Annotated in this window: 55 protein-coding genes (2 of these 55 cut by a window edge); 25 read left to right on the plus strand and 30 right to left on the minus strand. The window is 68.6% G+C overall.

Annotated elements, in window-relative coordinates; all coding sequences use genetic code 11:
- A protein-coding gene (locus ABZ412_RS06900; RefSeq protein WP_357277284.1) for an amidohydrolase family protein crosses the window boundary here: on the minus strand, positions 1-912 show its 5' portion. The gene continues 213 nt to the left of window position 1, outside the view; 912 of the gene's 1,125 nt are visible here — the first part of the coding sequence; the start codon lies at positions 910-912; its stop codon lies off the left edge, out of view.
- A gap of 91 nt (positions 913-1,003) precedes the next feature.
- Between ABZ412_RS06900 and ABZ412_RS06905 the strand changes: the two genes are divergently transcribed.
- The gene (locus ABZ412_RS06905; RefSeq protein ID WP_357277286.1) at positions 1,004-1,642 is read left to right on the plus strand and encodes a helix-turn-helix domain-containing protein; all 639 of its coding nucleotides are present in this window, start codon (positions 1,004-1,006) and stop codon (positions 1,640-1,642) included.
- A gap of 2 nt (positions 1,643-1,644) precedes the next feature.
- Here the strand turns inward: ABZ412_RS06905 and dmpG are convergent, their stop codons facing one another.
- From dmpG to ABZ412_RS06965, 12 genes are all read right to left on the minus strand, one after another.
- Positions 1,645-2,661 carry a 4-hydroxy-2-oxovalerate aldolase gene (gene dmpG, locus ABZ412_RS06910; protein ID WP_357277289.1) on the minus strand — a complete coding sequence of 339 codons (1,017 nt, stop codon included), beginning with the start codon at positions 2,659-2,661 and terminating at the stop codon, positions 1,645-1,647.
- A complete protein-coding gene (locus ABZ412_RS06915) occupies positions 2,658-3,614 on the minus strand; it encodes an acetaldehyde dehydrogenase (acetylating) (protein WP_357277291.1) in 957 nt (318 codons plus the stop codon). The genes dmpG and ABZ412_RS06915 overlap by 4 nt, the downstream gene beginning before the upstream one ends.
- Positions 3,611-4,429: a fumarylacetoacetate hydrolase family protein gene (locus tag ABZ412_RS06920; RefSeq protein ID WP_357277294.1), complete on the minus strand. Its 819-nt coding sequence runs from the start codon at positions 4,427-4,429 to the stop codon at positions 3,611-3,613. The genes ABZ412_RS06915 and ABZ412_RS06920 overlap by 4 nt, the downstream gene beginning before the upstream one ends.
- A complete protein-coding gene (locus ABZ412_RS06925) occupies positions 4,426-6,339 on the minus strand; it encodes a bifunctional 3-(3-hydroxy-phenyl)propionate/3-hydroxycinnamic acid hydroxylase (protein ID WP_357277296.1) in 1,914 nt (637 codons plus the stop codon). The genes ABZ412_RS06920 and ABZ412_RS06925 overlap by 4 nt, the downstream gene beginning before the upstream one ends.
- Positions 6,336-7,364 (minus strand): VOC family protein, encoded by a 1,029-nt coding sequence (locus tag ABZ412_RS06930; protein ID WP_357277298.1) that lies wholly within the window; start codon positions 7,362-7,364, stop codon positions 6,336-6,338. The genes ABZ412_RS06925 and ABZ412_RS06930 overlap by 4 nt, the downstream gene beginning before the upstream one ends.
- Before the next feature lie 2 nt (positions 7,365-7,366).
- Complete coding sequence (locus ABZ412_RS06935; protein ID WP_357277300.1) at positions 7,367-8,227, minus strand: alpha/beta fold hydrolase; 861 nt, start codon at positions 8,225-8,227, stop codon at positions 7,367-7,369.
- A gap of 183 nt (positions 8,228-8,410) precedes the next feature.
- Complete coding sequence (locus tag ABZ412_RS06940; protein ID WP_357277302.1) at positions 8,411-10,132, minus strand: urease subunit alpha; 1,722 nt, start codon at positions 10,130-10,132, stop codon at positions 8,411-8,413.
- Complete coding sequence (locus tag ABZ412_RS06945; protein WP_357277305.1) at positions 10,132-10,443, minus strand: urease subunit beta; 312 nt, start codon at positions 10,441-10,443, stop codon at positions 10,132-10,134. Before ABZ412_RS06945 ends, ABZ412_RS06940 begins: the two co-directional genes overlap by 1 nt.
- Positions 10,444-10,449: 6 nt before the next feature.
- Complete coding sequence (locus tag ABZ412_RS06950) at positions 10,450-10,752, minus strand: urease subunit gamma (protein WP_357277307.1); 303 nt, start codon at positions 10,750-10,752, stop codon at positions 10,450-10,452.
- A gap of 128 nt (positions 10,753-10,880) precedes the next feature.
- Positions 10,881-11,294: a PaaI family thioesterase gene (locus ABZ412_RS06955; RefSeq protein WP_357277309.1), complete on the minus strand. Its 414-nt coding sequence runs from the start codon at positions 11,292-11,294 to the stop codon at positions 10,881-10,883.
- A gap of 99 nt (positions 11,295-11,393) precedes the next feature.
- Positions 11,394-11,594 (minus strand): cupin domain-containing protein, encoded by a 201-nt coding sequence (locus ABZ412_RS06960; protein ID WP_357277311.1) that lies wholly within the window; start codon positions 11,592-11,594, stop codon positions 11,394-11,396.
- 167 nt (positions 11,595-11,761) lie between these two features.
- Positions 11,762-12,595, minus strand: coding sequence for a helix-turn-helix domain-containing protein (locus ABZ412_RS06965; RefSeq protein ID WP_357277313.1), 834 nt, complete (start codon positions 12,593-12,595; stop codon positions 11,762-11,764).
- 530 nt (positions 12,596-13,125) lie between these two features.
- Between ABZ412_RS06965 and ABZ412_RS06970 the strand changes: the two genes are divergently transcribed.
- Positions 13,126-13,329 (plus strand): hypothetical protein, encoded by a 204-nt coding sequence (locus ABZ412_RS06970; RefSeq protein ID WP_357277315.1) that lies wholly within the window; start codon positions 13,126-13,128, stop codon positions 13,327-13,329.
- A gap of 891 nt (positions 13,330-14,220) precedes the next feature.
- Complete coding sequence (locus tag ABZ412_RS06975; RefSeq protein ID WP_357277318.1) at positions 14,221-15,180, plus strand: helix-turn-helix domain-containing protein; 960 nt, start codon at positions 14,221-14,223, stop codon at positions 15,178-15,180.
- A 3-nt stretch (positions 15,181-15,183) separates the two neighbouring features.
- Here the strand turns inward: ABZ412_RS06975 and ABZ412_RS06980 are convergent, their stop codons facing one another.
- Both ABZ412_RS06980 and ABZ412_RS06985 read right to left on the minus strand, forming a co-directional pair.
- Positions 15,184-16,221 carry a helix-turn-helix domain-containing protein gene (locus ABZ412_RS06980; protein WP_357277321.1) on the minus strand — a complete coding sequence of 346 codons (1,038 nt, stop codon included), beginning with the start codon at positions 16,219-16,221 and terminating at the stop codon, positions 15,184-15,186.
- 210 nt (positions 16,222-16,431) lie between these two features.
- Entirely contained in the window at positions 16,432-17,136 is a 705-nt protein-coding gene (locus tag ABZ412_RS06985; RefSeq protein ID WP_357277323.1) for a hypothetical protein, read from the minus strand.
- 133 nt (positions 17,137-17,269) lie between these two features.
- On the opposite strand from ABZ412_RS06985, the gene ABZ412_RS06990 reads away from it, so the two are divergent.
- From ABZ412_RS06990 to ABZ412_RS07015, 6 genes are all read left to right on the plus strand, one after another.
- The gene (locus ABZ412_RS06990; protein WP_357277325.1) at positions 17,270-18,307 is read left to right on the plus strand and encodes an iron ABC transporter permease; all 1,038 of its coding nucleotides are present in this window, start codon (positions 17,270-17,272) and stop codon (positions 18,305-18,307) included.
- A 371-nt stretch (positions 18,308-18,678) separates the two neighbouring features.
- Positions 18,679-19,692, plus strand: a complete 1,014-nt coding sequence (locus tag ABZ412_RS06995; protein WP_357277328.1) for an iron chelate uptake ABC transporter family permease subunit — start codon at positions 18,679-18,681, stop codon at positions 19,690-19,692.
- A gap of 37 nt (positions 19,693-19,729) precedes the next feature.
- Positions 19,730-20,521 (plus strand): ABC transporter ATP-binding protein, encoded by a 792-nt coding sequence (locus tag ABZ412_RS07000; protein WP_357277330.1) that lies wholly within the window; start codon positions 19,730-19,732, stop codon positions 20,519-20,521.
- A 78-nt stretch (positions 20,522-20,599) separates the two neighbouring features.
- Complete coding sequence (locus ABZ412_RS07005; protein WP_357277332.1) at positions 20,600-21,001, plus strand: BlaI/MecI/CopY family transcriptional regulator; 402 nt, start codon at positions 20,600-20,602, stop codon at positions 20,999-21,001.
- Between the two features lie 43 nt (positions 21,002-21,044).
- On the plus strand, positions 21,045-21,986 hold the full coding sequence (locus ABZ412_RS07010; RefSeq protein WP_357277335.1) for a M48 family metalloprotease: 942 nt from the start codon (positions 21,045-21,047) through the stop codon (positions 21,984-21,986).
- Positions 21,979-23,925 (plus strand): DEAD/DEAH box helicase, encoded by a 1,947-nt coding sequence (locus ABZ412_RS07015; protein WP_357277337.1) that lies wholly within the window; start codon positions 21,979-21,981, stop codon positions 23,923-23,925. The genes ABZ412_RS07010 and ABZ412_RS07015 overlap by 8 nt, the downstream gene beginning before the upstream one ends.
- Positions 23,926-24,219: 294 nt before the next feature.
- Here the strand turns inward: ABZ412_RS07015 and ABZ412_RS07020 are convergent, their stop codons facing one another.
- A complete protein-coding gene (locus ABZ412_RS07020) occupies positions 24,220-24,660 on the minus strand; it encodes a nuclear transport factor 2 family protein (protein WP_357277340.1) in 441 nt (146 codons plus the stop codon).
- A 95-nt stretch (positions 24,661-24,755) separates the two neighbouring features.
- Here ABZ412_RS07020 and ABZ412_RS07025 point away from each other — a divergent pair, with 95 nt between their 5' ends.
- From ABZ412_RS07025 to ABZ412_RS07045, 5 genes are all read left to right on the plus strand, one after another.
- The gene (locus ABZ412_RS07025) at positions 24,756-26,192 is read left to right on the plus strand and encodes a GuaB1 family IMP dehydrogenase-related protein (RefSeq protein WP_357277342.1); all 1,437 of its coding nucleotides are present in this window, start codon (positions 24,756-24,758) and stop codon (positions 26,190-26,192) included.
- Positions 26,193-26,551: 359 nt separating this feature from the next.
- Entirely contained in the window at positions 26,552-27,928 is a 1,377-nt protein-coding gene (locus ABZ412_RS07030) for a hemolysin family protein (RefSeq protein ID WP_357277345.1), read from the plus strand.
- The gene (locus ABZ412_RS07035; protein ID WP_357277347.1) at positions 27,921-28,985 is read left to right on the plus strand and encodes a hemolysin family protein; all 1,065 of its coding nucleotides are present in this window, start codon (positions 27,921-27,923) and stop codon (positions 28,983-28,985) included. Before ABZ412_RS07030 ends, ABZ412_RS07035 begins: the two co-directional genes overlap by 8 nt.
- Entirely contained in the window at positions 28,982-29,881 is a 900-nt protein-coding gene (locus ABZ412_RS07040; RefSeq protein ID WP_357277349.1) for a 3-methyladenine DNA glycosylase, read from the plus strand. The genes ABZ412_RS07035 and ABZ412_RS07040 overlap by 4 nt, the downstream gene beginning before the upstream one ends.
- A 368-nt stretch (positions 29,882-30,249) precedes the next feature.
- A complete protein-coding gene (locus ABZ412_RS07045; protein ID WP_357277352.1) occupies positions 30,250-32,088 on the plus strand; it encodes a C39 family peptidase in 1,839 nt (612 codons plus the stop codon).
- Positions 32,089-32,188: 100 nt separating this feature from the next.
- Here the strand turns inward: ABZ412_RS07045 and ABZ412_RS07050 are convergent, their stop codons facing one another.
- On the minus strand, positions 32,189-32,989 hold the full coding sequence (locus ABZ412_RS07050) for a hypothetical protein (protein ID WP_357277354.1): 801 nt from the start codon (positions 32,987-32,989) through the stop codon (positions 32,189-32,191).
- Here ABZ412_RS07050 and ABZ412_RS07055 point away from each other — a divergent pair.
- A complete protein-coding gene (locus tag ABZ412_RS07055) occupies positions 32,988-34,427 on the plus strand; it encodes a HEAT repeat domain-containing protein (protein WP_357277357.1) in 1,440 nt (479 codons plus the stop codon). The two genes, ABZ412_RS07050 and ABZ412_RS07055, sit on opposite strands and share 2 nt — an antisense overlap.
- Before the next feature lie 50 nt (positions 34,428-34,477).
- Here the strand turns inward: ABZ412_RS07055 and ABZ412_RS07060 are convergent, their stop codons facing one another.
- From ABZ412_RS07060 to ABZ412_RS07085, 6 genes are all read right to left on the minus strand, one after another.
- Positions 34,478-34,978, minus strand: coding sequence for a hypothetical protein (locus tag ABZ412_RS07060; RefSeq protein ID WP_357277359.1), 501 nt, complete (start codon positions 34,976-34,978; stop codon positions 34,478-34,480).
- 125 nt (positions 34,979-35,103) lie between these two features.
- Positions 35,104-35,688 carry a DUF1353 domain-containing protein gene (locus tag ABZ412_RS07065; RefSeq protein ID WP_357277361.1) on the minus strand — a complete coding sequence of 195 codons (585 nt, stop codon included), beginning with the start codon at positions 35,686-35,688 and terminating at the stop codon, positions 35,104-35,106.
- Between the two features lie 33 nt (positions 35,689-35,721).
- Positions 35,722-36,444, minus strand: a complete 723-nt coding sequence (locus tag ABZ412_RS07070) for an alpha/beta fold hydrolase (RefSeq protein WP_357277362.1) — start codon at positions 36,442-36,444, stop codon at positions 35,722-35,724.
- Positions 36,441-37,088: a hypothetical protein gene (locus tag ABZ412_RS07075; RefSeq protein WP_357277365.1), complete on the minus strand. Its 648-nt coding sequence runs from the start codon at positions 37,086-37,088 to the stop codon at positions 36,441-36,443. Before ABZ412_RS07075 ends, ABZ412_RS07070 begins: the two co-directional genes overlap by 4 nt.
- Positions 37,089-37,274: 186 nt before the next feature.
- Positions 37,275-38,411, minus strand: a complete 1,137-nt coding sequence (locus ABZ412_RS07080; RefSeq protein ID WP_357277368.1) for an FAD-dependent oxidoreductase — start codon at positions 38,409-38,411, stop codon at positions 37,275-37,277.
- 98 nt (positions 38,412-38,509) lie between these two features.
- A complete protein-coding gene (locus tag ABZ412_RS07085; protein WP_357277371.1) occupies positions 38,510-39,127 on the minus strand; it encodes a DUF4232 domain-containing protein in 618 nt (205 codons plus the stop codon).
- 265 nt (positions 39,128-39,392) lie between these two features.
- Between ABZ412_RS07085 and ABZ412_RS07090 the strand changes: the two genes are divergently transcribed.
- The 4 genes from ABZ412_RS07090 to ABZ412_RS07105 all read left to right on the plus strand — a co-directional run bounded on the left by ABZ412_RS07090 (position 39,393) and on the right by ABZ412_RS07105 (position 43,691).
- On the plus strand, positions 39,393-40,970 hold the full coding sequence (locus tag ABZ412_RS07090) for a hypothetical protein (RefSeq protein WP_357277374.1): 1,578 nt from the start codon (positions 39,393-39,395) through the stop codon (positions 40,968-40,970).
- An 83-nt stretch (positions 40,971-41,053) separates the two neighbouring features.
- Positions 41,054-41,626, plus strand: a complete 573-nt coding sequence (locus ABZ412_RS07095; protein WP_357278130.1) for a DUF305 domain-containing protein — start codon at positions 41,054-41,056, stop codon at positions 41,624-41,626.
- 47 nt (positions 41,627-41,673) lie between these two features.
- Complete coding sequence (locus tag ABZ412_RS07100; RefSeq protein WP_357277376.1) at positions 41,674-42,675, plus strand: adenylate/guanylate cyclase domain-containing protein; 1,002 nt, start codon at positions 41,674-41,676, stop codon at positions 42,673-42,675.
- 293 nt (positions 42,676-42,968) lie between these two features.
- Positions 42,969-43,691 (plus strand): hypothetical protein, encoded by a 723-nt coding sequence (locus ABZ412_RS07105; protein WP_357277378.1) that lies wholly within the window; start codon positions 42,969-42,971, stop codon positions 43,689-43,691.
- A 185-nt stretch (positions 43,692-43,876) separates the two neighbouring features.
- Here ABZ412_RS07105 and ABZ412_RS07110 read toward each other — a convergent pair whose 3' ends face one another.
- The 3 genes from ABZ412_RS07110 to ABZ412_RS07120 are packed head-to-tail and all read right to left on the minus strand — an operon-like array spanning position 43,877 to position 46,553.
- A complete protein-coding gene (locus tag ABZ412_RS07110; protein ID WP_357277381.1) occupies positions 43,877-45,166 on the minus strand; it encodes an acyl-CoA dehydrogenase family protein in 1,290 nt (429 codons plus the stop codon).
- A gap of 2 nt (positions 45,167-45,168) precedes the next feature.
- On the minus strand, positions 45,169-45,810 hold the full coding sequence (locus tag ABZ412_RS07115; RefSeq protein ID WP_357277384.1) for a TetR/AcrR family transcriptional regulator: 642 nt from the start codon (positions 45,808-45,810) through the stop codon (positions 45,169-45,171).
- Positions 45,807-46,553 (minus strand): glucose 1-dehydrogenase, encoded by a 747-nt coding sequence (locus ABZ412_RS07120; protein WP_357277386.1) that lies wholly within the window; start codon positions 46,551-46,553, stop codon positions 45,807-45,809. Before ABZ412_RS07120 ends, ABZ412_RS07115 begins: the two co-directional genes overlap by 4 nt.
- Before the next feature lie 184 nt (positions 46,554-46,737).
- On the opposite strand from ABZ412_RS07120, the gene ABZ412_RS07125 reads away from it, so the two are divergent.
- Together ABZ412_RS07125 and ABZ412_RS07130 are read left to right on the plus strand one after the other, a co-directional pair.
- Positions 46,738-48,930 (plus strand): malate synthase G, encoded by a 2,193-nt coding sequence (locus ABZ412_RS07125; protein ID WP_357277388.1) that lies wholly within the window; start codon positions 46,738-46,740, stop codon positions 48,928-48,930.
- Positions 48,931-49,071: 141 nt separating this feature from the next.
- A complete protein-coding gene (locus ABZ412_RS07130; protein WP_357277391.1) occupies positions 49,072-49,575 on the plus strand; it encodes a hypothetical protein in 504 nt (167 codons plus the stop codon).
- A gap of 297 nt (positions 49,576-49,872) precedes the next feature.
- Here ABZ412_RS07130 and ABZ412_RS07135 read toward each other — a convergent pair whose 3' ends face one another.
- A complete protein-coding gene (locus tag ABZ412_RS07135; protein ID WP_357277393.1) occupies positions 49,873-51,375 on the minus strand; it encodes an MFS transporter in 1,503 nt (500 codons plus the stop codon).
- A gap of 89 nt (positions 51,376-51,464) precedes the next feature.
- Between ABZ412_RS07135 and ABZ412_RS07140 the strand changes: the two genes are divergently transcribed.
- Positions 51,465-52,121: a TetR/AcrR family transcriptional regulator gene (locus tag ABZ412_RS07140; protein WP_357277396.1), complete on the plus strand. Its 657-nt coding sequence runs from the start codon at positions 51,465-51,467 to the stop codon at positions 52,119-52,121.
- Between the two features lie 125 nt (positions 52,122-52,246).
- Here ABZ412_RS07140 and ABZ412_RS07145 read toward each other — a convergent pair whose 3' ends face one another.
- Genes ABZ412_RS07145 through ABZ412_RS07155 form a run of 3 tightly spaced genes read right to left on the minus strand, consistent with a single transcriptional unit; the run spans position 52,247 to position 53,852 of the window.
- Positions 52,247-53,209: an NAD(P)-dependent alcohol dehydrogenase gene (locus ABZ412_RS07145; RefSeq protein WP_357277398.1), complete on the minus strand. Its 963-nt coding sequence runs from the start codon at positions 53,207-53,209 to the stop codon at positions 52,247-52,249.
- Positions 53,206-53,433 (minus strand): helix-turn-helix transcriptional regulator, encoded by a 228-nt coding sequence (locus ABZ412_RS07150; RefSeq protein ID WP_357277401.1) that lies wholly within the window; start codon positions 53,431-53,433, stop codon positions 53,206-53,208. The genes ABZ412_RS07145 and ABZ412_RS07150 overlap by 4 nt, the downstream gene beginning before the upstream one ends.
- The gene (locus tag ABZ412_RS07155) at positions 53,427-53,852 is read right to left on the minus strand and encodes a hypothetical protein (protein ID WP_357277403.1); all 426 of its coding nucleotides are present in this window, start codon (positions 53,850-53,852) and stop codon (positions 53,427-53,429) included. The genes ABZ412_RS07150 and ABZ412_RS07155 overlap by 7 nt, the downstream gene beginning before the upstream one ends.
- 100 nt (positions 53,853-53,952) lie before the next feature.
- On the opposite strand from ABZ412_RS07155, the gene ABZ412_RS07160 reads away from it, so the two are divergent.
- The 3 genes from ABZ412_RS07160 to ABZ412_RS07170 form a co-directional block, all read left to right on the plus strand.
- Entirely contained in the window at positions 53,953-55,170 is a 1,218-nt protein-coding gene (locus tag ABZ412_RS07160) for a cytochrome P450 (protein WP_357277406.1), read from the plus strand.
- Between the two features lie 380 nt (positions 55,171-55,550).
- Entirely contained in the window at positions 55,551-55,751 is a 201-nt protein-coding gene (locus tag ABZ412_RS07165; RefSeq protein WP_357277409.1) for a hypothetical protein, read from the plus strand.
- Positions 55,752-55,779: 28 nt separating this feature from the next.
- Positions 55,780-55,968, plus strand: the 5' portion of a protein-coding gene (locus tag ABZ412_RS07170; protein ID WP_357277411.1) for a hypothetical protein. Its footprint extends 393 nt past the window's final position; 189 of the gene's 582 nt are visible here — the first part of the coding sequence; its start codon is at positions 55,780-55,782; its stop codon lies off the right edge, out of view.

A 55,968-nucleotide genomic window follows, 5' to 3' on the forward strand; every position in this document is an offset into this window, starting at 1 on the left:
GGCCGAACCGCTCAGTGCGGTGTCGTAGTAGAAGCGCGAGATCTGGTGCTGGGTGTCGAGGATGGAGGGTTTCGGCAGGTCCTCGGGCCACAGTCGGCCCAGCACCGACTGGGAGGCGACGCTGATGCGATGGGACAGGAACGGCACGGCGCCACCGGCGTGGGCGAGCTGGAAGCGAATGCCGGGATAGCGCTGGGTCATGCCGGTGACCATCATCATGGTGGCCGCGCGGGTGGTGTCGAAGGTGAACTCCTCGAGGAAGTCCGGCAGCGGCAGGGCGGGTTTGGCGTTGTCGGGGATGGCCGCCGGGTGCACGAAGACGTAGGCGTTGCGCTGGTTCAAAGCGGCCATCAGCGGTTCGAAGCGGGGATCGCCGAGGTAGACGCCGTTGTAGGCGGACAGCAGGATCACGCCGTCGAGCCGCAGTTCGTCGAGGGCGTGGATCGCCTCCGCGATCGAGGCGGCGAGGTCGGGCATCGGCAGGACCGCGAACGCGCCGAACCGGGTGGGGTGGGCGGTGAACAGTCCGGCGGCGTAGGTGTTGCAGTACCGGGCCATGTCGATGGCGTCCCGGCCGCTCAGGAACGACACGCCCGGGTCGGACACCGAAAGCGCCTGCGCCTGAATGCCGTAGTAGTCCATGAAGCCGATGGCTTGCTCGGGCGACCAGTCCGGGGTCGGGTAGCCGCCGATGGTGAGGTGGCCGTGCTCGAGCAGCGCGGCCCGGTAGTCCGGCGGCAGGAAGTGCGCGTGCAGGTCGATGCGGTAGGTCCCGGCCGGTGCGGGCTGCTCGGCGCGCGCCGGTGTGGCGAGACCTGCGGGCAGGGCGGCCGCGGCGAGGCCGGCCAGGCCGCCGCCGAGTGCGGCTCGGCGGGTGAGGTCGGTTCGGAGTGCCGGTCGAGAGTTCGTCACGGGGTTCGCCTTTCGATAATGATCGAAATCGCTTCTGATATTTTCGTCAGATACGATTCGGGTAACAGTGCCGAGGGGAACGAGGGAGCGCATGGCCGCAGCACCGGAGGCGCGGACCCGCACCGATCGGCGGCGGGAACGCACTCGCGCCGCCTTGGTGGGCGCGGCGCAGAAGTTCCTGTCGGAGGGCCGTTCCGCGGTGAGCATCCAGGAGATCACCGAGGCCGCCGATGTGGGGTTCGGCTCCTTCTACAACCACTTCGGTTCCAAGGAAGAGCTTTTCGACGAGGCCGTCCGAGCCGTGCTGAACATCTACAGCGAGATGCGTGACGACATCGTGGAGCTCTACACCGACCCCGCCGAGGTGTTCGCGGTCAGCTTCCGCATGACCGGCCGCCTGCAACGGCAACTGCCCGAAGGGGTCCGGGTGATCCTGAACTCCGGCACCTCCATCCTGCTGCGCGACGAGGGTCTGGCTCCGCGGGCCCGGCACGACATCGTGGCCGCCCAGGAGGCGGGCCGCTTCGAGCCGATGGATCCCGATATGGCGGTGATGGCCGCGGGCGGCGCGCTGCTGGGTCTGCTCCAGATGCTCGACGCGCGGCCCGAAGCCGACGCGGGCACGCTCACCGACGAGATGACCTTCCACGTGCTGCGCATGTTCGGCATGACCAAGCGCGCGGCGCAGAAGCTGACCACCGGCGAGCTGCCCCCGCAGCCGCAGCTCTGAGTTCATCGCCGCGCGTCCTCCGCGATCAGGTCGAGGGCGATATCGGCGAGCATGTCCTCCTGGCCGCCCACCAGGCCGCGGCGTCCTGCCTCCACCAGCAGTGTCCGCACGTCGACGCCATAGGTGCCGGAAGCCTGTTCGGCGTGCCGCAGGAAGCTCGAGTACACGCCCGCGTAGCCGAGGGTCAGGGTCTCGCGATCGACCTGCACCGGTCGTTCGAGCAGCGGACGGATCAGATCGTCGGCGGCATCGGTGAGCGCGTCCAGATCAGCGCGGTGCTCCCACCCGGACAGGTCGGCGACCGTGACGAAGGCCTCCAGGGGTGTATTGCCCGCGCCCGCACCGAGACCCGCGAGGGAGGCATCGACCCGGGTAGCGCCCTGTTCCACCGCGACGACGCTGTTGGCCACCGCGAGAGACAGATTCTGGTGCGCGTGGATGCCGATCTCGGTCGCGTCGTCCAGTACATCGCGATACGCACGGACCCGGTCCCGCACGCCGCCCATGGTGAGGCGACCGCCGGAGTCGGTGACGTAGACGCACTGCGCGCCATAGGATTCCATCAGTTTCGCCTGCCCGGCCAGCCCCTCGGGGCTGTTCAGGTGACTCATCATCAGGAATCCGGAGACGTCCATCCCGAGGTCGCGGGCGCACGCGATGTGCTGGGCGGCGATATCGGCCTCGGTGCAGTGGGTGGCCACCCGGACCGAACGCACCCCGAGGTCGTGGGCGCGGCGCAGGTCGGCGACGGTGCCGATGCCGGGCAACAGCAGCGTGGTGAGCCTGGCACGGGTGAGCGCGCCCGCGGCGGCTTCCAGCCATTCCCGATCGGTGTGGCTGCCGGGGCCGTAGGTGAGGCTGCCGCCGTGCAGGCCGTCGCCGTGGGCCACTTCCACCGCGTCGACTCCGGCCGCGTCCAGGGCGGCGGCGATGGCGGCGACGGTCCGCGGGCCGATGCGGTGCCGGAGCGCGTGCATGCCGTCGCGCAGGGTCACGTCTTGCAGGTACAGGCCGGTCATCGGACGGGCTCCGGGGTCGGCGTGATCGCGGTCGTGGCAAAGCGTTCGGCGACCCGCAGCGCGGCCGAGGTCATGATGTCGAGGTTTCCGGCGTAGGCGGGCAGGTAGTGGGCCGCGCCCTCCACCTCGAGGAAGACCGACACCTGGTGGGTGACGGGGGCGTTCCCGGTCAGCGTGCGCCGCGCGGTGTCCGGGGCCAGCGGCGTGATCTGGACGTCTTGTTTGAGCCGGTAGCCGGGCACGTAGGCCGCGACCTCGGCCACCATGGCCGTGATCGAGTCCCGCACGGCCGCTTCGAGTTCGGAGTCGGGATCGTCGATGAGCGCCAGCACGGTGTCGCGCATGATCAGCGGCGGCTCGGCCGGATTGAGGACGATGATCGCCCGGCCGCGCGCCGCGCCGCCGACGTCTTCGATGGCGCGCGAGGTGGTTTCGGTGAACTCGTCGATATTCGCGCGAGTACCCGGACCCGCGGATCTCGAGGCGATCGAGGCCACGATCTCGGCGTAGGCCACCGCGGTCACCCGGGAGATGGCGGCGACGACCGGGATCGTCGCCTGTCCGCCGCAGGTCACCATGTTCACGTTCATCGCGTTCCGGTGCGCGTCCAGATTGACCGCCGGGACCACGAAGGGGCCCAGCGCCGCCGGTGTCAGATCGATCAGGCGTTTGCCGTGCGGTGCGAGCGCGGCCGAATTGGTGTGGTGCGCACCGGCGGACGTGGCGTCGAAGACGATGTCGATCTCGCCGAAGTGCGGCATGGCGATCAGCCCGTCCACACCGTCCGCGGTGACCGGAACACCGAGTCGCGCCGCGCGGGCCAGCCCGTCGGAAGCCGGATCGATGCCCACCATGGCGGCCATCTCCAACGAATGCGACAACCGCAGCACCTTGATCATCAGATCGGTGCCGATATTGCCCGAGCCGATGACGGCTACCTTGGTGCGGCTCATTGCTCCTCCTCCAGCGTGAAGTCGACGGCACCGAGCAGCGTGGTGCCGGTGAAAAGTTCGGATCGGACCCGTGCGCCGGGGCGCAGCGCGGCCATCGGTCCCAGCGCCCCCGACAGCACGGTCTCCCCCGCGCGCAGCGGTTCCCCGAAGTCGCGTGCGGTTCGCGCCAGCCAGGCCAGGGCGTTGAGCGGATCGCCGAGACACGCGGAACCTGTTCCGGTGGACACGATCTCCCCGTCGACGGTCATACTCATGACGACGTCGCGTGGCTCGAACGCCCCGAGCGAGAGACGCTCTCCGCCCAGGACGTACCAGCCGCTCGACGCGTTGTCGGCGACGGTGTCGGCGAAAGTGATGTCCCAGCCGGTGATCCGGCTGTCCACGATCTCGAGCGCCGCGACCGCGTAGTCCACGGCCCCGCGCACGCCGGCCACGTCCAGATCCTCCGCGTCGAGATCCGTGCCGAGCACGAAGGCCACTTCGGCCTCGATCTTGGGTTGCAGCAGCCTGGGTCGCCGCCCCGCCGGCGTCGCACCGGCATCCATGTCGTCGAACAGCACCCCGAAGTCGGGCTGATCCACGCCCAGTTGCCGCTGCACGGCGGGCGCGGTGAGCCCGATCTTGCGCCCCACCACCCGGGCCCCTGCCGCCACCCGTTCCCGAACTCCGATGCGCTGCACCGCGTACGCGGTCGCTACATCGTCGTGCCCGATGAGATCCCGCACCGGAGCGACAGGTTCGCCACCGGTCACGGCGCGTGAAAGCCGCTCGGCGGCCGCCCGTACCCGGTCCGACTCGACCGCGATCGTTGTCATCGGCTCTCCTCCGATCCGAGCAGCACGCCCGCCCCATCCGGTGCGTGTGCGCTGTCCATGTCATTGCGGCGCACGCTCTCCGGCCTGGTCCGCTGTGACGCGCGCGGTGATCGGTCGGCCGCCGCACCCAACGGGTTACGTGGCCCGGACCCGCCGGAGTACGCCGATTCCCGGATCGGCGAATCCTCGGGCGGGACGTCCGGTTCTGTGACAGGCGGCTCGGCGGGTCCGCCCCCCACTGCGAACAATTGCGTGCGGAGCGCGGCCACGAGCTCCCCGGCCCGGCCTTGCTCGACCGTGCCGAAAACGAAGCGGTCGGGCCGGAGCAAGGTCACGCTGCCATGCCGCGCACCGCCCTTGGCGAGCCATCTCATCAGCGCGCCGGTGTGGTCCTCGATGTCGGCGACGTTCTCGTCCTCCCGGTTCCACTCACCGGGGTGGCCCTGCGGTCGCCCGCCGCGGGGGAAAGCCATGACGAATCGGGTGCCCACGGCCCGCAGTGCGGCCAGCTCGTCGGCGCTCAACTCCGCCCGCGGATCGACGCCGTAGCCGAGCAGCGAAAAGCCCAGGCCCAGCGCCTCATCGAAGCGGATGGCGCGGCCGTCGTGAGTGCGGGCCATCGGCTGCGGCGCGAGCGTGCCCTCGTTGCCGCGCCAACCCCGCCGCGGCAGTCCCAGATACGCCCCACGCCGGAATCGGGGTGTTGGCTTCATCCTCGCGGCGCGGATCCAGCCGCCCACCACCGGCAGCCGCACGGCCGTGGCCAGCCCGATGTCGCGGACTGCGGCGAGAAACGGGTTCCCCAGGGACACCAGGTGTTTGTTGAGGACCGACAGGTCGATCATCGCCTTGGCGTGCGGGCGGCGCTCGGTCTCGTAGGTGTCCAGGATGCGGTGGTCCGCACCGTGTTCGAGGATGGCGGTGAGCTTCCAGGAGAGATTGTCCGCGTCGCGGACACCGGAGTTCATGCCCTGGCCGATGAATTGCGGCGTCATGTGGGCGGCGTCGCCCGCGATCAGGACGCGCCCGTCGCGCCAGCGGTCGGCGACCACGGCATTGAAGGTGTACACGAGATTGCGCACGACCTCGACCCGGTCGGGGTCGACGAAGCGGGAGATGTGGCGGCGCACCGTGTCCGGACTCTCCATGTCCTCCTTGGTCTGGCTGTCGGTGAGCATGAACTCGAAGCGGTGGTGGCCGCCCGGCTGCGGGCAGGACACGATCGGCAGGGCCGGGTCGCAGACGAAGTCGAAGTACGGCAGGTGCGCGAACGGGTTCGCGCCCTCGCGGGCCTTCAGGTCCACGACCAGCCAGCGTTCGGGAAAACTGGTGCCGCTCATGTCGATTCCGAGCGCCGTGCGCACCACGCTGCGGCCACCGTCGCAGCCGATCAGGAAACGCGCGCGGACGCTCTCGGCGGTCTGCCGGTCGGTGTCGGGCGGGTTCTTGCCATATCCCGTCCCGTGGCAGCGCGCGTGCTCGACGGTGACTCCGTCGGCGTCCTGGTCGAAGTCGAGGACTTCGCGACCGCGGAGGACAGTGACGTGCGGGTATCGGTCCAGGGCGCGTTCGAGGGTGTTCTCCAGGTACGGCTGGTACAGGAAGTTCACGATCGGCCAGCCCAGCGGTCGGTCGGTGCGCTGGAACTGGGCCAGGATCCGGCCGTCGCCGCGCACCCATTGCACGACCGAGTCGGCGTTCATGTCGGCGGCCAGTTCGTCTGCGGCCCCGGCGGTCTGGAAGATCCGCAGGCCCTCGTCGTCGGTGTAGACGGCGCGGGCCATGCCGTAGAAATCGGGTTCGCGTTCGAGGACGAGCACGCTGGTTCCGCGCCGCCCGAGCAGGTTCGCCAGGGTGAGGCCGGTGGGTCCGAGACCGACGATCACCACGTCGTAGCCGGTGTCTGTCATCGGGGTCCTCCGGTCAACTGCGGGACGGTGATCTCGGGTGTGGCGGCGGTCCGCAACGCCTGCCGGAATTGGGTGAACTTGTCGAGCACGGTCGCCCCCACCGGCGTGTGGCCCCAGCTACTGATGCCCTGGTAGGTCGCGGGCTCCCAGGTGGATTCGAGTTCGGGCCCGATGACCACCGGGTTCCAGCCGACCTCGAGTTCGAATCCGGAGGGGGTCACGCAGTAGAAGGACAGCTCCCGGTCATTGGTGTGCTGGCCGACCGACCACTGCATGCGGAAGCCCTGTTCGGTGACCCGCCGGAACGCGGCGAGCATGTCGTCGAGGGTCGCGGACTGGATATTGATGTGCTGCACCCGCGTTCGCAGCGGGTCGATCTTGAGACCGCGAATATTGGCGATGGCGATCGAGTGGTGGCGTTCGTTGACCCGCAGGAATCGGATCTTCATCCGCAGGCCGGACACGTTCTCGTCGATGAAATCCGTGAGGCGGGAATCGAAGACGGTCCGGTAGTAGGCGCGCATGGCCTCCGGTTCCCGCGACACGATGGCCACGTGCCCGAGCCCTGCCTCCCCGGTGACCCAGCCGGAACTCAGCATGCGCAGCGGGGCCGGAGCGGCGGACACCGGTATCGTGAAGATCTCCTGCGCGAGGCCTTTCGGCCCGGCGAAGCGCCACAGACGTTCCACCCCGCGCAAGGCGGCTTCGTCCGCACCGCCCTCGGTGATCGGAACGCCTCGGTCGGCGACGCGGGCCAGGATTCGGTCGAAGGTCTGGTGATCGTCGATCTGCCAGCCGATGGCGGTCACGTCCTCGGCGGGACCTCGCTCGACCAGGAACCGGCATTCGCGATCGTCGAGCCGGAAACGCAGTGCGCCGCCGTCGATCTCGTCGACGTGCAGGCCGATGGCGTCCGCGCCGAAGCGCCGCCACTGCGGCAGCCGGTTGGATCGCACCACGATGTATCCGAGGTGGACGGCGCCGAATACCGATCCGTCGATGCTGGGTCGGAGGAACTCGCTCATGATCAGTCCCCGAGGAACGCGGCCGCGAGGGTGTTGAACAGCTCGGCGCGCTCCCACTGCACCCAGTGGCCGGTGTTCGCCGCCAGATACAGGTCGCAGTTCGGCATGGTGTCGGCGAGCATTCGCCCACCCTCGGGACGATTGACCCTGTCGTTCGCACCCCAGATCACCAAGGTGGGATGGGCGAGCGCGCGCAGCCGCGAGTCGCGGGTGAAATCCATGCGCCACAACGTCCGCAGCGCCAGCGGACCCGACGGGCGGCGCAGGGGCGGGTTGGCCACGACATCGGGATCGACGCTGGCCGCGTAGCGCTGTTCGATCAGTTCCTCGGGCACTGTGCCGCCGTCGAAGACCAGGTACTCCCGGATGAATCGGCGCAGCTTGTCGCGACTGGGGCCCTCGCCCTGGTAGTAGCCCAGCAGCGCGTTCAGCCCGGCGGTCGGCAAGGTCCGGGTGGTGCCGACGCCGCCGGGGCCCATGAGCACCAGGCGGCCGACCTTGTCGGGCCGATCCAGCGCGAGGCGCAGGGCGGCCGCCCCGCCGTAGGAGTTCCCGACCAGATGCGCGGAGTCGATCCCGAGTTCGTCGAGCAGCCCTCCGATCGACCGCCCGAGGTATCCGAACGGATCCGAGTGGTCGATCCACTTTTCGGACCGCCCGTATCCGGGCAGGTCCGGCACGATCACGCGGAACCGGCGGGCCAGCTCGCCGATATTGCGCGAATAGTTCGCGATCCCGGTCGCGCCCGGCCCGCCGCCGTGCAGCAGCACGACCGCCGGTCCCGATCCGGTCTCGCCGACCTGGATCTCGCGGCCGCCGACCCGGACCGTCCGTTCGGCCAGCTCGCAATCGATGCTCGTCATCGCCACCTCCGTACCGTTGTTGATGAAATCATCAGTTACGACCGTTTCCTCTGTCAAGAGGAAAATGATGAAATCATCAGAACCGCGGGGTGGGGTGTCCGCAGACGAAAGAACGCCAATGCCCATCGGGCATTGGCGTTCGATGCGGTGTTCGTCCTCCCCGAGACCGGGGAAGAGCGTGACTCAGAACAGGAAGTAGCGCTGGGCCATCGGGAGTTCGGTGGCGGGTTGCTCGCTCCAGACCTCGCCGTCGATGCGGACGGTGAAGGTGTCGGGATCGACCTCGATGCGGGGCATGGCCTCGTTATTCGGGAGGTCGGCCTTGGTGCGGCGGCGGACATTGGCCACGGGGACCAGTTTCCGGTCGACGCGCAGGCGGTCGGCCAGGCCGTCCTCGATGGCTTGTTCGGAGACGAAGTGCAGGGAGGTCGAGGCCGTCACGCTCGGGGCGGCGCCGAACATGGGGCGCGGGAGGACCGGCTGCGGGGTCGGGATGGAGGCGTTGGCGTCGCCCATGGCGGCCCAGGCGATCGCGCCGCCCTTGATGACGGCGTGCGGGCGGACGCCGAAGAAGGCGGGCTCCCACAGCACCAGATCGGCCAGTTTGCCGACCTCGACCGAACCGATCTCGGCGTCCAGGCCGTGCGTAACCGCCGGGCAGATGGTGTATTTCGCGACGTAGCGCTGCACGCGGTTGTTGTCGGCGGCGCCGTCGCCGGGCAGGGCGCCGCGGCGGCGCTTCATGACGTGCGCGGTCTGCCAGGTGCGCATGACCACCTCGCCGATGCGGCCCATGGCCTGGGCGTCGGAGCCGATCATGGAGATCGCGCCCAGATCGTGCAGGAGGTCCTCGGCGGCGATCGTGGAGGGGCGGATGCGGGACTCCGCGAACGCCAGGTCCTCGGGGATGGACGGGCTCAGGTGGTGGCACACCATGAGCATGTCCAGGTGCTCGTCGAGGGTGTTGATGGTGTGCGGCCGGGTCGGGTTGGTGGAACTGGGCAGCACGTTGAGATGCGAAGCGACGGTGATGATGTCGGGTGCGTGGCCGCCGCCCGCGCCCTCGGTGTGATACGAGTGGATGGCCCGGCCGCGGATCGCCGCCAGGGTGTCCTCCACGAATCCCGCCTCGTTCAAGGTGTCCGAGTGCAAGGCCACCTGCACGCCGGAGGCGTCCGCGACGGTGAGGCAGCGGTCGATGGCGGCCGGGGTGGTGCCCCAGTCCTCGTGCAGTTTGAAACCGCCCGCGCCGCCGCGCAATTGCTCCCACAGCGCGTCCTCACGCACCGTGTTGCCCTTGCCCAGCAGCAGGATGTTCACCGGCCAGGAGTCGGTGGACTCCAGCATGCGGGCCAGATGCCAGGCGCCCGGGGTGACGGTGGTGGCCTTGGAGCCCTCGGCCGGGCCGGTGCCGCCGCCGACCAGGGTGGTGATGCCGCCCGCCATGGCCTCGTCGAGGATCTGCGGGCAGATGAAATGCACGTGGCAGTCGATGGCGCCCGCGGTGACGATGCGGCCATTGCCGGCAATGATCTCGGTCGACGGACCGACCACCAGGTCCGGGTGCACACCGCTCATGGTGTCCGGGTTCCCGGCCTTGCCGATGGCGACGATGCGGCCGTCACGAATACCGATGTCGGCCTTGATGATTCCCCAGTAGTCGACGATCACCACGCCGGTGATGACGGTGTCCGGGGTGCCCTCGGCGCGGGTGGCACGCGCCTGGCCCATGGATTCGCGCAGCACCTTGCCGCCGCCGAACACGGCCTCGTCACCGGCGAGCCCCGGTCCGCCGCTGCGGTCCTCGGTGATCTCGATGAGCAGGTCGGTGTCGGCGAGCCGGATGCGGTCGCCGACGGTGGGCCCGAACAGTTCGGCGTATCGGGCGCGAGAGAGTTCGGCCATCAGGCATCCAGCTTTCCGGGAGGGGTGAGGCTGATTCCGTGCACTTCGCGATCGCCACCGAGGGGAATCAGCGAAACCCGCTGCCCCAGACCGGGTTCGAACCGCACCGCGGTACCGGCCGGAATGTCGAGACGGTGGCCGTGCGCGGAGTCGCGGTCGAACTCGAGCGCGGAGTTGGCCTGCGGGAAATGCACGTGCGAGCCGACCTGCACCGGCCGGTCACCGGTGTTCACGACTTCGAGTTCGACGCGATCCGCGCCGGCGTTGAGCTCGATCGTGCCCTCGGCACAAAGGTATTCACCAGGAATCATCGCGCGTCATCCGATCGGGTGGTGGACGGTGACGAGCTTCGTGCCGTCGGGGAAGGTGGCCTCGACCTGCACATCGTGGATCATCTCGGGAATGCCGTCCATGACGTCGTCGCGGGTCAGCACGGTGCGCCCGGAGGCCATCAACTCGGCTACCGTGCGCCCGTCCCGCGCACCCTCGAGCACATGATCGGTGATGAGCGCGATCGCCTCGGGATGATTGAGTTTCAACCCGCGCGCCTGCCGCCGCCGCGCCAACTCGGCCGCGTAACTCAACAGCAGGCGTTCCTGCTCGTGCGGCGTCAGTCGCATGCGGGCTCCTCGGCAATCACGGGGACGGATCGTCGGTCATTCTGGCACGACCCGCGTTACCAGCATGTTTCGGAGATATACGATTTTCCGTCCCCGCGTCCGGACCACCGAATCCGGCTGCGCCCGACTCAGTTCTGCGGACTGAGGTTCTGCAACCGCACCTGCCCGCGAGCCACCGTCCGCTCCTGCTCATCGGTGATGACGACCTGCCACAACTGCTGCGAGCGCCCCCGATGGATCGGCGTCGCCACCCCGCTCAACTTCCCCTCGCGCACCGCCCGCAGAAAGTCGGTGTTGTTGTTCACGCCGACCACGGTGCCGCGGTCACCCAGCCACGCCCCGCCGGCCACACTCGCCAGCGTCTCGATCACCGTGCAGTACACGCCGCCGTTGACGATCCCGGCAGGCTGATACAGCTGCGGCGTCACCACCCACTCCGCCGCCACCCCGTCCCCGCTCAACTCGGTGAACTTCAACCCGATGAGATCGGTGAACGTCCCCTCACTGAGCTTGTTCATCAGCTCGGGCGTCACATCAGCCATCGATTTGATCGAAGAGAAGTCGTCGCTCATATGCACACATTTGCACATCCCCGCGACCCACCCGCTACCGGGGACCCCGGGCTCGGCAGCCGCGGCCGATCACGATCTGCGCGAGATGATCATGATGTATTCGCAGGGAGCGTTCGTCCGGTTCGCGAAGCCGTGATCCGCGTCGGCCCGAAAGAAGATGGAATCGCCCGTGTTCAGCGACTCGGAGATCCCGCCGATCGCACCACCGATCGGCCGCTCGGACGGCCCGACGAAGACAGCGAAGGCGGGGCCGTTGCGATCGAGGCGCAACAATAGGCGCTTGCGAGTTAGGTAAGCCTGACCTATACTCGGTTTCGGCGTCAGGATCGTGGGAGGCCCCGAGGGCTGCGGTGGCCCCCGATCCGCTGCCGGTGGTGGGTTCTGTCGAGAGTGATCGGTCGACAGAGCCCACCACCTCTGTATTCGGGTGGGTCGGGTCAGTCGGTCATGCCCCACAGCATGCGGATCCAGCCTGGGTAGCGGGCGCTTTCGACGTCGTAGAGCTGCATGTCCAAGGGGGTCTCGCCACGGGGGGTGCGGAGTCGGATGAGTCGGTCGCCGGGGTGGTCCAGGTCTTGGGCTCGCGACCACAGGCGGCGGAATTCGGGGTTTCGGCCCAGGGCGCGCAGGTAGTCGCCGGACCAGTCGGGGACGTCGAAGGCGGCGATGCGGGCGCGCAGCACCGATACCGAGGCGTGGGCGGCGGCTTCGCGGTCGAGTAGGGCGGTCGCGGCGCGAGGGTCGTCGAGGAGCCAGATGAGCCAGTTGCCGCTCTCGGTCAGGCCGGGGAAGGCGCGGCGCGCGGCGTCGTTCAATGCCAGGACGTGCCAGCGGGAATCGAAGTAGCCCGCGGGATCGGGGGCGAGTCGCTCGAGTCGGCGCAGCCGGTCCGGGGTGATGGCCGCGCGCAGTTCGGCGACGTCCGGGGCGGCGGGGTCGGGCAGTCCGGCCAGGTCGTACAAGTAACGCCGCGACCGGTGCGAGACCGGCTGGACCCGGTCGAGGCAGCCGCACAAGGCTTCGACGACGGCCTGGGTGGGGCGACCGCGGCGGCCGAGTTCCAGGTGGGTGATGTAGCTGGCGCTGACACCGGCCGCCATGCCCAGGCGTTCGCGTGACACCCGGCGCTCGTCGCGCAACCGCCGCAGGACCGCGCCGAAGCTCGGCGGTTGCACGGCCGCGGCGTCGATATCCGATGTCAGGCGGCCCGGCTCGCGCACAACCGGTGTATCCGCGATCGAAATCGTCGCTACGCCTTGCATGTTCGTCATGCGTCTCCCGCTCCTTTCAGCTATGGCTGTGACCCCGAACACCAATCAAGTTATGTGTACGACCGAGTACCAAGGGTGCTGTGCGTGCCAGCCAATCGACTCACAGCGACCACTCGGTTTGGAAGCCGCGCCGGGTGGGGAACCGGATTGGCGCGCAGACACTCTGAGTCGACTGCTGTGCACTCACGGTCATGGGCTTCGACTCCGGCGCGCCCTATGGTCGATTCGGGTGGGCGACGCAGTGAGCCGCCTCGCCGCCCGGTTCCACAACGCGGCCGGCCGTCGACGACGACCCGCCTGCACGGTGATCGTGCGGCCGGCCGCGAGAAAACCATCCGTGGAACGCGTCCATGCCACGGCATCGACGCCCGCACCCTGGCGGTCCAGGATTCACCCGCACATCGACACCAGTTGTCGCACACCGTTGTCCGGGCGTAGGCCCAGCGCGATTGCCAGCGCACCGCGGGTGTGGACCGTTCGGCACATCTCCATCGCATTCCTGAACAAGCGAACACCGCCAAGGAGTTTCGATGAGCACCCGTAGCGCCGTAGTCCTCCCCGGCCAGGGGTCGTATCAACCCGGCGCTCTCGCCGCCCTGACCGAGGACCCGCGGCTGTCCGCGGTTCTCGCCGACATCGACGCCGTCGCCGCCCTGCGCGGCCACGGCCGCATCTCCGACCTGCTGCGCGACCCGCACCGAGTTGGGAGGAACTCGCCCGGACCCGGCCGGTGACACTGGATCTGGCGCTGTTCGCCGGCGGCGTGCTGGCCGGCACGGACTCGCCGCGCCCGCCGCGATCGACGCGGAGCCCACCCCGGCAACAGTGCCGGCCAACGGATTTCACGACCTCGCGTTGGTGGACACGGCACACTGAAAGCACCCGGCCCCCGCCGCCGAACGATCCGGCGCGGGGGCCGAGGCGTGTCCGGGATCGGGTCCGCGCTTCGGCTCGGGGTCGACGGACCCGGCTCCTTGCCGGAAAAGTACTCGGGGGGCGATGGTCGCGGTGAACGTCCCCGCCCACGTGGCTGCCCACCCGCGCCACCCGCCCAGGTCGGACGACCGGCCTGCAAGTGACAGGGGCACGGGGGTCGAAATCGTCTATCTCGGACGGGGTCTGCACCTGTGCCTTCGCCCCACCATGCGTGTCGGGTCGGCTCCTGGACTCCGCGCAATCCTCACAGCGCTTCCCCCTGCGTCGGTGAGGTCGTGCTCTGAGTGCCTCGCGGGCGCCCATCGATGCCGCGCATCGCGAATATGTGTGTCGCACATTGTCGGCCCTGAGTGCCGCGAATCTTGCCTGCCGTGCACCGATAACGCTCCGACCGGCCGGGGTCGTGAACCGGTAACCGACACGGGTGTGGCGCTCGCAAATTTGCTGTGGGCGCACGATTGTCGCCTCTGTGTGCCGGGCGAATGGCACACAGAGGCGAGTCAGGGTGACGAAATCACTGGTCACTTGACCGTCCAGTTCTAATTGCCTGACTTTTCAGCACTGCACTCCTCGTAATGGCCGCTCCGCGCATGCGGGGAGTTGGCCTGGAACTTTCTAAAATCAGGCCGTTCGTAATGTTCAGCACGAAGCTGGAACTCGAGTGGGGGCGAGTTCCGAGGGGAGTTGAGATGGCTGTCCTTTTGGATGCGGAGTCGTGCCCGATCGAGAATCGGCACGGCCTCGTCACCGACCTCGCGAAGTCGGTGGCCCTGCAGGTGGACGCGGAACTGCTGGATCCACCGGAACGCATCGTCACCCGCCACGAGAAGTGGCGGCTCGGGGTGGCCACCCTGCACCGGATCCAGATCTCGGCCGTCCGGGTCCGCCGGACGCCCGCGCAGGTACTGCGAACACCCTCGTCCGCGGTCGCGGTGGTCTTGCAGAAGCAGGCCGTCCGGCATCATTACCAGAACGGCCGGCACACCGTCACCTCGCCGGGCGAATGCGCCCTCTGGGATTTCGCCACGCCCTTCGAAGTCGGCTGGGACGGGCTGGGCGAATCCTGGTGCATCGCGGTCCCGCGCGATCGGCTGGGAGTGTCGGGCGAGACCCTCGCCGCCGCCACCGGCCGGCTGCGGCACAGCCCGCTGCACGACATGATCGCCGGGCAGATCACCGAACTCATCGAGGGCGCCGAGGCGCTCGAACGCGATCCGGCCGCGGTCATGCTGGGCCAGTGCTGCGTCGAGATGGTGCGGGCGCTGCTGCTGTCCGCCTCCGGACCCGCGACCGGTGACGAGACCCCCGCCCACCAGCAGGCCGTGGTCCGCGAGGTGCAAAACTACGTGCGCCGCCACCTCAACGACCCCGACCTGAAGGTCGAGCAGATCGCCGCCGCCCACAACATGTCCGCCCGCTACCTCTACCGGCTGTGCGCGAACGCCGGAATTCGCCTGGAGCAGTGGATCATCGGCGAACGGCTCGCGGCCGCGCGCGCCCTGCTGGTGGATCCGGCCCATGGCGGGCGCACCATCAGCGCCATCGCGCACACCGTCGGCTTCCGGGACGCCACACACTTCACCCGCCGGTTCCGGGCGGCGTACGGCATGACCCCGCGCGACTGGCGCTACGCCGCCGCGACCGCCTGAGCGCTAGCTCGCGGACCCGCCGGCATGCCGCGCCTCGGCCCGCCATTCGCTCGGGCCGACGCCGTAGGCGGCGCGGAAGCGGCGGGTGAAGTGGCTCGCGTCGCGAAATCCCGCGGCTCGCGCGATCCAGCCGATGGTGCGCTCCGTGTGCCGGGGATCGGCGAGCATGCGACGCGTCAGCTCCAAACGTTCACCGATGATCCACTGCTGCATCGACACTCCCTGCTCCGACCACAGCCGATACATCCGGCGCACCGAGATATGGTGCGCGGCGGCGACTTCCGCCGCGGTCAGGTCGCGACGGCGCAGATTCAAGCGCAGGTAGGTCTCCATCTGACGCAGCAGCAGCGGGGCGGGCAGCCCCGCCCCGATCCCTTCCACCGGTTCGGTTCCGGCCGCCGAGAGCACCAGTGCGCGCACCATATCCACCCCGGCTCGCCCCAGATCGGCAGCGCCCGGGTCGTTCTCGATCGTGTCCGCGCGGGTCATGAGGTCGACGATGAACGACGAGACCAGCGGGCACAGCGAGCTGCGGCGCAGACCCAGCGCCGCGGTGCGCACGACGTCGCCCGGTAGTTCCAGCTCGTCCACCGACATGCGCAGGCTCACGCTGATCGATGCGCCGCGCATCACCGACACGAATGGGTTGTCGTGGTCGATGGCTCCGCAGTCCCCCGGCGCGAGCACCTCCTGAATGCCGAAATGTTCGTGGATGCGGGTGCCGCCGATCTGCCGGGTCACCGAGAACAGGCCCGCGGGAGTGGTCCGGACATGCTTGGGAGTCCGGAGCACATCGACCCCCGTGGTCTCGGCCCGCAACACTTCCACCGGCCCGAACAGCCAGGCTTCCAAGCGGCCGTGGGCCCCGCCGCGATCGGCGAAGCGGACATCGGCGGCGGCCACGGTCTCCGAGGCGACAGCGGCCAGGGCATCCGCGCGCTCGTGCCGGGCCAGTGCCGCGGTATCGAACACGACCGCCATCCACGCCTCCACCAGTTCGATCCGACGACGCGGTGCGGGCACCCCTCGGGATGCCCGCACCGCGGTCGGAACAGTAGCAGCAGCAAGTGGGCAGCACACCATCGTGCAGATCGCCCGCCCGGCCTCCGCCCCGGCGCATGAATTGCACCGTCAATGCATCAAGATTGTTTGCCGCACAGTCTACTTGCGCGACCCCGGCGAGTGCGGTAAGTCGCCGAGTCGGCGGCTACAGCAAACCGGTGGCGTAGCGGTTCGAACGGACGAACAGGTCTACCTGACGCAGGCGCGGCGCACCGGTAGACCGCGATCCTCGAAGGCCGCCAGCATGGCCTGGCCGCGACGCGCGCCCTCGGAGGAGGACGTATTGGCCAGGGCCGGAACGTAGGTCGCCGCACCCACCACCGATTCCGCGACCAGCCCCCAGAAGCGCCGCACACCCAGACCGGAGCAGTGCGTCATCGCCTCCTGGATCAGAGTCAGCGCGGGCAGGCAGCGGTGCGCGAGCCAGACGTAGAGCGCCGGCTCGCACGGCAGCGCCACCACACCGTCCTCACCGGCGAGCGGGTCGCCGTCCAGCGCGCGAATGGTGGTGTCGGACAGCCCGGCCCAGTCGATGCCGCCGTCGTTGTCGGTGTGGATCCACAGGTTCTCCAGGCCCGGATCCCACGCGCGGCCCTCCGACACGACCATGGCCATCACCCGGCCCACCACCGCGTGGATCAGCGCGGTGGCCACCACCTCGGCGGCGATGTCGGCATTGCTCATCTCCGCGGCGTGGCGCCGGTACATCAGTTCGATGCGGCCCTCACGGATGCCGTCGGCGAGTCGCCACCATCTGCGTTTGCCCTGGTCGACCATGGCGGCGACGGCGTAGACACGCGGGTGATCGGGTTGCAGGGCGCGCAGGCGGTGACAGGCCGTCCCGAAGGCGAGCCTGGAATCGCGCGGCGGGCACACGGTTACGGGTTCGAGCATCGAACCTCCTCATTCATCGACTATTCGGCCAATGTGGGGACCAAAGGCGTGGAGCATGGACAACGCGTACAAGAAGATAGGTTAGGCTTACCAGACTTATCGACCTAGAACGTGTCAGGAGTAGTTCGTCACCGTGCCCGCCGTAGTCACCACCAGACGGCGACGTCTGTCCGGACTTCTCGTTCTCGCCGTGCTCCTGCTCGGCGCACTGGCCGCCAGCATCGCCCTGGGTACCCGCAATCTGGGTCTCGGAACCGTCTACGACGCGCTCACCTGCCCTGGCGGACTCCCGCTTTCGTGCCCGGCCACCGACACCGCCGCCCAGATCGTGCGCGAATTGCGGCTTCCCCGAACCGGACTGGCCCTCATCACCGGGCTCGCGCTCGGCATGGCCGGGGCGCTCATCCAGGGCTACACCCGAAACCCCCTGGCAGACGCCGGACTACTCGGCATCAATGCGGGCGCGGCGTTCCTCGCTGCGCTGAGCATCCACCTGCTCGCGCTGACCAGCCCGGCGCAGTACATCTGGTTCGCGTTCGCGGGCGCACTGCTCGCGGGCGCGGTCGTCTTCGGCATCTCGGCCCTCGGCGGCGGTAAGGCGAGCCCGCTGAGCCTGGTCCTCGCGGGCGCGGCCGTGACCGCGTTCCTGCAGGCCATGACCAATATCGTTGTCCTACTGGACGGGACGGCCCTCAACACCTATCGCTACTGGGTGGTCGGCGACGTGGCCGGGCACGACGCCACCACATTCCGGCAGGTCCTGCCGTTCCTCGCGGTCGGCGTCATCCTGGCCCTGACCTGCGCCCCGACCCTGAACCTGCTCGGCCTCGGCGACGACGTGGCCCGCGGCCTCGGCGTCGACATCACCCGCAGCCGCGCCCTCGGCCTGGCGGCGGTCGTCCTGCTCGCGGGCACGGCCACCGCCGCGGTCGGCCCCATCGCCTTCCTCGGATTGATCGTCCCCCACCTGGCCCGGGCGTTCACCGGCCCCGACTACCGCTGGCTGCTCCCCTACTCGGCATTGCTCGGCGCGATCGTCCTGCTCCTGGCCGACACCGCGGGCCGATTGATCGCCCGCCCCGGTGAACTCCAAGCCGGTGTCACCCTCGCAGCCCTCGGCGCACCCTTCTTCCTCCTGCTCGTCCGCCGCCGAAAGCTGGTGAGCCTGTGACACTCCCGACACCTCCCAATACCGCCCCCGACGCTGTGAGCTCGGGCGACTCGCCGGCAAACCCGTCGACGAGCACGCGGCGGCCGGAATCCATCGCAGCGGACGACATCTCCCGCGGACCAGCCGACAGCCACCACAACGCGGGCGGGATCGACGACGCCGGGTCGCGGAGCGCGCACTCGCGCGAGACGCGCGGCAGCACGGCGGCCACGCCCGACGGGGGCAATACGCACACGTCACAGGCACATACGGCACCGTCGTCCGGACGCGCGCCGGAGGGAACGGGCGCCGAACGCACAGACGCCGCGACCGGATTGCGAGCGGTTCGGCCTGCCGTGCGGGCTGGCGGATTCTCGTCGGTGCTGCGTCCGATGGCATTGATCACCGTGATCTCGCTGGCGGCCTTGCTGTTCGGATTGTTCGCGCTGGATATCGCGGTGGGCGAGTTCCGGATTCCGCTCGGGCGGGTGCTGGATGTGCTGGGCGGCGGCGGGACTCGGGCGCAGCGGTTCGTGATCATGGATTCGCGGCTGCCACGGGCGCTGACCGCCGTGGTGGTCGGGGCGGCGCTGGGGCTGGCGGGCGCGGTGACGCAGTCGATTCTGCACAACCCCCTGGCCAGCCCGGATCTGCTCGGCATCACCTCCGGTGCGAGCGTCGGCGCGGTCGCGGTGCTGGTCGGGCTCGGCGGGGCCGGGACGGGGACGGCTGCGGCGCTCGGGGTTTCGGGGGCGGCGCTGGCGGGCGGGCTGCTGACCGCGGTGCTCATCTATCTGCTCGCCTGGGGACGGACCGCGTCCGGGGATGCCGGGGTGATGGGATTCCGGTTGGTGCTCATCGGGATCGGCGTCAACGCGGCGCTGCTGTCGGTGGTGAGCTGGCTGCTGACGCGGGCGACGCTCACCGACGCCGCGCACGCCCAGCAATGGCTGACCGGGTCGCTGAACATGGCCGACTGGTCGAGCCTGATCCCCGCCTCGATCGGATTGGGGCTCGCGCTGCTCGTCACCGCCGGATCGGCGCGCACGCTGGCCGCGCTGCGGTTCGGCACCGACACCACCCGCATCCTCGGCGTCCGCATCCAGACCCAGCAGGCGATCCTCATCGCCGCCGCGGTCGGTTGCACCGCGCTGGCGACCGCCGCGGTCGGCCCGCTCGGATTCGTGGGCCTGGCGGCGCCGCAGATCGCGCGGCGGCTGCTGCGCACTCCCGGTGAACCGGTCATCGCGTCCGCGCTGGTCGGGGCCATCGCCGTGGTCGGCGCGGACCTGCTCGCGCGCACCGCGTTTCCGGTGTCGCTGCCCGTCGGTGTGGTCACCGCGGCCGTGGGTGGACCGTTCCTGCTGTATCTGCTCGTTCGCACCAACCGGAAGGCGACACTGTGACTTCGACGTCGGCTCCCGTGACTTCTAAGGTGGCACTGTGACTCTCGCTGCGGAATCCCTCACCCTCGGCTACGGCGAGCGGATCATCGTCGACGGACTGTCGGTGGACATCGAGCCCGGGCTCATCACCACCGTCATCGGCCCCAACGGCTGCGGCAAGTCCACCCTGCTGCGCTCCCTGGGCCGGCTGCTGCGCCCCAAGGCGGGCCGGGTCCTGTTGGACGGCAAGGCCATCGCCACCATGAAGACCAAGGACATCGCCCGCGTGGTCGGCATGCTGCCGCAGACGCCGGTCGCGCCCGAGGGCCTCACCGTCGCCGATCTGGTCGCCCGCGGCCGCCACCCGCACCAGTCCTGGCTGCGGCAGTGGTCCGCCGACGACGAGACCGAAGTGCTGGCCGCCCTCGAACAGACCGGCATCGCGGACCTCGCGGGCCGCACCCTCGACGAGCTGTCCGGCGGCCAGCGCCAGCGCGCCTGGATCTCCATGGCCCTGGCCCAGGGCACCGACATCCTGCTGCTCGACGAGCCGACCACCTACCTCGACCTCACCCACGCCCTCGAGGTGCTGGACCTGGTCGACCGCCTGCACGACGACCTGGGCCGGACCGTGGTCATGGTGCTGCACGACCTGAACCTGGCCATCCGCTACAGCGACCGCCTCATCGTCATGCGCGACGGGCGCATCGAGGCCCAGGGCGCCCCGGCCGACATCATCGATGCCGAACTGCTGCTCGAGGTGTTCAATCTGCGGGCCGAGGTGCTCGAGGATCCGGTGTCCGGGCGGCCCATGATCGTGCCGATCGGCAACCGTCACGTCATCGTATGAGCAATCCCACACCAGCAACCCGCCGGTTACGACGACCTGTAGTACGCATTGCTGTCGTTGTCTCCGTAAGCTTGTGGGATGGCAGGTCTTGGTGAACTCGAGAAAGCGGTCATGGACCAGTTGTGGTCGGCCGACGAACCGCAAACGGTCCGGCAGGTCCATGAAGCCCTCGCTCAGCGTCGTGAACTCGCGTACACCACGGTGATGACCGTTCTACAGCGCTTGGCGAAGAAGAACCTGGTCGTCCAGCAGCGCGACGACCGCGCACACCGGTACGCGCCCGTGCACACCCGCGACGAACTCGTCGCCAGCCTCATGTTCGACGCGCTGCAGCAAGCGGACGAGGTGGGCAGCCGCCGTGCCGCGCTCGTGCACTTCGTCGAGCAGGTCGGCGCCGACGAGGCTGACGCATTGCGCGCCGCACTCGCTAAGCTCGAAGCCACCGAGGTGGCGCGCAAGGACAAACCCGAGTCCGTTTAGCTGTACCCTCGGCCCGAGCCCCACAACGCAGTGAGCTGAGGACATGGACTGGACAGCGCCGGTATTCGCCGGTCTCGCCTTGTTATTGGCGGGACCGGTACCAGCGCTGCTCTCCCGGGCCACCTGGCCCTTCCGCAGTCCCCGTGCCGCCCTGGTGCTCTGGCAGGCCATCGCGCTGGCCGCGGTGCTCAGCGCCTTCGGCTCCGGCCTCGCCATCGCCTCCCGCCTGCTGGTCCCCGGCCCCGACGGCCGGCCGACCACCACGCCCAGCAAGGAAATCGACGCCCTCGGCCTGCCGCTGTGGCTGGGCCTGGTGCTGGTGTTCGCGCTCACACTGCTGATCGGGGCGCGACTCATCTGGTCGGTGATCCGGGTCGGCATCCACACCCGCCGCCGCCGCGCCCGCCACCGCATGCTGGTCGACCTGCTCGATCAGTCCAGCGTGCGACGCAAATCGGCCGATATCCGGGTGCTCGCGGCCACCGAGCCGATCGCCTACTGCCTACCCGGGCTACGCCGTCGCGTGGTGCTCAGCCAGGGGACGGTCACCAATCTGACCGACGAGGAACTCACCGCCATCGTCAGTCATGAACGCTCGCACCTGCGGGCCCGCCACGACCTGGTGCTGGAAGCCTTCACCGCCGCGCACGAGGCCTTCCCCCGCGTGGTCCGCTCCAAGTCCGCCCTGGACTCGGTGAAACTGCTCATCGAACTGCTGGCCGACGACTCCGCGGTCAAGGTCACCGGCCCCACCCCGCTGGCCCGCGCCCTGGTGGCCTGCTCGAATTCGCCCGCGCCACAGGGCGCGATGGCCGCGGGCGGACCCAGCACACTGATCCGCATCCAGCGCCTCGCCGGTCCCATCGGCGACCTGCGCATCGCCGCCGCCGCCTACCTGGCCGCCGCCGCCATCCTCGTCGTGCCGACCCTCGCCGTCGCGATCCCCTGGCTGGTCGAGGTCAGCCGCCTGGTCAGCCGTGCCTGAACCCGCTCCGCCCGCCCGCGAATCCGACTCGGGCGCGGACGGTGCCGCCGTGCCCGGCGGCGCACCCGGCTCCCGCGACGCCACCCTCGACACCTCGTCCACCCGCCGCGGCACCCGAAACCGACCCGCGGCGATGCCGAGCACAGCTCCTGCCGACCCACCGAAAACAGCTATGGAGGACACCATCCACACCGACCCGACATCCGCGGCCGACCCGGCATCCAGCACGGCACGACCGGCATCCACGGCCCCCGCGGAGATGCCGGCCGGGCCCGCGGGAACGGCAGGCGATGTCGGCGGCAGTGCCGGACGCGGAGGCCGCGCGAGCGGTGCGGCGGGATCGAGCCCGACCCGATTCGCGGATCTCGGTCTGCCACCGGTGCTGGTGCAGGCGCTGCGGCGGGGCGGGATGGATACGGCGTTCCCGATTCAGGCCGCGGTCATTCCCGACATTCTCGCGGGCCGCGACGTGCTGGGCCGGGCCGCCACGGGGTCGGGCAAAACGCTGGCGTTCGGGTTGCCGATGCTGGTGCGGCTGTTCGGTGCGCCGAGCGCCCCCAAGCGGCCGCGCGGTCTGATCCTCGCGCCCACCCGGGAACTGGCGATCCAGATCGAAGCGGCACTGGACGAACCCGCGCTGTCGCTGGGCCTGCGCCTGGCCACCGCGGTCGGCGGGCTCCCGATCAAGAAGCAGGAGGAGCGGCTGGCGCGCGGCGTGGACGTGGTCATCGCGACGCCGGGCCGGTTGACCGATCTGCTCGGGCGGAAAGCCGTGCAGCTGGCCGATATTCGCGTCGTCACCGTCGACGAGGCCGACCACATGGCCGAACTCGGCTTCCTGCCGCAGCTCACGGCCCTGCTGAACAAAGTGCCCGAGGACGCGCAGCAGCTATTGTTCTCGGCGACGCTGGACGAGTCGATCGACGGGCTGGTGCAGAAGTACCTCCGCGAGCCCGCCACCCACGCGATCGGCGCGACCACGGCGAAAACCGCACCGGCGGGCACGAATTCGGCCGCATTCGGGACGAATTCGACGTTGGGCGCGAATTCGACCGCGCAGCACCCGGGTCCTACCACGCCGGGCACCCCGGCCACGGGCACAGGCGCGGCCCCGCGGGGTGAAGCCTCGGCCCTGCTGGGAGCGGGCTCTCCGGGCACAAGCGCTGCCGAGGCGGGTACCGGTTCGACAGCGGCGGCAACCGATTCGAGCGCGGTAGGCGCTACCGCCACGGGCGGCACGGTCGGCGGCGGGTTCGGGAGGGTAGCCGCTGGACCCGATATCGCCCACTACGCGCTGCATGTGCGGCGGCCGGACAAGCGGGCGGTGGTCAGCGAAATCGCCGCGCGGCCGGGTCGGACGCTGCTGTTCGTGCGCACCCAGCACGGGGCGGACAAGCTGGCCCGCAAGCTGCGGGAGATCGGGATCGGCGCGGTCGCGCTGCACGGCGGAAAGGCACAGAACCAGCGCACCCGGATGCTCGCCGCGTTCGCCGACGGGACCGCGCCGGTGCTGGTGGCCACGGATGTCGCGGCCCGCGGGCTGCACATCGACGATGTCTCGCTGGTCGTGCACGTCGATCCGCCCGCGGACCCGAAGGACTATCTGCACCGCACCGGCCGGACCGCGCGGGCGGGCGCGTCGGGCACGGTCGTCACCATCGTCACCCCGGACGACCGGGAGGAGGCGGCCCGGTTGGCGGAGCGCGCCTCGGTGACCCTCACCGATGTCGAGGTGCGGCCGGGCGATCGCCGGCTCGTCGAGATCACGGGAGCCCGCCGCCCGAGCGGCCGTCCGATCGCCGATCCCTCGGCCCCGCCCACGCCCGAGCGGAAGGCCGACAAGGAGCAGCCGCGGTTCCGGCAGCAGCGGCCGCAGGGCGAGAGCCGCACGCACAACAAGAAGCGCAAGCCGGGTGCTGCCCGGCGTTCGTCCCGCTGAGCGGCGACACGGTTGTAGGTTCCTACGACACGCGCAGGCGAATCGAGCGGCGTTTCCGGCAAATCCGACGAGATCGAGATCTCCAGGGAACCAAAACAAGGCCTAGCAAATTTTTAGCAAACCATCCGGGCGGCTCTGAGCGGACGTGTTCACAACTCCCGCGGCGGGCCAACGACAGACGGTGCCATCCGTTCGAAGCCACTGCGCCCCAAGTTGATCGAGAGCGACCCGGCGAATGCGGTGCGGAACCGGCCCGCGAGGCCCGCCCGTCCGCACCGCGTCCGCGCTCGGCGGTCAGATCAAGTCGGCGTTGCCATCGATGACCTTCACCGTGTATTCGAAACGGTCGATGCGCCAGCCCTTTTCAGTACGCTGCAACCCGAGTACGTAGCTGCCGACGAACCAGCGGGTGGTGCCGCCGGTGGCGTCGTTCTTCACGTGCACGGCGATGGCGTCGGCGTGCGCCAGCGCGGTATCGCCGGTGATCTCGACGAGCTGGTTGCCCGCCTGGTGGTGTACGGCGTCCAGCGAACCCAGACCGGCGGCCCAGGCGTCGACGATGTCGCCGCCGGGCTGCGGCCCGACCGGACCGCCGAAACCGTTGTCGAAGAACACCTCCGGCGCGAGCACCGACTCGCGCAGGTCGGCCCAGCGGGCCTGGTCGCAGTAGACGAAGAGTTTGGTGATGGTGTCGCCGACGTCCAGTCGATCGGCGAGCGCCGCAAGATCGGTCACGCTCGCGAACGCTAGGACACCCCGATTCGCGCGGCAATCGGAATTTCTTGGCAAGTCGCTGGCGAACGCACAGCGTTCAGCTACCATGGTCCAACGTGCAGTTTCTTCCCGGGCAGACCCCGCCCTATGACCTGACCTACGACGACGTCTTCCTCGTCCCCCGCCGGACGGATGTGGCGTCCCGTTTCGATGTCGACCTGTCCACCTCCGACGGGACCGGCACCACCATCCCTCTCGTGGTCGCGAACATGACCGCCGTCGCCGGCCGCCGTATGGCCGAGACCGTGGCCCGCCGCGGCGGCATCGTGGTGCTGCCGCAGGATCTTCCGATCCCGGCGGCCGCCGACACCATCGCCTTCGTCAAGAGCCGCTCGCTCACCGCCGACACCCCTGTCGTGCTGGATCCCGAGCAGTCGGTCTCCGACGCGCTGGCCCTCATCCACAAGCGCGCCCACGGCGCGGTCGTCGTGGTCGAGAACGGCAAGCCGGTCGGCGTGGTCACCGAGGCGGCCTGCACCGATGTGGACCGTTTCGCCCGCCTGAGCACCGTCGCCGACGCCAACTTCGTCAGCGCTCCGGCCGACGCCTCGCCGCGCGACATCTTCGATCTGCTCGAGGCCGAGCACGCCCACCTGGCCGTGCTGGTCCACGCCGACGGCACCCTCGCGGGCGTGATGACCCGCACCGGCGCCATCCGTACCGGCATCTACACCCCGGCCACCGACGCCGCGGGCCGACTGCGCATCGCGGCCGCGGTCGGCATCAACGGCGACATCCCGGGCAAGGCCAAGGCCCTGGTCGACGCGGGCGCCGACGTGCTGGTCATGGACACCGCGCACGGCCACCAGCAGAAGATGCTGGAGGCGCTGGCCTCGGTGGCCGCGCTGGATCTGGGCGTGCCGCTGGTCGCGGGCAACGTGGTCTCCGCCGAGGGCACCCGCGATCTGATCGAGGCCGGCGCGGACATCATCAAGGTCGGTGTCGGCCCCGGTGCCATGTGCACCACCCGCATGATGACCGGCGTGGGTCGCCCGCAGTTCTCCGCCGTGGCCGAATGCGCCACGGCCGCAGCGGAATTCGGCAAGCACGTGTGGGCCGACGGCGGCGTCCGCCACCCGCGCGACGTGGCCCTGGCGCTCGCGGCCGGCGCGGCCAACGTGATGATCGGCTCCTGGTTCGCGGGCACCTACGAGTCGCCCGGCGACCTGCGCACCGACCGTGACGGCAACCGCTACAAGGAGTCCTTCGGCATGGCGTCCAAGCGGGCCGTGGCCGCCCGCACCGCCACCGACTCGGCGTTCGACCGGGCCCGCAAGGCGCTGTTCGAGGAGGGCATCTCGTCCTCGCGCATGCGCCTCGATCCCGAGCGTCCCGGTGTCGAGGACCTGATCGACCACATCACCTCCGGTGTGCGCAGCTCCTGCACCTACGCGGGCGCGCGCACCATCGGCGAGTTCCACGAGCGCGCCGTGCTGGGCATCCAGTCGGCCGCCGGGTTCGCCGAGGGCCGCCCGCTGCCGTCCGGTTGGTGATCGTTCCCCGTTAGTACTGCACAACCCGAACCCGGCGGGTCCGCTCGGATCCGCCGGGTTTCGTGTGCGCGGACCCCGTTCGGCGAGTCACCGCCGGGTCGCCGCCGGATGATTCCCGGCGACCGTCCACTGTGATACGGCCCCGCTGTGCGGAAACCGGCGAAGCCGCCCGGTAACATAGCCTGACCGGACCCAGGAACTGGGTATCCGTGGCGTATCTCCGCCAGCAACCCCTGCGAAAGGAACCAGTTGTCACCCGCGTCCCAGGGCGCTTCACAGGAGGGCTCCTCTACCGAGCCGGGTGACAAACCCGGCTTCCCCGCAATACCGGCTTCGGAAACGGCCGGGTGGTGCTGACCGTGTCGGTTCTGCTCACCATTCTCAGTCTGCTCGGATTCATCGCTCTGACCGCCGGCACGGCCTTGTTCGTGGCCGCGGAATTCTCGCTCACCGCCCTGGAACGCTCCACCGTGGAGGCCCACGCCCGTGACGGCGACCGCCGGGCCCGGCAGGTGCGCCAGGCGCATCGCACGCTCTCGTTCCAGTTGTCGGGCGCTCAGCTGGGCATCACCATCACCACCCTGATCACCGGTTACATCGCCGAGCCCGTGCTGGCCCGGCTGCTGGAGCCGATGCTGAGCGTGTTCGGGCTGGGCGACGGGACCGCGAAGGGCATCTCCCTGGCGCTGGCGCTGATCATCGCGACCTCGCTGTCGATGATCTACGGCGAGCTGGTGCCCAAGAACATCGCCATCGCCTCCCCGCTGGAGACCGCGCGCTGGACCGCGGGCCCGATGATCGCCTTCTCCACCGTCTTCAAGTGGATGATCAATTTCCTGAACGGGGCCGCCAACTGGGCGGTGCGCCGGATCGGCATCGAACCGGCCGAGGAACTCCGGTCGGCCCGCTCACCGCAGGAATTGGGTTCGCTGGTGCGAACTTCCGCGCTGCACGGGGCGCTCGATCAGCGCACCGCGCAGGTGGTGGATCGGTCGCTGCAGTTCGGCGACCGCACCGCGGAGGAGTTGATGACGCCTCGCATGACCATCGAAACCCTCGATCAGGACTGCACTCTCGCCGATCTGATCGACGCCGCGCGCGAAACCGGGTACTCGCGGTTCCCGGTCGTGGACGGCGATCTCGACAACACGCTCGGGTTCGTGCACATCAAGCAGACCTTCGTGCATCCGGTGAAGGATCGCCGCCAGATCACCTTGAAGTCCATCGCGCAGCAGGTGCCCGTGGTGCCGGCCAGCCTGGACGGCGACGAGGTGCTCGAGCGGGTGCGCCGCGACGGTATGCAGGTGGCGCTGGTGGTCGACGAGTACGGCGGCACCGCGGGCATCGTCACCATGGAGGACCTGATCGAGGAGATCCTCGGCGACGTGCGCGACGAGCACGACGAGGAGGAGCTCGATGTGCGCCGCACGGCCAACGGCTGGAACTGCTCGGGTCTGATGCGCATCGACGAGGTGTCCCGCACCACCGGATACGACCCGCCCGAGGGCGAATACGAAACCTTGGGTGGCCTGGTCCTGACCCGTCTGGGCCGGATTCCCGAAACCGGCGACGAGGTGCTGCTGCCCCAACCCGGCAACAGCCAGCTCGAGCACACCCACACTCGAGGCGGCTGGATCGCCACCGTGGAGCGCATGGACGGCCGCCGCATCGACCGCGTCCTGATCAGGCCGATCGACGCCGAGGCCCTCGCGATCTGGGAGCAGACTCATGGGTGACCTGTACGCCGTCCTGTTGACGTTCCTCTTGTTGCTGGGCAACGCGTTCTTCGTCGGCGCGGAGTTCGCGTTGATCTCCGCGCGCCGTGACCGGCTCGAAGCACTGGCGGCGCAGGGCAAGCGCAGCGCCAATACGGTGATCGAGGCGGGCCAGAACCTGTCGATGATGCTGGCGGCGGCGCAGCTGGGCATCACCATCTGCTCGATCCTGCTGGGCCGGGTGGGTGAGCCCGCGGTGGCGCATCTGCTGGAGCAGCCGTTCGATCTGCTGGGTGTGCCGGATTCGCTGCTGCATCCGATCTCGTTCGCGCTGGCGTTGACGATCGTGGTGATCCTGCACATCCTGCTCGGCGAGATGATCCCGAAGAACATCGCGCTCGCCGGTCCGGAACGGATGGCGCTACTGCTGGTTCCGCTGCACCTGATGTGGCTGCGGCTGGCCAAGCCGTTGATCGCGGTCTACAACTTCGCCGCCAATATCTCGCTGCGGGCATTGCGGATCGAGCCGAAGGACGAGCTGGATTCGACGGTGTCGTCGGACGAGCTGGCCGAGATGTTCGGTGAATCGCGCTCCGAGGGGCTGTTGGACGAGGAGGAGCACCGTCGCCTCACGCAGGCGCTGGGCTCGAGCGATCGGATCGTCGCCGATGTGATGGTGCCGCTGGCCAAGGCCCGCTCGGTGCCGTTGCGCGGCGACGGAACCACCCTCGGTGACATCGAATCCGCTGTCGCCGAGACCGGATTCTCGCGTTACCCGGTTCGGGCGGACGACGGTTCGCTGGTCGGCTACCTCCACGTCAAGGATGTGCTCGACCTGACCGCCGACGAGGACGCGGGCCCGGGCACTCCGATCCCGCGCACCGATATCCGTCCGCTGCCGACCGTCAGCATGGGCACCACCTTGTTCGAGGCGCTGGCCCGTCTGCGCCGTACCAACTCCCACCTGGGTCGGGTGGTGGACAGCCGCGGCAATACCGTCGGCATCGTGGCCCTGGAGGATCTGGTGGAGGAGTTCGTGGGCACCGTCCGCGACGCCACCCACCGTCTCGCCGAATGATGAACACCCGCATCGATTCCCCCGTGCTGTCCGGTCCCGCTTGGCGGGACCGGGCGGCCGCCCACCGCGCCCGCGTCGACGCGCTGCTCGGCCCGTACCTCGACCGGCGCGCGGCGGGCACCAAGCACCCGGTGATCGACTTCCTGTTCACCTATTACGGCAACAAGCCCGCCCAGTTGAAACGCTGGCATCCGGGGTTCGGTGTCGCGCTGACCGATGCCGAGGAGTACACGGGATCGCGCGGCTACCACCAGATCTCGGTGGACTCCCCCGGCGGACCGTCCGTCACCGGCTGGACCGCCGATCCCGCCTTCCTCGACAAGCGCCGCGACACCGTCGAATTCGTCGTCTCCCTGTTGTCCGCGACCGCCTCCCGTCCGGCTCAGCTGTCCTGCTTCGGCCTCCACGAGTGGGCCATGGTCTACCGCACCGACGACGTCCGCCACCAGCAGGTCCCCCTCCGCCTGGGCTCCGCCGGCACCGACGCCGTCGTCGAATCGATGCAGATCCGCTGCACCCACTTCGACGCTTTCCGCTTCTTCACCCCCGCGGCCGTCCCCCTCAATATCGAACCCCTCACCCGCGACTCCCAGATCGCCCGCGAGCAACCCGGCTGCCTGCACGCCAATATGGACATCTACAAGTGGGGCTTCAAGCTGACCCCCTTGATCAGCTCCGACCTGCTGTTGGACGCCTTCGAACTGGCCTGCGCCGCCCGCGAGCTCGACATGAAGGCCAGTCCCTACGACCTGCTGGACTACGGCTACGAGCCCATTCGCATCGAAACACCTTCCGGCCGAGCCGAATACGTCCGCGGGCAAGCCGACATCGCGGCCCGATCGGAACTCCTGCGCACCCGCCTGCTGGACGCCGCCAGACACCTGCTGAGCAGATAGGCGCGAATGGCGTCCCGGATTCGATGTGTTTGCAAACAAATGATATTCGTGACCGGTGTGACGGTTTAGTCTCGCTTCCGAATGGCGCTGACGTGCACTATTATCAGGAAATCTCGACTGCGCACTGGCCGATTGGCAAATTCGACTACAGGTTCGGACGGCTAAGGAATTTGGGGGGCAGGGTTGGATAGGGCACCTGGTCGGCGCATCTGACAGGAACAGTGCCACGTATCCGTCCCAGGTCGGCGGATTGGCCACACTCGTCATCATCTTCGACAGTTCCTGCTGTCGTCCGCGCGTGCCCGCGCCCAATTAGAAGACCAACTGGCCTCGTTCACGAACGACGGGGGGATTGCCGGGGCTCCGAGGTGCTGCCCCACCTCGAACGCAGCCCAATAAACGGAATATGCGACACGCCGTTTATTCATAATGCTCGTTCGGCGACGCGCGCGACCGAATCTTTTCGCGATCACGCGAATTCTCGAAGTGTGCGCATCTGCTCTCGAAATAGGAGGCGCATAGCTATGACACGGGATCAAGTCGCCCAGGCGATCATCGCGGAGGGGCAGCGACGTGGAATCAGTCAGCGCGGCATCGTGATCGCACTGGCGACGGGGCTGGTCGAGTCGAACCTGACAATCTACGCGAATCCCGCGGTGCCGGAGTCCATGCAGCTCGAACACGATGCGGTGGGGACCGACGGCTTCTCGGTGGGTGTGTTCCAGCAACAGATCCGGCAGGGCGACAACGGCGAGTACTGGTGGGCTGATTGCGCGACCTGTATGAACCCGACCACGTCGGCAGGGCTGTTCTACGAGCGACTCGCCAGGCTGGATTACAACGGTCCGGATTCACCCGGTTCGTATGCCCAAGAGGTGCAGCGATCGGCGTTCCCCGATCGCTACGACGAACGCATGTCCGACGCCCAGGACATCTATGACCGGCTGGCTTCGGTATCGCAGAGTGGGGAACCGACGGAGAAGGAACTCCCCTACGACAGGTCGATCGTCCCGCAGGAGAGGTTCTTCTGGTGCGGTCCCGCCGCGACCCAGATCGTGTGCAATTCGTGTGGAGTGAACCTTTCCGAACAATATTTGGCCACCGAGATCGGGACCACCGAGAACGGGACCGATTACGTCGGTCTGATCACACCGGTGCTGAACAGAATTCTGCCCGCCGCGAAGTACGTCGACACGTACATGCACGACGATCCGCCGACCGGCGCCCAGAAGGATCGGTTGTGGAAGGACATCGCCAATTCGATCGACGCCGGCTTCGGCGTGGTCGCGAATATCGACGCCCCGCCGAACAACTACCCGCAAGGCGTCAAGGGTTCGGTATCACCCGTATACGGCGGCGGTGAAGTGTTCCATTACATCGCGCTGATGGGCTACGACAGCGCGTTCCCGCGTGCGGTGTGGGTCGCCGACAGCGGATTCAGCCCGTACGGGTATTGGATCGGCTTCGACCAGCTCGCGACACTGATCCCGCCGAAGGGCTATACCTCGGCCACCGCGGCCCCGATGCCCACCTTGCCGATCGGAGACGTGTGGATCCAGCTCTTCGGCGACGGCGGCGACAACATGCCCGGAACGGGATGGCCCCAACTGGGCGGACGAACCCTCGTCGACGAATTCGCCGCGATCGGTCAGAAGCTGAAGATCACGCGCTTCGCGGCCCCCACCACCGCGGTCAATGTACCGTTCCCGGCAGGCGTCGACGCTCAGGTCCGAGACGTGTGGATCCAGTTCTTCGGCGACGGCGACGATTTCACACCGGGGACGGGATGGCCCCAGCTCGGTGGCCACACCCTCGTCGACGGTGTGGCCGCCATCGGCCAGAAGCTGAAGATCACCGGCTTCGGCGCTCCCACCGGCGCGACCAACGTGCCCTTCCCGACCGGCGCCGCGGGCCAGATCCCGGACGTGTGGATCCAGCTGATGGGTGTGGGCGGCAATGGCTGGCCGCAGCTGGGCGGCCACACTCTGGTCGACGGCGTCGCCGCCATCGGCCAGAAACTGACCATCGACGGCTTCGCACCTCCTCCCGGCCCAACCCAGGTCTCCTTCCCCGCCCGGATCGCCGACCAGGTCAGGGACCTCGAGATCCAGCTGATGGGCATTACCGGCAATGGCTGGCCGCAGCTGGGCGGCCACACTCTCGTCGACGGTGTCGCCGAGATCGGAAAGGCGACCAAAGCGTCGTGACGCGCACGGCGTAGTACTGCTCGAGCGGGGCGGCCGTCAGCGGCGACGGCCGCCCCGGCGCGACAGCGACTACCCGGTGAAACTCACTGTCACTCAGCAGTCATCGCGGGAGGTCCTCCGCCGCACCCATCCACCATGCTTCGAGCTCGTCTTCTTCGTAGTACTCCGGCGGCGGGCGCAGCCCGGAGGGCAACTCGATTGTCGTCGCGCCGGTCCGCAACGCGATCGCCCGAATCTCGCTGAGCGCGGGCATCTCCCAAGGCTCTTCGGTATAGAAGTCCGGCAGCAGAGTGGCCGGCCCCAACGCGTGCCACGTGGCGATCACCCAGATCTCCCCCTCGGCTTCGGCCGCGAGCACGACCTCACGAACCACATCGGCCAACGCCACGCGCCGAAGCGGTTCGGCGCCGGTCCCCGCGATCAGCCCGACCTCCACCGCACGCCGCCACAATGCCGTCCCCGCATCGCAATACAGATGCGGCGGATCCACATACCCCTCCTCGAGCCACGCGTCCAGGCCCGACCCGTCCTCATCATCATCCACCGCGAGGTCCACGAGCGCCGTGAATTCCTCCAACCCATCGAAGAACTCACGCCGTGCCAGATAATCCGGATGCGCAACGACCTCGAACCGAAAGCAGTAGTCCCGGGCCAGCAAGATCTCCATCACCCTGAACTGCGTGAACGAACAGTCATACCCGCCTTGAAACGAGTACAACTCCCCGAACCAATCCCGAACCCGCCGATCCGCCCCCGGATGCCGCGCATCCAGCACCCGAACCGACCATTCGACCAGATCCTCGATCTCGTGCATCGACACGCGCGCGAGACTACCGGCGACGCCCCGCCGGAACGTCAATCCCTTGGCATCATTCAGGTTTGTGGACTTGGAACGGATCATGGAACAAGCCGATCGCTCCGCGACATTCGACTTGATCCGGGGGCTGGCCGACCCCGATTCGGGCGGGCCGGAACGCGACGGGATGAGCTATGCCCTCCAACGACTCGGTGATCCGAGGGCCGTCGAGCCGCTGACCCGGATCGGCCGGGACCCGAGCGGTGCGATCGAGGTCCGGTGCGCGGCACTGACCGTGCTGGAGAGCACCGGGATGTGCCCGGAGGGCAGCGAATTACGGGCATGGTGGAACGACGGCGACGACCTGGTCCGCGCCTGCGTTCTCCGGCAGGCCCAACGCACCGAGGCCGATCTACTCGAACCGGTCGCACGCGATCCACGCCATCGACTGCACAAGCACGCGATGATCGGTCTCGAGTTCTCGTTCGAGGAACCGCGGTGGCAGGGGTACAAGATCCAGGGCCTCGACCACCCCGACCCTCGTGTACGGAAGACCGCCGCCGATGTCCTGTGCTGGGACGAGCCGGTGGCCGCCGAACCGGCTTTGCATCGTGTCGCCGTCGACAGCGACTCCGATGCCGCGTGTGCCGCGATCGATACGTTGCGCTACTACCACAGCAGGGCCACGCTGCGGCTGCTCCACGAGATCGGCCGGGGCGACAGCGAAAGGGCTGTCACAGCACGGGCTTCCGAGGCCGGCCTGTTGAGCGAGTTCCAGGGCGAGCATTCGACGATCCGCGAGTGGATCGCTCCCGTGGCCGACCTGCTCGGGTCACCGGAGCCCGCGACCTCGACCGCACGACCGCGACTCCGTCACCAGCCTCCACCCGTGCCCTCGGCGGCTGAGATCCTGGAGACCTACTCCGATCCGGACGGACCGTGGGCGCCCAAGTTGACCATGTTGCGCCGCTACGCCTGGCCCCGGGTCCCCGCCGCCGACCGCCCCGCGATCGCCACCCTGCTCTCCGCCCACCCGGACCCCGAAGTGCGCGAAGCGTCCTGCGGCATGCTGGCAACCTGGCACGAGGTGGACGCCCTCCTCGCGCTCACCGACGATCCGAACTGCGCTGTCCGCAAATCCGCCGTCTACTCCCTGCGATTCGTGCCGATGTCCCCCGAGATCGCCACGCTCACCTGGAATCTGCTCACCTCCGGCGAGGTAGCCAGCACCCGCGGCTACGAGGCCCTCGCCACCTGCGCCGCCCACACCCCACCCGGCGACCTCGACGACCGCCTCATCGACCTGGCCCGCACAGACCTCCGCGAGAGCATCCGCGCCGAGGCAATCTCCCAACTGGGCGACCGCGTCGAACCGCTCCTGCATCTGTTGGCCGAACCACCTTTGGTGACCTGGTCGGTGCACGTCCGGCTGCTGGACGCCTGCCGCAGCGCGGGCATGCATGTCCCCGACCTCACCCCACTGCGCGAAGTCGACAACTTGCACCTGGCCCTCGCCCTCGCGGATTTCGAAGCCCGCGCGTGAGACCGGGCCGGGCGCGGCGCCCGGCCCGGTTGCTCGACCGCTACCCGGTTTCAGCCGCAGGCCGGGGAGGTTTGGTTGGCGAGAGACAGGAGGTTGCAGATCCAGTCCTTCTGGACTTTCCATTTGCCGTCTTCGGCGACGAAGGGGACGACGGCTTGCTGGGGGGCGCCGCCGCCGATGGCGGCCTGGGCGTCGGCGGTGAGGGTGCCGTTGCCGAGGTCGACGACGTTGGTGACGGTGATGGAGGCGTTGTTCTGCTTGTAGGCCTCGATGATTCGGGTCGGGAGGCTCGGGTCGGCCTGCATGCCCTGCATGAGGTCGAGCTTCTCGGCGTCGGGGACCGCGGGGTCGAGGACCTTCTGCATGGCGGTGTTCAGCTCCGTGGCGGACGGGGCGGGCGGGTATGCCTGTCCGGAGGCCGTTTTCGACGTCGAAGACTTGGCGGGCGTGTGGCCCGGGTGCTTCTCACCACTGCCACATGCCGACAGACCGAGCACGGTCACGACAGCCAACGCCACCACGGCGAAACGTCCACTCTGACGGAGCTTCACTACACATCCTTCACACATTCCGAATACTTCTGTCACACAAGATGACCGCGAGAGGCTCCCGGAACAAGTCGAGGGAGCACTTTCAGTCCGAACCCTCATGATTGCCGCCGACACCGAACTCGCGGCTATGCACGGAGCTTCTCTGTATCAGCTGTTCGCGCGCGTCGCGGATCACCTGTCTCCGGCGGCCCTGCAAGCGTGGCGAAACCACTTCGGGCCACGGTGATCCGAGGTGTTTCCGTGGTGGTTGCCGTACAGAGCCGGAACAGCAGCAGGAACAGGCAGTCGATGAGGAACGGGACTGCCAGGAATGCCGCGGCGGGGGCCGCGATCAGGAGGAAGCGCAGCCACTCCCCGGGTCCGGCACCCGCCATGCGGCCGCCGAAACGGACGGCGGCCCACATCATCCAGCGCTGAGGCGTGGTGACGCCGCATTCGCGGAGCATGCGGCGGAAGATGCCGTCGGCGTCGGAGCGGCCGACGGGTGCGACCTCGCACAGGTAGTCGTGCAGGATCGCGGCGCGGGTGTACGCGCCGTAGCGGGGAATCAGCCAGATCAGGGGCCGTGGGACAGAAGCGAAGTCGGTGATGAAACCGACCGGCACGCTGAAGGTGTCGGTGGCGGCGCGGTAGGTCAGCGGTGCTTGCAACCGCCACCTGACCGCGTCGACCTCCTCGACGACCACGGCGTGTTCACCGAGGAACGGCATCGAATCCTCCTCGGCGCGATTCGGCGCGATCGGTCATCGGGGCAGCTCCTGGTTCAGGGCGCCGGCGAGCGCTTTGCAGTGGCCTTCGGCGAGGTAGGCGGTGGTGTGCCGGCCGTCGGTGAGGTAGCCCTGCATCCACGCCAGCGCGCCGCCCCAGTCCTGCCATCGATCGAGGTTCCACCACGGCTGCATGCTGCGATTCGTCGCGGTGTCGATCATGTGCTGAGCCCAGCGCGTCGCGGCTTCGGGGGAACTCAGCGAATAGAACTCGGTCATATCGGCCAAGCTGCGCAACGGGTTTCCCGCCGGGAGCGACGTGATCGGGTCGCCGGCGGCGGCGACCCACCAGGTCGGCAGGCCGGTGTCGCGCTCGCCGGAGATCCCCCACCCGCCCGGGTCGATGCCGACGCACCGGCCGCGTGGACGAGAAGGGTCGGCGATCAACGCCACGCCGCGCACATCCAGTTCCGGATGCTGTCCGGCCGAGATCTCGGCCGCGACATCGCCAGCGATGTGCGCGCCCTGCGAATATCCGCCGAGCACAACAGGATTCGGGCTGGCGCCGATCGCGCCGAGCAGCGCCTCGCGCCCCGCCGCGCGACTGTCGGCGTAGGTGCCGGGACTGCCGTACTCGGCGGGATAGTCGACGATGCGGGTGGTGAATTCCGCGGGGTCCAGGTCGCGCAGGAACTCCTCGCTGATGTTGTCGCCGCCGTGCGGGCAGAACGTGCCGGGCACCATGAGAACGTCGATCATGACCGCACTCCGGAACGCTCGGTGCCGATTCCGCAGGCGGCGGCCAACTCGTCGGGCGACAAACCGTCGGCACTGTTCATATCGCAGGGGCCGAACGGGTCGCAGCCCTCCGGCAGTCCACCGCCCCACCCCTGCCCATCGGTGTATTGATGCGCGACCTGCCCCGGCAGTTGCGGATCGTTGCCGTATCCCGCCGCCACCACGCGCAGCCCCTCGGGACGGGTGGGCCACATGGACGCGAAATCGGAGGCATTGGCGTACCCGATGACCCGGCGCGGATCACCGAGGAAGTCGGCGGCCGCCCAATAGGCGCGATTGATTCCGTCGGATTGGTCGCCGGACGGATTGCCGCCCTGTTCGACATCGAGCATCACGATCATCCGCGGATGCGGTCCCCCCGCCTCGGCGACCATGTCGATGCAGGTCCGCACCGTCTCGTGCCAATTCGGACGCCAATAGAAATAGACGATGAAGCACGCCAGTCGCCCGGAATCGGCTGCGGCGGTGGCCCATCGATAGTTGTGCGCGAAGTGGTCGTCGCGGAATGTGCCGTCATTGCTGCGAAACGACAGGACTTCGTACGGATAGTCGTCGTCGACGGGCGCCTGAAAAGTGGAAACGTCAGCGAACAAGGTGTCGGTCATGAAGTTCTCCCCCAGTGCAGATCGGCGGTCTCTCCCACCGCCGATCACGAAGGTAGAACCCAATGCCGCCGATCCACCACGCATTTATGCCGATCGACCGAAAAAGGCGCGGTCACACCGCTTTTCCAAGTTTCCGGACCGGACGAAGCCGGCGGGCTCAATGCCCGCCGCGCCGGTCCCGCGGCCTCAGGAACCGAACCAGCGCCGCCGCCGCGCCGCCGCGAATTCGGCTTTCTCCTCGGCGAATTCGGCGGATGGCCCGAGGAATGGGGCGACGGGCGACGGGCCGGAGAGGAAGTCCGCTTCCACTTTCCCGACGAGGCCCCCGCCGAACTCGATGTGGCACGTGCCCTGTCCCAGATACCTGCCGTCGCGCGGACGGTCGTGCAGGTGGGCGATGATGTCGGCGGCGACGGTTCGCGCTGCCGTCTCGGCGAATACGCCCGCCCGGGGCACGGGGGCGTCGGCGCAGTCGCCCAGTGCGTACACCCCCGGGTAGGGGGTGGCCAGGGTGGCCGCGTCGACATGGATCCAGCCGTCCACTCCCCCCGCGGTCAGCCCGGAAACCTGCACGACCTCCGGAACCCGGTGCCGGGGAATGCCGATGAACAGGTCGTAGGGCAGGTCCCCGGCGCGCGTCGACGCGGTGTGGGTCGCCGGGGCCAGGGCACGCACCCGGGTTCCGGGCGTGTACTCGATGCCACGGTCGGCGAGTGCGCCGAGGATCGCCGTGTTGGAGCTCGGCGACACCGGAATGGGTGAGTCCATCGGGGTGATCAGTCGCAGGCGGGTCGCATCGCGCAGATCGCGGCGCACGAGCTCCTCGTGCAGCAGCAGCGCGCCTTCGTAGGGCGCCGGCGGGCACTTGAACGGGACGCTCAGGATCGACATCAGGATGGTGCCGCCGGTGAAGGCGTCGAGGCGTCGCCGCAGCCGGTGGACGCCCGCGAGCGAGTAGTACTCGTGTCCGTCGTCGACGAATCCGGGGGTGGCGGCGCAGTCGTACTCCGCGCCCAGCGCGACGACGAGCGTGTCCGGCGCGTACTCGCCTCGATCGGTGGTGACAGTGCGGTGAGCGGGGTCGATCGCGGTGACCGTTTCGCGCCGGAACTCCACGGCCGGAAGGTCGATGGTGTCGTAGGGAATCCGGACCTCGTCGTCGGTGCGACCCCGGAACAGCACGTCCAGCTTGGCGAAGCCGAAGACGAAGCCTTCGGCACAATCCAGCAATGTCACCCGGACCTCGTCCGGCGCGGACCCGGACAGGCCCGCGGCGAGTTCGAGCCCACCGAATCCCGCACCGAGGATCAGAACGGTGTGCATCGTTCGAGTATGCGCCCGATCACGTCCGCCGTGTGCTCGAGATTTGCGGGGATATGACCGCCGGCGGGTCGCCACCGACCGTCGGCGCAGCCCGTGGGTTATGCCGTGACCGGGTGGATCTTCAGGTTGCAGGTGTCGAGGGCCTCGTCGACTACCCGGGTGTCGGTCGAGTTGGGCGGGGTTACTTGGGTTTTGACGACCTTGGGATCGGGTTTGCCGTAGACGCCGCAGGCCACCGACTCGGCGATGGCTTCGGCGGGGTGACCCGACTTGACGACGACGGTGGGTTCGGGGTCGCCGGTGGGTTGCGGGCTCATGTAACCGGAGGTGGTGCGTTCGGCGTGGACGACCTCGCCGGTGGAGGTGGTGAGGTCGAGGCCGGGATAGCCCTTCAGGGTGCAGGCCTGGGTGGGGTTGGCGATGGAGAAGGTGAGGGTGATGCTGTGGTGGCTCATGGCCGCGCCCAGGCCGGTGGCGGTGACGTCGACCTGGCCGGGGGCGCAGGCGGCGATCGGGGTGTCGGTGGGGACGGTGGCGGGCGCGGAGTTGCCCGTCGGGGCGGCGCCGGGGTTTCCGGCACTCGGGCTTCCGGCACCGGGTGAGACGGCTGGGGTCGCCGAGCTCGGCGTCGTGGTCGGGGTGGCTCCATCGGTACAGCCGGTGACGCCCGCGATCACCGTGCAGGCCAAGAGCATCGTGAATCCAGCAGAGCGCATCGCCCACCTCCGTCGTCGAATCATCGCAGCCTTTCGAGATCGACTGGCCGACCGGCTCTGTTAACCGCTGCGGCAACGGTTTTCGGACCCGCTCGACGAGCCCGACCGCCCACTGACAGCGACTGTCACAGACAATTTTCGCTTTGGATCTACCGAGCGGTCAGTTTATGAGTTAGCGTTCGCGATGTAACCGTGACCACATCGCACAGTGGCCTGTGTCTCCGGTCACTGTCGGTCGAGCACGCGAGAAGACGGGGGTACCGCGATGGGGCGGTTCACGAGTATCCGGCGGTCCAAGGCCGCCGCGGTGCTGGCGGTGACGCTGATGGGGGCGGCCGTGCTGCCCATGCACGGGGCGTCGGCGGATCTGCAGTCCGATATCGCCAATCAGGTGCAGCAGTTCCTGGATGTCGGGCGGACGTCGGTGCCGCGCGCCGACTGCGGACCGGACTCGCTGCCGGAAACCGGTATGCAGGGCGACGTTCCGGCCGACGACCGCAACAGCGGGCGCAGCACGCTGGGGTATCGATGCAACATCTCGTTCGTCGGCGGGTACGTCGGCAAGGGGGCGGGCATCACTTCGACCACCTACGACCACTGCTCCTACACGGGGTCGCTGTTCCCGGGCAATATCCTCGGGCCCGCCCAGGGCGTGCAGGTGCTGGACGTGTCGGATCCGGCGAATCCGGTGGAGACCGGCAGCCTCACCGAGCCCGCCATGCTCGCGGGCACCTGGGAGTCGCTCAAGGTCAATGCCGAACGGAAACTGCTGGTGGGCACCGGTGTTCCGGTCGGCATCGGCGCGGGATTCCTGTCGGTGTACGACATCTCCGACTGCGCGCACCCGCGGCTGCTGAACCCGGGTCCGGGCACGAATCTGCTGATGCCGCTGCCGATCACGACCCACGAGGGCGGCTTCTCCACCGACGGGCGCACCTATTGGGCCTCGGGCATCGCCCCCGGCTTCGTCAGCGCCGTCGACCTGACCGATCCGACCAACCCGCACGTGATCTGGCAGGGCCTCACCGGCATCGAGGCGCACGGGTTCGGCATCAGCCCGGACGGCAACCGCATGTACCTGTCCGCCCTGGGCGGCTTCACCGTCCTCGACATCAGCGCCGTGCAACGCCGCGACCCGAATCCGCAGGTCCCGCACCTGGGCCGGGTGTTCTGGACCGACGGCTGGGCGACCCAGCACAGCATCCCGGTCACCTACGACGGCAAGCCCTATCTGTTCACCGTCGACGAGGGCGGCGCGGGCGGGGTGAAGCTCATCGACGTCTCCGACGACACCAATCCGTCGGTGGCGGCCAAGCTGAAGCTGGAGATCAACCTGCCCGAGAACCAGGATTCGGCGATGGCCTCGGCCATGGGCGGTTCGGTGTTCTCCTACGACGCCCACTACTGCGCCGCCGACCGCCCCAACGACCCGACCGCCCTGGCCTGCGCCTGGGAGGAGTCCGGCATCCGGGTGTTCGATGTGCGGGATCCGTTCCACATCAAGGAGATCGGCTACTTCAACCCGCCCGCCCGCAAGGGCCGCAACCTGGAGTTGTGGAACTCGCCGCACGCGCTGGCCTCGCTGATCGGCCCGCCGATCATGGAGTTCCCGTCCGCCGCGCGGGCGATGCTGGAGGGCAAGTTCGATCCGAACCAGGCGCTCTCGTCGCGCACCGGCATGCTGGCCTTCGGCGACCTGTCCACCGACTGGTGCTTCTCGCCGCCGGAGTGGCACGGCAACCAGTTGTGGGCCACCTGCAATGACAACGGGTTCATGGTGCTGCAGCTCGCCGACGATGTGTACACCCCGCCCGCCGACCAGCACTCCGTGGTGGGGTCGTGACGGAAAGCGCGACGCCACCGCGGGATCGGGTGCGGCGACCGCTCGCGATCGCCGTGCTCGCCCTCGTCCTGCTCGCCGCCGGGATGCTGCTGCGGCCCCTGGTGATTCCCGAGAGCCGTTCCGCCGCACCGGTGCTCAGCCCGGTCGAGATCGGTTTCAGTCAGGACATGTCCGCGCACCACGAGCAGGCCCTGATCATGGTGCAGCGCCTGGACTCCGGCGTCGACCCCATGGTTCGGCAGCTGGCCCAGCAGATCGCCGATGCCCAGCGCATGGAGATCGGCACCCTGCTCGGCTGGCTGCGCCTGGCCAACGCCGCACCGCGGTCCGCGCATCCGATGGCGTGGATGACCACGGATTCGGCGGCGGCGCACGATCATTCGGCGATGGCGGACGGCGCGTCCATGCCCGGCATGGCCACCCAGGCCGAACTCGACGCCCTCGCGACCGCCCGCGGCAAGGACGCCGAGGTGCTGTTCCTGCAGCTCATGCTGCGGCATCACCGCGGTGGTGTGGCCATGGCGAAGGCGGCCGATCAGCTGGTCTCCTCGGGTCCGGTGAAGGAGTCCGCGCGCGGCATGATCGCGTCGCAGTCGCAGGAAGCGGGCCTGATGACGATCATGCTCGCGCAGCGCAATGCCCAACCGCTGTCGTGAGATTCCCGACCGCCCCTCGCGGCCGCGTCGTGTGCTGTACTGACCGCATGATCGAATCCGGTGGGTCGACCGAGATCGTCGACGCGGTGGTCGAGCGGTCGCTGCTGGGCGGGCCGCGCCGGTACACCCGCACGCAGGTCGCCGCACTGTCCGGAGTGCCCGTCGAGCAGGCCCGGAAATTGTGGGTGGCCCTGGGTTTCCCGGCCGCCGCCAGTGACGACGAGGTGGCGTTCACCAACAACGACGTCGCCGCGGTCCGCGCTTTCGCGGCCCTGAGCGCGGCCTCGCTGACCAATGAGCAGAGCCAGGTCGCGGCCGCTCGCACCATGGGCCAGGCGATGGCGCGCCTGGCCGAATGGCAGGCCGATCTGATCACCCGCGAGGTCGGCGGCCGCCTCGCCGCCGACGACGGCACGACGCCCGAGGAAAGCCGTGACGCCACCGCGCACGCCATCGCGGTGCTGGCCGAACTGCACGAGTACGCCTGGCAGCGGCACCTGGCCGCGGCTCTGAGCCGCACCCACGAATCCGGCACCGCCACCAGGCCATTGCTGGTCGGGTTCGCGGACATGGTCGGCTACACCCGACTGTCGCGGCACCTGGACCCCGACGAACTCACCGAACTGCTCGACGCCTTCGAGACCACCACCACCGAGGTGATCACCGCCCACGGCGGCTGGGTCATCAAGAACGTCGGCGACGAAGTGATGTTCGCCGCCGAGCATCCGCGCGATGGCGCGCGCATCGGCTTGACCATGCACACGGCGATCGCCCGTGCGGCCCAGACGATTCCGGAGATGCCGCAGCTCCGCGTCGGCCTGGCCTACGGCCCGGTCCTGACCCGCTTCGGCGACCTCTACGGCACCGTCGTCAATGTCGCCGCCCGCCTCACCGGCGTGGCCCGCCCCGGCACGGTCCTCGCCGACGACGGCGCGGCCGCCCAACTCGACAGCGATCCCGACCTGACGCTGCGCCACCTGCGCAGCGTCCGCGTGAAAGGCATCTCCCGCCTGCGCTCCCACGTCGTCCGCGAGCGCAAGCGCCGATAGTCCCAGACGCCGCCAGGTCCGCCCCGGCCGCCCGTCCGGGCTGTCGCACCCGCCGCCGCCCGATCAGCCCGAGATCGATCGGCCGCCCCCTCATCGGCCGTCGCCCGCCCACGATTGTCCGCTGCCCCAACCCCGTCTCTCGCTGCCATACCGGCGGGCCGCTGCTCGGCGACGACCCCGCTGCTCGCGTCATCATCGGGGTGCGAAATCTCACGGCAGTGCGCGATCCCGGCCTGGGTATCGTCAGTTCTGACCGATCGGCCATGGCGGCCGGGAAAGGTGGGGCTTCGACGATGACCCACGCGCAAGCGCTCACCATCCCCGCGCACATCCACGGCTATCCGGAGATCGCGTTCGGTGGGTATCTCGCGGGCCTGCTGGCCGCCCAGTCGGGCGCGGACACCGTGCGCGTCGACTTCCGGCGCGCGGTCACCGTCGGCACCCCGATCCTGCTGTCGCGGCCCGAGCACGGCCACGCCGCGTTCACCGCCACCGACGACACTCTGCTGGTCGAGGCCGCGCCCACCGCACTCACCCTCGACCCGCGTCCCGCGCCGTCGTGGGCGGCGGCGAAATCGGCTGTCGAGCTCAGCTTGTCGGGCGATCGCACGGTCACCGACTGCTACGGCTGCGGGCTGGCCTGCGCGCCCGGCCTCGGATTGCGCCTGTTCCCGTCGGAACTGCCCGGACATGAGCAGATGGCCGCCGCCTGGACCCCCGATGCCGGGCTGGCCGACGAGTCCGGCGAACTCCCACCCGAGGTGGTCTGGTCGGCGCTCGACTGCCCCGGGGGTCGTGCCGCATTCGCCTTCTCCGGCATGGGTAGCGGCGCGTTCACCGCCGCCCTCAGCGCGACCCAGATCCGCCCGCTGTACGCCGGGGACGACTACATCTCCCATGCCTGGGTGGTGGGGCGCGAGGGCCGCAAACACACTGTCGGAGTGACACTCTCGACCGCGGACGGCGACCTGTGCGCCGTCTCCGAGGCCCTCTGGATCGAGCCCCGGCAGGGCTGATCCGGCACCCGCCGGCCGCGAACGCCACGAAATTCATCACCGCGGTCGAACTACTCCTCTCGACCTACATCGACACCTACGTCCGCACCATCGACGAACCCGCCCCCGCCGGCTGATCGCCGAGTGGCGCATCCTGGAGGGAATTCGTCCGAATCGCCCGCCAGGATGTGCCACTCGATGGGTAGTCAGAGGTTGGCGATGGTGTGCTCGAGGCGGTCGGCGACCAGCCGGCGGGCCTTTTCGCGCAGGATCGGCCGATAGCCGCTGGGGTACACCGGATCCGCGGGGGCGTAGGCCTTCAGGACCTCCTTGGCCAAGGTGATCTTGTGGACCTCGGTCGGTCCGTCCGCGATGGCCATGATCTGCGCGTAGGTCATCATGTCGGTGAACGGCAGGTCGGTGCTGACGCCGAGGGCGCCGTGCAGGTGCATGGCCCGCTGGGCGATGTCGTGCATGACCTTCGGCATGGCGACCTTGATGGCGGCGATGTCGTGGCGCACCTTGCGGTAGTCCTGCTCCTGGTCGATGCGCCAGGCGGTGCGCAGCACCAGCAGCCGGAACTGCTCCATCTCGATCCAGGATTCGGCGATCTTCTCCTGTGTCATCTGCTTGCCGCCGAGATTGCCCTTGCCCATGGGGCGGGACACGGCGCGCTCGCACATCATGTCGAAGGCCTTGCGCACCAATGCGACCGTGCGCATGGCGTGGTGGACGCGGCCGCCGCCCAGACGTGTCTGGGCCACGATGAATCCGAGCCCCTCCGCACCCAGCAGCGAGTCCGCGGGGACGCGGACATCGGTGAACCGCAGGTGCCCTTCGTGTTCGCTGAATCCGGGCACCGTGAAGTTCTTCACGATCTCCAGGCCGGGGGTGTCGGCGGGCACGATGAACATCGACAGCCGCTGATGCGGCGGCGCGTCCGGGTCGGTCACCGCCATGACGATGTGGAAGGTGGCGAATTCGGCGGCGGAGTTGAACCACTTCTCGCCGTTGATGACCCACTCGTCGCCCGCGCGCACCGCGCGGGTCTGGAACGCCGTCGGATCCGACCCGCCGGTCGGCTCGGTCATGACGTAGCAGGACCCGATCTCGCCGTCGAGCAATGGCCGCAGGTACTTCGCCTTCTGCTCGGGCGTGCCGAAGTGCGCGAGGATCTCGGCGTTCCCGGAATCCGGCGCCTGACAGCCGAACACCAGCGGCGCCCACTGCGAGGTCCCGAGCACCTCGTTGAGCAGCGCCAGCTTCACCTGACCGTAGCCGGGGCCGCCGAGTTCCGGCCCCAGGTGGCAGGCCCACAGCTGCTGCTCCTTCACCTTCTCCTGCAGCGGCTGCATGAGCGCCCGGATCTCCGGGTTGGTGCGGTCGTACGGGTTCGGGTAGATCAGGTCGAGGGGTTCCACCTCGGTCCGGACGAACTCCGCGACCCAGTCCAGTTTCTTCTGATACTCCGGATCGGTGCCGAAATCCCAAGCCATGGTCAGCCTTTCGTGGTCTTGCGCGGTTGGATGAGTCCGTCCAGGACGGTGGTGCAGAGGATGCCGGCGATCTCGTCGGGCGTGTGCTGCCCGCCGGGCCGGTACCAGAAGGTCACCGAATTGAGCATGCCGAGCACGCCATTGGTGACCACGTGGTCGGCGGTGCGCAGCACGCCCGCCGCGGTGCCCGCGTCGATGACCTGCTGCCACAGGTTCTGGATGCGGTCGCGCAGGTCCTGGAGTTCGCGCGCCCGGTCACCGCTGAGCGCGGACACGTCGCGCAGCTGGATGGCGACCGCGGCGCGGTTCTCGATGATCATGACCACGTGCGAGTGGATCAGCCTGCGCAGCTTGGTGACCGGATGGTCGGGGCCGTGCGCGATCTGCTCGGCCTCGCCCAGCATGAGCCGGGTGTAGTCGCCGAGGATCTGCCAGAGCAGCTCTTCCTTGGACCCGATGTGGTAGTACAACGCCCCGCGCTGCACCCCGGCACGATCCCCGATCTCGGCGACGCCGGTGCCGTGGAAGCCCTTCTCCGCGAACAACTCCAGCGCGGCGGCCACGATCCGCTCCCTCGTCTCCCCCGGCCCGGCCGCGGCGGCGGGCGGGCGGCCGCGGCGGCGGGCCGGCACGGCGGCGGTCACCGGAATCCACCGTCCAGGGCGAGGGTCGCGCCGGTGCAGTAGGCGGAGGCGTCGGAGGCGAAGAACAGCGCCGCCCCGACGATGTCGGCGGGAACGCCGAGGCGGCCGAGCGCGGTGTGCCGCGCGAGTTCGGTGCGCATCTCCGCGGGCCACGCCTGGGCGATATCGGTGTCGAAGGGCCCGCAGCGAATCGTGTTGACCCGCACCGCCGGTCCGTAGGTGTGAGCGAAACCCCCGGTCAGCGCCTCGAGCCCGGCCTTCGCGGCCGCGTACGGCACCGCGAGCGGTTCGGGGTGAGCGGCTTCGACCGAAGATATATTCACGATCGATCCCCCGCCCGCCGCCGCCATGCGCGCGCCGATGAGCGCCGAAAGCCGGAACGGCCCCTTCAGATTGGTGGCGATCACCTTGTCGAACATGGCCTCGGAAACCTGGTCCAGGCTGGGATAGAGCAGCGACATCCCGGCGTTGTTCACCAAGACGTCGACACGCCCGAACTCCGCATGGACTGCCTCGGCGAGCGACTCGCACTGCCCCCAATCGCCCACATTGCAGGCCACGGCCAGGGCGCGCCGCCCTGTGGCGTCGCGCACTTCCCGCGCCAGTTCCTCGCACGCGTCGAGCTTGCGGCTGGCGATCACGACCTCGGATCCGGCGGCCGCGAACGCGCGCACCATCTCCCGCCCGAGCCCGCGGCTGCCGCCTGTTACCACAGAGACCTTGCCCGACAAGGCTTTTCCCATGAATCGCACCTTCACGTCGCGCCCCCGGAAAATGTTCCAACCAGTACATTAAATGTACCGATCGATACAATCAACCCCCATCGGCCGAGGCCCGCACCACGAGGGCCGGGGAATACCGCCCAGTAACCGCGAGTAATATGACGGGCGTACTTTTTCCACCCGGCTTCTCGAAATGAGGCAATAGATGACAGAGCGGATTCAGGTCGGCGGGCTGCAGGTTGCCAAGGTGCTCCACGATTTCGTGGAGAACGAGGCCCTCCCCGGCACCGGAGTTGATTCCGCCGCGTTCTGGTCGGGTGCCGAGGCCGTCATCAATGACCTCGCCCCCCGCAACCGCGCACTGCTGGCGGAACGCGACGACATCCAAGCCAAGATCGACGAGTGGCACCGCGCGAACCCGGGCGCAGGCTACGACAAGGCTGCCTACAAGCAGTTCCTCACCGAGATCGGCTATCTCCGTCCCGAACCGGCCGACTTCCAGATCGGCACCGAGAACGTGGACGCCGAAATCGCCACCCAGGCGGGACCGCAGCTGGTCGTGCCGGTGATGAACGCCCGCTTCGCCATCAATGCCGCGAACGCGCGCTGGGGCTCGCTCTACGACGCCCTGTACGGCACCGACGCCATCTCCGAGGCCAACGGCGCGGAGAAGGGCTCGGGCTACAACAAGGTCCGCGGTGACAAGGTCATCGAGTGGGCCCGCAACTTCCTCGACGACGCGGTGCCGCTGATCACCGGCTCGCACGTCGGCTCCACCAAGTACTCGATCGAGGACGGCGAGCTCGTGGTCGGCCTCGAGGACGGCACCGAGATCGGCCTGGCCGACAACGATGCCCTCGTCGGCTACCTGGGCGACCCGGCCAACCCGACTTCGGTGCTGCTGAAGCACAACGGGCTGCACATCGAGATCCAGATCGACCCGTCCTCCCCCATCGGCTCCACCGACACCGCCGGTGTCAAGGACCTGGTGCTGGAGTCCGCGGTCACCACGATCATGGACTTCGAGGACTCGGTCGCGGCCGTGGACGCCGAGGACAAGGTCCTCTGCTACCACAACTGGCTGGGCCTGATGAAGGGCGATCTGGCCGAGACGGTCACCAAGGTCGGCAAGACCTTCACCCGCACCATGAACCCCGACCGCGTCTACACCGCGATCGATGGCGGCGAGCTCGTGCTGCACGGCCGTTCGCTGCTGTTCGTGCGCAACGTCGGTCACCTCATGACCTCCGACGCGATCCTCGACGGCCAGGGCAACGAGATCCCCGAGGGCATCATGGACGGCCTGATCACCGTTCTGATCGCCAAGCACGCCCTCAACGCCGCCGGCGACGAGACCGCGCTGCGCAACACCCGCACCGGCTCGATCTACATCGTGAAGCCGAAGATGCACGGCCCGGACGAGGTGGCTTTCACCAACGAGCTGTTCGGCCGTATCGAAGAGGTCGTGGGCCTGCCGGTCAACACCCTCAAGGTCGGCATCATGGACGAGGAGCGCCGCACCACGGTGAACCTGAAGGCGTCCATCTTCGCCGCCAAGGACCGCGTGGTGTTCATCAACACCGGCTTCCTGGACCGCACCGGCGACGAGATCCACACCTCCATGGAGGCCGGGCCGATGGTCCGCAAGGCCGAGATGAAGGGCCAGCAGTGGATCAAGTCCTACGAGGACTGGAACGTCGACACCGGTCTGGCCACCGGCCTGCCCGGCAAGGCGCAGATCGGTAAGGGCATGTGGGCCATGCCGGATCTGATGGCCGAGATGCTCGTCCAGAAGATCGGCCACCCGAAGTCCGGCGCCAACACCGCCTGGGTGCCCTCGCCCACCGCCGCCACCCTGCACGCCACCCACTACCACCTGGTGGACGTGTTCAAGCGGCAGGCCGAGATCGCCAAGGGCGGCCCGCGCGCCACCGTCGACGAGATCCTCGAGATCCCGCTCGCCCCGAACACCGACTGGTCCGCCGAGGAGATCCAGCAGGAGCTGGACAACAACTCGCAGGGCATCCTCGGCTACGTGGTGCGCTGGATCGACCAGGGCGTCGGCTGCTCGAAGGTGCCCGACATCAAGGACATCGGCCTCATGGAGGACCGCGCCACCCTGCGTATCTCCAGCCAGCTGATGGCCAACTGGCTGCGCCACGGCATCGTCACCGAGGCCGACGTGATCGCCTCGCTCGAGCGCATGGCCCCCGTCGTCGACCGCCAGAACGCCGGCGACTCGTCGTACTTCGCCATGGCTCCGGACTTCAACGCCTCCATCGCCTTCCAGGCGGCGAAGGAACTGGTCCTCGAGGGCACCACCCAGCCCAACGGCTACACCGAGCCGATCCTGCACCGCCGCCGCCGCGAGGCCAAGGCGTTCAACAAGAGCGTGTAGGGATCAGCCGCTTCGGCGCATGACACGGAATCCCCGGTCGACCACGGTCGACCGGGGATTCCCCTTTTCCCGGGCCTGCCCCCGGAATCCGGGGCAGCCGGGCCAGGTGTGAAAAGCATTGATTCCAAATATGATCCGGCGATGATCAACTCCTCGCGGATCGCTCGTGCCAGGCTGCTCGGCGCGCCGGCGCTCGCGCTGCCATTGCTGTTGACCCCGACCGCCCATGCCGCCATCGACAATTTCGGCGTCGATTGCGGGACACCCGCGGTGCCCTGCCACGTATCGATCACAACCAAGGGGGCCGACCGGCTCAGCCCGGTGACCTTGACGGTCAACGGCACCGTTATCGGTCAGGACACCCCGTACACCAGTGCAGACGGGCTCAATGGGTTCGCGCAGATCACCTGGACCCCACCGGCCGTGGGCGCGTACACCTTGACGGTCACCCAGGGCGTCTCCTCGCGTTCGGTCAATGTGAGCATCTGCCCGAAGAATCCGTCGACTTATCCCGACATCTCGTTCTCGCCGGGATCCGCCGTGTCGAGCGCGTGCGGCATCATCGGCAGCGCTGTGAACTCCGGCTCCGCGTCAGGTTCGGCGGCTGCCGTGCTGCCGATCTTCAGCGGCTCCGCGGGCAGGTGATCGCGCATCGACTTCTTTTGAGCTGCAACGGAATCCCCGGTCGGCCCTCGTCGACCGGGGATTCCCCATTTCGGAGCGGGTCGGATACGCTGCGCAGCGTCAATCACCCCGAGCATGAGGATTTATCGATGGGTTCTGCCGTTCTCGAGATCGTCAATGTCATCCTGACCCACGTCAACGCGACCGTGTCGTGGTTCACCTCGGGCTCGGCGGGCCCGATCCCGCTGTAAGACCGCGCGGACGACAGCGCGAACCCCTCCACCGTACGGACGGCGGAGGGGTTCGGGCGTTTTCGGATCAGAGGGCGGCGGAGGCGGTGGCGAATTCGCCGGCGGAGGCCAAGGCGGCGTCCTCCTCGACCTCGTGCGGGGTCAGGCGGCGGCCGGTGTGGCCGAGGCCGAAGCCGGCCAGCAGCGCTGCCACCGCGAAGAAGGCCGCGCCCGTCAGGAAGGCGATGCGGTAGGCGCCTTCGGCCGGGAGCGCGATCACCGCACCGTTGGGCAGGGCGTGGCCGAGGGTGTCGCTGGTGAGGATGGTGACGACCAGTGCGCTGCCGATCGCGCCGCCGACGGTGCGCATGATCGAGTTGATCGAGTTGGCGATGCCGGTCTCGTGCGGCGCCACATTGGCGACCAGGAGAGCGGGCATGGCGGCGTAGGCGATGGCGATGGCGGCGTTCGCGATGATCAGTGCGACAACGACTTCCGAGCTGGTCGTGTGCAGCAGCGCCAGAGCGGTGAGTGCGAACAGGCCGATGACGCTGGCGAGCAACAGGACGTAGCGTGCCCCGATCCGCCCGACCAGGCGGCCGGCGATCGGGCCCATCACGACCGAGACCACCGCACCCGGCAGCATGAAGGCCACGCTGGTGCGCAGTACCGAGGCGTCGAAACCGAAGCCCGCCAGCGCCCGCGGCGTCGCCACGAAGTAGGTCGCCCCGAGGAACACGCTGAACATCGCGAAACCGACGCAGAAGCTGGCCAGATTGGTCACCGCGACCGGGCGATGCGCCAGCAGCGAGGTCGCCACCAGCGGCGAACGCAGCTTGGACTGCAGCACCAGGAACCCGGCCAGCACGACCACCGCGGCGATGAACAGTCCGATCACCCGGGCACTGCCCCAACCCCATTCGTGGCCTTGGGAAATCGGCAGCAGCAAGCAGACCAGACCGACACCGAGGACGGCGGCGCCCACATAGTCGACGCGACCGCCCTGGCCCGCGCGCCGCGGCAGGGTGAAGAACGCCAGCGCCAGCACCACCACCGTCAGCACGACGCACAGCCAGAAGATGCGGCGGTAATCCGCGCCGCCCTGCGTCAGCAGACCCGTGGCCACCAGCGCTACACCGCTGCCCACGCCCAGCGTGGACGCGGTGACGGCCAGCGCACCGGTCAGGCGCTCGGCGGGAAGTTCATGGCGCAGCACGCTGATCGCGAGCGGGAACAGTCCGAAACTGGCCCCCTGCAAGGCCCTTCCGACGATGAGTAGATCGATGCTGTGCGCCGAGGCCGCGATCAAGCTGCCGGCCAGCGTCACCGCCAGCGTCGCCAGGATGACCGGCTTGTGTCCGTAGACATCACCCAATCGCCCGAGCAGTGGCGTCAGCGCCGAGGCGGCCAGCATGGTCGCGGTCGTGACCCATCCGACGGTGGTCGCCGAGACGCCGAGCTGCATACCGATCTGCGGCAGCGCGGGCACCGGCAGGGTCTGGGCCATGGCCAGAAGGAACACGGTGCTGGCCATGGTCAGCACGATCGCGGTCGGCGAGGGGGAACGCCGATGCTCGAGCGGGGAGGTCATTCGTGAAACCCTACGACGGAATCGACACAGTGTCGATTATGATAGACGCCACGTCCATTGCAGGAATGGAACTCGAATAGGGTGAACGCATGGCGCAGCAGGGCGGACGCAAGGTGAACCAGACCCGTGTCACGACCGAAGGACTGCGCCGCCGCGGCGCCGTGTCGAAGGGTGATCAGCGCGAGGCCGAGATCCTCGACGCGACCCGCCGGCTGCTGACCGAGAAGCCGATGGCCAACGTGACCGTCGACGACATCACCACCGCGACAGGCATTTCGCGCACCAGCTTCTACTTCTATTTCCCGTCCAAACACGCGGTTCTCGCGCGCCTGATGGAGGACGTGAGCGACGGTTACGCCAAGACCCACGTCTGGCTGCCGTCCGCCGGCCCGCAGCGCGAACTCCTGCGCACCCAACTCGCGGGGACGGCCGCGATCTGGCACGACAACAGCACGATCCTGGTCTGCTCACTGGAGGGGTACGACAACAACTACCCGCCACTGACCGAATTCATCGCCACCATCCAGAACCGATTCACCAGCGCGCTGGCCGCCAAGATCGAGCGCGACCGCGCGGCCGGCCTCGCTCCCGAGGGCATCGACTCGGCGACGCTGGCGACTCTCGTCACCCTGATGCGCGACGGCCGGCTGTCGCAGTTGTCCGCGGCGCCCCCGAACGAGGTGGCTCGCGGCCTCGACGACCTCACCGAAGCGATCCTGCGCCTGATCTACGGCCGACTGGACTGACCCGCCCGATAGATGCCCCGTATGGCATCTATCAGGACCACGGCCCCGCGCCTGTCCGCCGACCTTGCTGATTCACCTGTGCGCCCGGCAGTGTCATGGCCGGAGCCGATCGGGCGTTTTCCGAGTCAGCTGACCACGATGACCGATTTGCCGCGCGAGTGGCCGGCGGCCAGGTGTGTGATGGCGGCGGGCGCTTCGGACAGGGCGTAGGTGCGGTCGATGTGCGGGACGACCGCGCCCGCGGTCGCGAGTTCGGCGAGCATGGCCAGGGCTTCGGGCTTGGGCAGGGCCAGCAGGGCGCGCAGACGCTGCCGTCCGAAGGGCGAGAGCAACTCGGCGCGCACCGAACGGCCCAGGCCGCCGAAGAAGCGGCCGCCGCCCTCACCACCGCCGAGGACCAGGGTGCCGGTCTCGGTCAGCAGGGAGCGCAACAACGCCAGCGGGCGGTTTCCGGCCATATCGAGGATGAGGTCGTAACGGCCGCTGAGCTTTTCGGTCCGGTAGTCGATGACATGATCCGCGCCGAGCCCGGTAACGAAGCCCGCGGACGCGCCCGAGCACACACCGGTCACCTCCGCGCCGTAGTGCTTGGCCAGCTGGACCGCCAGGTGACCGACACCGCCGGAGGCGCCGATGATCAGCACGCGCTGGCCGGCTTCGATGCGGCCCGCGTCGCGCAAGCCGGTGAGTGCGGTCGTACCCGAGATCGGCAGCGCCGCAGCCTGTTCGAAGCTCAGGTTCGCGGGCTTGCGTTGCAGCTTGGCCGCGGGGGCGGCGGCGAATTCGGCGAACGAACCGGGGACCGTCCCGAAGACCTCGTCTCCGGGCTCGAATGCGGTGACCTGCGGGCCGACCGCTTCGACGATGCCCGCGACGTCCCAGCCGCGCACTCGCTCCCGGGGTCTGCGAGGGCCCAGCGCGAGCCGGGCGACCAGCGGTTCGCCGGTCATCATGTGCCAGACGCTGGGGTCCACACCCGCGGCCCGGACCCGGACGAGAACCCCGTCCGGACCCGCCTGCGGGGTGGGAATGTCACTGTAGGACAACACATCAACGGTGCCGTAGGCGTCCTGGGTGATAGCTTTCACGACTCATCCTCTTCCGGATATTCGAAGATCTCGTCCAGCGGTGCGCAGAACACCCGGGCGATCTGGAACGCCATCTCCAGCGACGGCGAGTATTTGCCCTGTTCGATGGCGTTGACGGTCTGTCGGGTCACGCCGAGCCGGTCGGCCAGCTCGGCCTGGGTCATCTCGCCGTGCGAGAACCGCAGGGCGCGAATGTTGTTGGTGACCTTCGTGGGTTTCACCATGGCCGCATCCCCCGCCGATAGGCCTCCAGCTTGGCGGCCGCGCCGACGACCGCGGACAGCGTGAATCCGAGGTAGATGACATTGGCGATCCAGAAGGTGTCACCGTCGGCCAGGGCCAGCACCAGCGCCGCGATGGCGCCGAGAACGACGAATGCTTGGCCGACATGCGTTCCGCGCAGGTCGATTTCACGGTCGCGCTGATCGCGCCGGTCGCGATCGCGGGACCCGATAGCGACGGCGATGGTAGCCACGATCGAGGCCGCGATGGAACCCCCGATCGCCCACAGCATCGGCGCGACATAGGCGACCTCGACCAGCGCCGCGTGCCGCGCCCGCACCAGCACGACGATCAGGTAGATCGCGTACGAGACGACGGCCACGACACCCAGGATCCAGGTTCGCTTTTCCTCGTAAGGCATGCGATCAGTGTAAAGAAAACACGACAGCATGTACAGAATTCTTTACATTGTCGCGAAACAGCCTTCGCCGCAACCGATTCCATCCGCTAATGTCGGAACCATGGCCGATCTCGAAGCCCTGGACCGTATCGAATCGCTCGGTCCGGAATTCTTCGCCGACCCGCACGCCCACTACCGCCGCTGGCGCGAGGACGGGCCGGTGCGGCAGGTGCGATTCCCGGACGGGATCGTGCGGTGGGTCGTGCTGGACTACGCGGCCGGGCGGGCCGCGTTGAACGATCCGCGATTGCGCAAGGCGGCGGCGGTCAACGACGAGCTGCTCAGCCGGAAACGCGGTGTGCCACCGTCGGACCCGAAGCAGTTGGCGGTGCTGACCCACATGCTGAGCACCGACCCGCCGGGGCATACGCGCCTGCGGAAGCTGGTGACCCGGGCGTTCACGCCGCGGCGGGTCGCCGAGCTGGCGCCTCGGATCGAGGAGATCACCGATGGGCTGCTGGACGCGCTGGCGGGCCGGGACGAGGTGGATCTGCTGCACGAGTTCGCGGAACCGCTGCCGATCACGGTGATCTGCGAGCTGCTCGGGGTGCCGCTCGGGGATCGCGACGATTTCCAGGAGTGGACTCGGGCGCTCGTCGCGGTGGCGGGGCTGGAGGAGAATCGGGCCAGTGCCGCGGCGGCCATGGCGGACTACCTGACCGGGCTGGTGCGGGCGAAACGGGAGCAGCCCGAATCGGATCTGCTGTCGGCGCTGGTGCTGCCGGCCGACGACGGCGACACCCTGACCGAGACCGAACTGGTCGGAATGGCCACGCTGCTGTTGATCGCAGGCCACGACACCACCGTGAACCTGATCGCCAACGGCACCCTCGCACTGCTGCGCAATCCGGAACAGTTGCGCGCCTTGCAGACCGATCCGGAGGCGATTCCCGCCGCCATCGAGGAGTTCCTGCGCTTCGACGGGCCGGTGAACATGAGCACCGTCCGCCACACCGCCGAACCGGTCACCATCGCCGGAACCGACATTCCCGCAGGCGAATTCGTCTTCGTCGCACTCCCCGCCGCCAACCGCGACCCGGAGCGCTACCAGGAGCCCGACGCCCTGGACCCGACCCGCGACACCGGCGGCCATCTGGCCTTCGGCCACGGCATCCACTTCTGCGTCGGCGCCCCCCTGGCCCGCCTGGAAGCGCGAGTCGCCTTCTCGGCCTTGCTCTCCCGATTCCCGGATCTGTGTCTGGCGCGCCCGGCGCAGGAGCTGGAATGGCATCCGAGCACCCTCATGCACGGCCTGAAGGAGCTTCCCGTCCAGCTCTAGGCCCGCGCATCCACCCGGAGCCGGGATGTGCCACGACTCGCCCACGGCGAGAGCGACGTGCGTCACAAAACTGGTCGGTCGACCAGGGCTAATAAGTGGCGAATACCAAGGCAAGCTGAGAAAACGCCGTCAAACGTCCGAGACAGAACAAACCGAGTGGTCACCTTTCGATAAAAGTCCGCCTTCCGAAACCGTTCGATGCGTTAACGTCACTCAGGCCGTACTGGTGGGACCGCATTTTCGGACGATGTGGAGGTGTCGCAAGAATGGTCGGGACAGCAACGCCGGTGAGAAAAAGCCAGCGATTGGCTGAGTGGTTCGATGCGGTCAAACGGTCCCCGTCGACATCCACATTATTTGCTATTGGTTTGCTGTCTTTAATGCCCGCACTCCTGACCAGTGGTCCCGTCCTGGCGGCCGCCGCGATCTGGTACCACAGCGGCCGCAGCCTCGGGGCCGGCGTGACGCTGTTCTTCGCGACGCTCATCCTGATGGCGATGTTCGCCATTTCGGCGCTGTTCCTCGGCGCGGCCTGGCGCCGCACCCGCACCACCCCGATGCCGGCCGACGTGCAGGGTTGATCCCGCCGCGAAGAGAACGAGCTGCCTCATGAACGTAGTCGTTGTTCCTTCCGTCAACCGCCCGATCGCGCTGCTGCCCTGCAGGCAGATCACGCTCAGCTTCCAGGCCGAGCAGACCCGATTACGCGACACCGCCCAGCGGCTCGCCCAGCTGTGCCACCGCCGCTGGCTGGGCCGCTCCGACTTCGAGATGTTCCCGCCGCTGCACCGCTGGGGC

This window comes from Nocardia sp. NPDC005746, from assembly GCF_040630785.1.
Taxonomy (GTDB): domain Bacteria; phylum Actinomycetota; class Actinomycetes; order Mycobacteriales; family Mycobacteriaceae; genus Nocardia.

Excerpts from the sequence above, each read along its gene's own strand:
- dmpG (WP_357277289.1), bottom strand. The coding sequence starts at position 2,661 with ATGACCGGCCTGTACCTGCAAGACGTGACCCTGCGCGACGGCATGCAC.
- ABZ412_RS07075 (WP_357277365.1), bottom strand. The coding sequence starts at position 37,088 with ATGACCGACACCTTGTTCGCTGACGTTTCCACTTTTCAGGCGCCCGTC.
- ABZ412_RS06965 (WP_357277313.1), bottom strand. The coding sequence starts at position 12,595 with ATGACGAACATGCAAGGCGTAGCGACGATTTCGATCGCGGATACACCG.
- ABZ412_RS07085 (WP_357277371.1), bottom strand. The coding sequence starts at position 39,127 with ATGCGCTCTGCTGGATTCACGATGCTCTTGGCCTGCACGGTGATCGCG.
- ABZ412_RS07125 (WP_357277388.1), top strand. The coding sequence starts at position 46,738 with ATGACAGAGCGGATTCAGGTCGGCGGGCTGCAGGTTGCCAAGGTGCTC.
- ABZ412_RS06945 (WP_357277305.1), bottom strand. The coding sequence starts at position 10,443 with ATGATTCCTGGTGAATACCTTTGTGCCGAGGGCACGATCGAGCTCAAC.
- ABZ412_RS06905 (WP_357277286.1), top strand. The coding sequence starts at position 1,004 with ATGGCCGCAGCACCGGAGGCGCGGACCCGCACCGATCGGCGGCGGGAA.
- ABZ412_RS07135 (WP_357277393.1), bottom strand. The coding sequence starts at position 51,375 with ATGACCTCCCCGCTCGAGCATCGGCGTTCCCCCTCGCCGACCGCGATC.
- ABZ412_RS07120 (WP_357277386.1), bottom strand. The coding sequence starts at position 46,553 with ATGGGAAAAGCCTTGTCGGGCAAGGTCTCTGTGGTAACAGGCGGCAGC.
- ABZ412_RS07040 (WP_357277349.1), top strand. The coding sequence starts at position 28,982 with ATGATGAACACCCGCATCGATTCCCCCGTGCTGTCCGGTCCCGCTTGG.
- ABZ412_RS06920 (WP_357277294.1), bottom strand. The coding sequence starts at position 4,429 with ATGACAACGATCGCGGTCGAGTCGGACCGGGTACGGGCGGCCGCCGAG.
- ABZ412_RS06940 (WP_357277302.1), bottom strand. The coding sequence starts at position 10,132 with ATGGCCGAACTCTCTCGCGCCCGATACGCCGAACTGTTCGGGCCCACC.
- ABZ412_RS07140 (WP_357277396.1), top strand. The coding sequence starts at position 51,465 with ATGGCGCAGCAGGGCGGACGCAAGGTGAACCAGACCCGTGTCACGACC.
- ABZ412_RS07110 (WP_357277381.1), bottom strand. The coding sequence starts at position 45,166 with ATGGCTTGGGATTTCGGCACCGATCCGGAGTATCAGAAGAAACTGGAC.
- ABZ412_RS06935 (WP_357277300.1), bottom strand. The coding sequence starts at position 8,227 with ATGACGAGCATCGATTGCGAGCTGGCCGAACGGACGGTCCGGGTCGGC.
- ABZ412_RS07150 (WP_357277401.1), bottom strand. The coding sequence starts at position 53,433 with ATGGTGAAACCCACGAAGGTCACCAACAACATTCGCGCCCTGCGGTTC.
- ABZ412_RS07080 (WP_357277368.1), bottom strand. The coding sequence starts at position 38,411 with ATGCACACCGTTCTGATCCTCGGTGCGGGATTCGGTGGGCTCGAACTC.
- ABZ412_RS06930 (WP_357277298.1), bottom strand. The coding sequence starts at position 7,364 with ATGAGCGAGTTCCTCCGACCCAGCATCGACGGATCGGTATTCGGCGCC.
- ABZ412_RS06915 (WP_357277291.1), bottom strand. The coding sequence starts at position 3,614 with ATGAGCCGCACCAAGGTAGCCGTCATCGGCTCGGGCAATATCGGCACC.
- ABZ412_RS06970 (WP_357277315.1), top strand. The coding sequence starts at position 13,126 with ATGAGCACCCGTAGCGCCGTAGTCCTCCCCGGCCAGGGGTCGTATCAA.
- ABZ412_RS06950 (WP_357277307.1), bottom strand. The coding sequence starts at position 10,752 with ATGCGACTGACGCCGCACGAGCAGGAACGCCTGCTGTTGAGTTACGCG.
- ABZ412_RS07160 (WP_357277406.1), top strand. The coding sequence starts at position 53,953 with ATGGCCGATCTCGAAGCCCTGGACCGTATCGAATCGCTCGGTCCGGAA.
- ABZ412_RS07165 (WP_357277409.1), top strand. The coding sequence starts at position 55,551 with ATGCCCGCACTCCTGACCAGTGGTCCCGTCCTGGCGGCCGCCGCGATC.
- ABZ412_RS06985 (WP_357277323.1), bottom strand. The coding sequence starts at position 17,136 with ATGCTCGAACCCGTAACCGTGTGCCCGCCGCGCGATTCCAGGCTCGCC.
- ABZ412_RS07050 (WP_357277354.1), bottom strand. The coding sequence starts at position 32,989 with ATGATCCGTTCCAAGTCCACAAACCTGAATGATGCCAAGGGATTGACG.
- ABZ412_RS07055 (WP_357277357.1), top strand. The coding sequence starts at position 32,988 with ATGGAACAAGCCGATCGCTCCGCGACATTCGACTTGATCCGGGGGCTG.
- ABZ412_RS07070 (WP_357277362.1), bottom strand. The coding sequence starts at position 36,444 with ATGATCGACGTTCTCATGGTGCCCGGCACGTTCTGCCCGCACGGCGGC.
- ABZ412_RS07035 (WP_357277347.1), top strand. The coding sequence starts at position 27,921 with ATGGGTGACCTGTACGCCGTCCTGTTGACGTTCCTCTTGTTGCTGGGC.
- ABZ412_RS07065 (WP_357277361.1), bottom strand. The coding sequence starts at position 35,688 with ATGCCGTTCCTCGGTGAACACGCCGTGGTCGTCGAGGAGGTCGACGCG.
- ABZ412_RS07090 (WP_357277374.1), top strand. The coding sequence starts at position 39,393 with ATGGGGCGGTTCACGAGTATCCGGCGGTCCAAGGCCGCCGCGGTGCTG.
- ABZ412_RS07095 (WP_357278130.1), top strand. The coding sequence starts at position 41,054 with ATGCTGCTGCGGCCCCTGGTGATTCCCGAGAGCCGTTCCGCCGCACCG.
- ABZ412_RS07005 (WP_357277332.1), top strand. The coding sequence starts at position 20,600 with ATGGCAGGTCTTGGTGAACTCGAGAAAGCGGTCATGGACCAGTTGTGG.
- ABZ412_RS06925 (WP_357277296.1), bottom strand. The coding sequence starts at position 6,339 with ATGACAGACACCGGCTACGACGTGGTGATCGTCGGTCTCGGACCCACC.
- ABZ412_RS07155 (WP_357277403.1), bottom strand. The coding sequence starts at position 53,852 with ATGCCTTACGAGGAAAAGCGAACCTGGATCCTGGGTGTCGTGGCCGTC.
- ABZ412_RS07105 (WP_357277378.1), top strand. The coding sequence starts at position 42,969 with ATGACCCACGCGCAAGCGCTCACCATCCCCGCGCACATCCACGGCTAT.
- ABZ412_RS06955 (WP_357277309.1), bottom strand. The coding sequence starts at position 11,294 with ATGGCTGATGTGACGCCCGAGCTGATGAACAAGCTCAGTGAGGGGACG.
- ABZ412_RS07100 (WP_357277376.1), top strand. The coding sequence starts at position 41,674 with ATGATCGAATCCGGTGGGTCGACCGAGATCGTCGACGCGGTGGTCGAG.
- ABZ412_RS07130 (WP_357277391.1), top strand. The coding sequence starts at position 49,072 with ATGATCAACTCCTCGCGGATCGCTCGTGCCAGGCTGCTCGGCGCGCCG.
- ABZ412_RS06995 (WP_357277328.1), top strand. The coding sequence starts at position 18,679 with ATGGCATTGATCACCGTGATCTCGCTGGCGGCCTTGCTGTTCGGATTG.
- ABZ412_RS07010 (WP_357277335.1), top strand. The coding sequence starts at position 21,045 with ATGGACTGGACAGCGCCGGTATTCGCCGGTCTCGCCTTGTTATTGGCG.
- ABZ412_RS06975 (WP_357277318.1), top strand. The coding sequence starts at position 14,221 with ATGGCTGTCCTTTTGGATGCGGAGTCGTGCCCGATCGAGAATCGGCAC.